This window comes from Kocuria sediminis, from assembly GCF_009735315.1.
Lineage (GTDB): Bacteria > Actinomycetota > Actinomycetes > Actinomycetales > Micrococcaceae > Kocuria > Kocuria turfanensis.
The window spans coordinates 111,689-168,911 of the sequence record NZ_WOGU01000010.1; the positions used below are offsets into that span (position 1 = coordinate 111,689).

General features: G+C 74.2%; 48 protein-coding genes and 4 tRNA genes (2 of these 52 cut by a window edge). 29 read left to right on the top strand and 23 right to left on the bottom strand.

From position 1 onward, the window contains the following. Positions 1–339 carry the start of a glutaminase A gene (gene glsA / locus GMA12_RS19580; protein WP_162459813.1) on the bottom strand. It extends 1,533 nt beyond the left edge of the window, so 339 of the gene's 1,872 nt are visible here — the first part of the coding sequence; it begins with the start codon at positions 337–339; its stop codon lies off the left edge, out of view. 157 nt (positions 340–496) lie between these two features. On the opposite strand from glsA, the gene GMA12_RS12880 reads away from it, so the two are divergent. Continuing rightward, positions 497–569: transfer RNA gene (locus GMA12_RS12880), tRNA-Lys, on the top strand. Between the two features lie 120 nt (positions 570–689). Here the strand turns inward: GMA12_RS12880 and GMA12_RS12885 are convergent. The 4 genes from GMA12_RS12885 to GMA12_RS12900 all read right to left on the bottom strand — a co-directional run bounded on the left by GMA12_RS12885 (position 690) and on the right by GMA12_RS12900 (position 4,243). Further along, entirely contained in the window at positions 690–971 is a 282-nt protein-coding gene (locus tag GMA12_RS12885) for a hypothetical protein (RefSeq protein ID WP_147017516.1), read from the bottom strand. A 148-nt stretch (positions 972–1,119) separates the two neighbouring features. Beyond that, positions 1,120–1,383, bottom strand: a complete 264-nt coding sequence (locus tag GMA12_RS12890; protein ID WP_156269890.1) for a hypothetical protein — start codon at positions 1,381–1,383, stop codon at positions 1,120–1,122. A gap of 85 nt (positions 1,384–1,468) precedes the next feature. After that, on the bottom strand, positions 1,469–2,620 hold the full coding sequence (pstS, locus tag GMA12_RS12895; RefSeq protein ID WP_156269891.1) for a phosphate ABC transporter substrate-binding protein PstS: 1,152 nt from the start codon (positions 2,618–2,620) through the stop codon (positions 1,469–1,471). A 93-nt stretch (positions 2,621–2,713) separates the two neighbouring features. Further along, positions 2,714–4,243, bottom strand: a complete 1,530-nt coding sequence (locus GMA12_RS12900) for an MFS transporter (protein WP_156269892.1) — start codon at positions 4,241–4,243, stop codon at positions 2,714–2,716. A 143-nt stretch (positions 4,244–4,386) separates the two neighbouring features. On the opposite strand from GMA12_RS12900, the gene GMA12_RS12905 reads away from it, so the two are divergent. From GMA12_RS12905 to GMA12_RS12920, 4 genes are all read left to right on the top strand, one after another. Then, positions 4,387–6,192 carry an AMP-binding protein gene (locus GMA12_RS12905; protein WP_276607405.1) on the top strand — a complete coding sequence of 602 codons (1,806 nt, stop codon included), beginning with the start codon at positions 4,387–4,389 and terminating at the stop codon, positions 6,190–6,192. A 644-nt stretch (positions 6,193–6,836) separates the two neighbouring features. Next, positions 6,837–9,020: a RecQ family ATP-dependent DNA helicase gene (locus GMA12_RS12910; RefSeq protein ID WP_156269893.1), complete on the top strand. Its 2,184-nt coding sequence runs from the start codon at positions 6,837–6,839 to the stop codon at positions 9,018–9,020. A 53-nt stretch (positions 9,021–9,073) separates the two neighbouring features. Further along, positions 9,074–10,168, top strand: a complete 1,095-nt coding sequence (locus GMA12_RS12915; protein WP_162459814.1) for a glycosyltransferase — start codon at positions 9,074–9,076, stop codon at positions 10,166–10,168. A 62-nt stretch (positions 10,169–10,230) separates the two neighbouring features. Next, complete coding sequence (locus GMA12_RS12920; protein WP_156269895.1) at positions 10,231–12,318, top strand: acyltransferase family protein; 2,088 nt, start codon at positions 10,231–10,233, stop codon at positions 12,316–12,318. Between the two features lie 33 nt (positions 12,319–12,351). Here GMA12_RS12920 and GMA12_RS12925 read toward each other — a convergent pair whose 3' ends face one another. Next, a complete protein-coding gene (locus GMA12_RS12925) occupies positions 12,352–13,818 on the bottom strand; it encodes a lipopolysaccharide biosynthesis protein (protein WP_156269896.1) in 1,467 nt (488 codons plus the stop codon). 190 nt (positions 13,819–14,008) lie between these two features. Here GMA12_RS12925 and GMA12_RS12930 point away from each other — a divergent pair, with 190 nt between their 5' ends. The 4 genes from GMA12_RS12930 to GMA12_RS12945 all read left to right on the top strand — a co-directional run bounded on the left by GMA12_RS12930 (position 14,009) and on the right by GMA12_RS12945 (position 16,377). Next, positions 14,009–15,127: a glycosyltransferase gene (locus GMA12_RS12930; protein WP_156269897.1), complete on the top strand. Its 1,119-nt coding sequence runs from the start codon at positions 14,009–14,011 to the stop codon at positions 15,125–15,127. A gap of 63 nt (positions 15,128–15,190) precedes the next feature. Next, positions 15,191–15,279: transfer RNA gene (locus GMA12_RS12935), tRNA-Ser, on the top strand. Positions 15,280–15,460: 181 nt separating this feature from the next. Further along, positions 15,461–15,877 carry a spore germination protein GerW family protein gene (locus GMA12_RS12940; RefSeq protein WP_156269898.1) on the top strand — a complete coding sequence of 139 codons (417 nt, stop codon included), beginning with the start codon at positions 15,461–15,463 and terminating at the stop codon, positions 15,875–15,877. Positions 15,878–15,966: 89 nt separating this feature from the next. Continuing rightward, positions 15,967–16,377, top strand: coding sequence for a phage holin family protein (locus GMA12_RS12945; protein WP_062736368.1), 411 nt, complete (start codon positions 15,967–15,969; stop codon positions 16,375–16,377). 12 nt (positions 16,378–16,389) lie between these two features. On the opposite strand, the gene GMA12_RS12950 is transcribed toward GMA12_RS12945, so the two are convergent. Then, positions 16,390–18,507, bottom strand: coding sequence for a prolyl oligopeptidase family serine peptidase (locus tag GMA12_RS12950; protein WP_156269899.1), 2,118 nt, complete (start codon positions 18,505–18,507; stop codon positions 16,390–16,392). Between the two features lie 63 nt (positions 18,508–18,570). Between GMA12_RS12950 and GMA12_RS12955 the strand changes: the two genes are divergently transcribed. Then, complete coding sequence (locus GMA12_RS12955; RefSeq protein WP_156269900.1) at positions 18,571–20,535, top strand: FAD/NAD(P)-binding protein; 1,965 nt, start codon at positions 18,571–18,573, stop codon at positions 20,533–20,535. 167 nt (positions 20,536–20,702) lie between these two features. Here GMA12_RS12955 and GMA12_RS12960 read toward each other — a convergent pair whose 3' ends face one another. The 3 genes from GMA12_RS12960 to GMA12_RS12970 form a co-directional block, all read right to left on the bottom strand. Continuing rightward, complete coding sequence (locus GMA12_RS12960; protein ID WP_162459815.1) at positions 20,703–23,348, bottom strand: ExeM/NucH family extracellular endonuclease; 2,646 nt, start codon at positions 23,346–23,348, stop codon at positions 20,703–20,705. A gap of 92 nt (positions 23,349–23,440) precedes the next feature. Continuing rightward, positions 23,441–25,561, bottom strand: a complete 2,121-nt coding sequence (locus GMA12_RS12965; RefSeq protein WP_162459816.1) for a bifunctional metallophosphatase/5'-nucleotidase — start codon at positions 25,559–25,561, stop codon at positions 23,441–23,443. 168 nt (positions 25,562–25,729) lie between these two features. Beyond that, positions 25,730–25,817: transfer RNA gene (locus GMA12_RS12970), tRNA-Ser, on the bottom strand. An 84-nt stretch (positions 25,818–25,901) separates the two neighbouring features. On the opposite strand from GMA12_RS12970, the gene GMA12_RS12975 reads away from it, so the two are divergent. The 6 genes from GMA12_RS12975 (at position 25,902) to GMA12_RS13000 (ending at position 32,121) form a co-directional block, all read left to right on the top strand. Next, positions 25,902–27,338, top strand: a complete 1,437-nt coding sequence (locus tag GMA12_RS12975; protein ID WP_170301053.1) for a cryptochrome/photolyase family protein — start codon at positions 25,902–25,904, stop codon at positions 27,336–27,338. A 166-nt stretch (positions 27,339–27,504) separates the two neighbouring features. Beyond that, a complete protein-coding gene (locus GMA12_RS12980; RefSeq protein ID WP_156269949.1) occupies positions 27,505–28,488 on the top strand; it encodes an NAD(P)H-quinone oxidoreductase in 984 nt (327 codons plus the stop codon). 110 nt (positions 28,489–28,598) lie between these two features. Next, entirely contained in the window at positions 28,599–30,926 is a 2,328-nt protein-coding gene (locus tag GMA12_RS12985) for a carbon starvation CstA family protein (protein WP_156269902.1), read from the top strand. Beyond that, entirely contained in the window at positions 30,919–31,143 is a 225-nt protein-coding gene (locus GMA12_RS12990; protein ID WP_156269903.1) for a CstA-like transporter-associated (seleno)protein, read from the top strand. Before GMA12_RS12985 ends, GMA12_RS12990 begins: the two co-directional genes overlap by 8 nt. 123 nt (positions 31,144–31,266) lie before the next feature. Then, entirely contained in the window at positions 31,267–31,731 is a 465-nt protein-coding gene (locus GMA12_RS12995; RefSeq protein ID WP_162459817.1) for a hypothetical protein, read from the top strand. A gap of 60 nt (positions 31,732–31,791) precedes the next feature. Beyond that, entirely contained in the window at positions 31,792–32,121 is a 330-nt protein-coding gene (locus GMA12_RS13000; protein ID WP_156269905.1) for a hypothetical protein, read from the top strand. Between the two features lie 37 nt (positions 32,122–32,158). Here GMA12_RS13000 and GMA12_RS13005 read toward each other — a convergent pair whose 3' ends face one another. From GMA12_RS13005 to GMA12_RS13025, 5 genes are all read right to left on the bottom strand, one after another. Continuing rightward, on the bottom strand, positions 32,159–32,740 hold the full coding sequence (locus tag GMA12_RS13005) for a glycosyltransferase (protein WP_156269906.1): 582 nt from the start codon (positions 32,738–32,740) through the stop codon (positions 32,159–32,161). 186 nt (positions 32,741–32,926) lie between these two features. Then, positions 32,927–33,358, bottom strand: a complete 432-nt coding sequence (locus GMA12_RS13010) for an ATP-binding protein (RefSeq protein ID WP_156269907.1) — start codon at positions 33,356–33,358, stop codon at positions 32,927–32,929. Then, positions 33,351–33,683: an STAS domain-containing protein gene (locus GMA12_RS13015; protein ID WP_156269908.1), complete on the bottom strand. Its 333-nt coding sequence runs from the start codon at positions 33,681–33,683 to the stop codon at positions 33,351–33,353. Before GMA12_RS13015 ends, GMA12_RS13010 begins: the two co-directional genes overlap by 8 nt. Next, on the bottom strand, positions 33,667–35,622 hold the full coding sequence (locus tag GMA12_RS13020; RefSeq protein ID WP_156269909.1) for a glycosyltransferase family 2 protein: 1,956 nt from the start codon (positions 35,620–35,622) through the stop codon (positions 33,667–33,669). The genes GMA12_RS13015 and GMA12_RS13020 overlap by 17 nt, the downstream gene beginning before the upstream one ends. Next, entirely contained in the window at positions 35,619–36,743 is a 1,125-nt protein-coding gene (locus GMA12_RS13025) for a PP2C family protein-serine/threonine phosphatase (RefSeq protein WP_156269910.1), read from the bottom strand. Before GMA12_RS13025 ends, GMA12_RS13020 begins: the two co-directional genes overlap by 4 nt. 88 nt (positions 36,744–36,831) lie before the next feature. On the opposite strand from GMA12_RS13025, the gene GMA12_RS13030 reads away from it, so the two are divergent. After that, positions 36,832–38,526, top strand: a complete 1,695-nt coding sequence (locus GMA12_RS13030) for a sensor histidine kinase (RefSeq protein WP_156269950.1) — start codon at positions 36,832–36,834, stop codon at positions 38,524–38,526. Between the two features lie 98 nt (positions 38,527–38,624). On the opposite strand, the gene GMA12_RS13035 is transcribed toward GMA12_RS13030, so the two are convergent. Further along, positions 38,625–38,697: transfer RNA gene (locus tag GMA12_RS13035), tRNA-Thr, on the bottom strand. A 232-nt stretch (positions 38,698–38,929) separates the two neighbouring features. Here GMA12_RS13035 and GMA12_RS13040 point away from each other — a divergent pair. Next, positions 38,930–39,637: an HAD-IA family hydrolase gene (locus GMA12_RS13040; protein ID WP_370831538.1), complete on the top strand. Its 708-nt coding sequence runs from the start codon at positions 38,930–38,932 to the stop codon at positions 39,635–39,637. Positions 39,638–39,814: 177 nt separating this feature from the next. Here GMA12_RS13040 and GMA12_RS13045 read toward each other — a convergent pair whose 3' ends face one another. The 4 genes from GMA12_RS13045 to tmk are packed head-to-tail and all read right to left on the bottom strand — an operon-like array spanning position 39,815 to position 43,893. Next, positions 39,815–40,393 carry a HutD family protein gene (locus GMA12_RS13045; protein WP_156269911.1) on the bottom strand — a complete coding sequence of 193 codons (579 nt, stop codon included), beginning with the start codon at positions 40,391–40,393 and terminating at the stop codon, positions 39,815–39,817. A 31-nt stretch (positions 40,394–40,424) separates the two neighbouring features. Further along, a complete protein-coding gene (locus GMA12_RS13050) occupies positions 40,425–42,011 on the bottom strand; it encodes an alpha/beta hydrolase (RefSeq protein ID WP_156269912.1) in 1,587 nt (528 codons plus the stop codon). A 32-nt stretch (positions 42,012–42,043) separates the two neighbouring features. Further along, positions 42,044–43,183: a DNA polymerase III subunit delta' gene (locus tag GMA12_RS13055; protein ID WP_162459818.1), complete on the bottom strand. Its 1,140-nt coding sequence runs from the start codon at positions 43,181–43,183 to the stop codon at positions 42,044–42,046. Further along, positions 43,180–43,893, bottom strand: a complete 714-nt coding sequence (gene tmk / locus GMA12_RS13060) for a dTMP kinase (RefSeq protein WP_162459819.1) — start codon at positions 43,891–43,893, stop codon at positions 43,180–43,182. The genes GMA12_RS13055 and tmk overlap by 4 nt, the downstream gene beginning before the upstream one ends. A gap of 82 nt (positions 43,894–43,975) precedes the next feature. Between tmk and GMA12_RS13065 the strand changes: the two genes are divergently transcribed. From GMA12_RS13065 to GMA12_RS13075, 3 genes are read left to right on the top strand one after another with little or no spacing between them, the layout of a single operon-like run. After that, positions 43,976–45,145: a trans-sulfuration enzyme family protein gene (locus GMA12_RS13065; protein ID WP_156269913.1), complete on the top strand. Its 1,170-nt coding sequence runs from the start codon at positions 43,976–43,978 to the stop codon at positions 45,143–45,145. 9 nt (positions 45,146–45,154) lie between these two features. Then, positions 45,155–45,469 carry a DUF2516 family protein gene (locus GMA12_RS13070; RefSeq protein ID WP_047803014.1) on the top strand — a complete coding sequence of 105 codons (315 nt, stop codon included), beginning with the start codon at positions 45,155–45,157 and terminating at the stop codon, positions 45,467–45,469. Between the two features lie 56 nt (positions 45,470–45,525). Then, positions 45,526–46,284, top strand: a complete 759-nt coding sequence (locus GMA12_RS13075) for a phosphoglyceromutase (RefSeq protein WP_156269914.1) — start codon at positions 45,526–45,528, stop codon at positions 46,282–46,284. Between the two features lie 100 nt (positions 46,285–46,384). Here the strand turns inward: GMA12_RS13075 and phoU are convergent, their stop codons facing one another. Beyond that, on the bottom strand, positions 46,385–47,083 hold the full coding sequence (gene phoU / locus GMA12_RS13080; protein ID WP_162459820.1) for a phosphate signaling complex protein PhoU: 699 nt from the start codon (positions 47,081–47,083) through the stop codon (positions 46,385–46,387). A gap of 217 nt (positions 47,084–47,300) precedes the next feature. On the opposite strand from phoU, the gene GMA12_RS13085 reads away from it, so the two are divergent. Both GMA12_RS13085 and GMA12_RS13090 read left to right on the top strand, forming a co-directional pair. After that, positions 47,301–48,569: a sensor histidine kinase gene (locus tag GMA12_RS13085; RefSeq protein WP_162459821.1), complete on the top strand. Its 1,269-nt coding sequence runs from the start codon at positions 47,301–47,303 to the stop codon at positions 48,567–48,569. Beyond that, complete coding sequence (locus GMA12_RS13090; RefSeq protein ID WP_062736387.1) at positions 48,566–49,246, top strand: winged helix-turn-helix domain-containing protein; 681 nt, start codon at positions 48,566–48,568, stop codon at positions 49,244–49,246. Before GMA12_RS13085 ends, GMA12_RS13090 begins: the two co-directional genes overlap by 4 nt. Positions 49,247–49,340: 94 nt before the next feature. Here the strand turns inward: GMA12_RS13090 and GMA12_RS13095 are convergent, their stop codons facing one another. Further along, on the bottom strand, positions 49,341–49,904 hold the full coding sequence (locus GMA12_RS13095) for a hypothetical protein (protein WP_162459822.1): 564 nt from the start codon (positions 49,902–49,904) through the stop codon (positions 49,341–49,343). 155 nt (positions 49,905–50,059) lie between these two features. Here GMA12_RS13095 and GMA12_RS13100 point away from each other — a divergent pair, with 155 nt between their 5' ends. Genes GMA12_RS13100 through glgX form a run of 6 tightly spaced genes read left to right on the top strand, consistent with a single transcriptional unit; the run spans position 50,060 to position 56,548 of the window. After that, complete coding sequence (locus GMA12_RS13100; RefSeq protein ID WP_017831963.1) at positions 50,060–50,542, top strand: CarD family transcriptional regulator; 483 nt, start codon at positions 50,060–50,062, stop codon at positions 50,540–50,542. Between the two features lie 7 nt (positions 50,543–50,549). Then, complete coding sequence (ispD, locus tag GMA12_RS13105) at positions 50,550–51,365, top strand: 2-C-methyl-D-erythritol 4-phosphate cytidylyltransferase (RefSeq protein ID WP_162459823.1); 816 nt, start codon at positions 50,550–50,552, stop codon at positions 51,363–51,365. 4 nt (positions 51,366–51,369) lie between these two features. After that, positions 51,370–51,861, top strand: coding sequence for a 2-C-methyl-D-erythritol 2,4-cyclodiphosphate synthase (gene ispF / locus GMA12_RS13110; protein WP_162459824.1), 492 nt, complete (start codon positions 51,370–51,372; stop codon positions 51,859–51,861). 35 nt (positions 51,862–51,896) lie between these two features. Further along, on the top strand, positions 51,897–53,327 hold the full coding sequence (gene cysS / locus GMA12_RS13115; protein WP_162459825.1) for a cysteine--tRNA ligase: 1,431 nt from the start codon (positions 51,897–51,899) through the stop codon (positions 53,325–53,327). A gap of 40 nt (positions 53,328–53,367) precedes the next feature. After that, positions 53,368–54,342 (top strand): 23S rRNA (guanosine(2251)-2'-O)-methyltransferase RlmB, encoded by a 975-nt coding sequence (gene rlmB / locus GMA12_RS13120; RefSeq protein ID WP_156269917.1) that lies wholly within the window; start codon positions 53,368–53,370, stop codon positions 54,340–54,342. Further along, positions 54,329–56,548 (top strand): glycogen debranching protein GlgX, encoded by a 2,220-nt coding sequence (gene glgX / locus GMA12_RS13125; RefSeq protein WP_162459826.1) that lies wholly within the window; start codon positions 54,329–54,331, stop codon positions 56,546–56,548. The genes rlmB and glgX overlap by 14 nt, the downstream gene beginning before the upstream one ends. Positions 56,549–56,636: 88 nt before the next feature. On the opposite strand, the gene glgP is transcribed toward glgX, so the two are convergent. After that, positions 56,637–57,223, bottom strand: the final stretch of a protein-coding gene (gene glgP, locus GMA12_RS13130; RefSeq protein ID WP_162459827.1) for an alpha-glucan family phosphorylase. It continues 2,011 nt past the right edge of the window; only the last 587 of its 2,598 coding nucleotides appear in the window; its start codon lies off the right edge, out of view; the stop codon is at positions 56,637–56,639.

The following is a 57,223-nucleotide window of genomic DNA, read 5'->3' on the forward strand; positions in this document are numbered from 1 at the left end:
GTAGGCGTCCCCGCTGGGCTCCACGTCCATCTTCGCGTGCACGGCCTCCGCCCCGAGATCGTGCAGGGCGAGGGCGTAGGTGAAGGCCTTGGAGATCGACTGGAGGCTGAACTCGTCCCGCGTGCTGCCCGCCTCGTAGACGTGGCCGTCCGCGGTGGCGATGACGACGCCGAAGCACTCCGGGTCCGCCCCCTCGAGCGCCGGGATGGACGAGCTGGGGGCGCCGCCGCGCTCGTCCCGCAGCTGCTCCACCACCTGCTCGAGGTACGCGGTGACGGCCGAGGGGCCGAAGAGCCCCGTCTCGGCGCGTTCTTCTTCCTCGGTGCTCGGCTGCGGCACGGGCGGTCTCCTCCGGTCGGGTCGGTGTGCACGGTGCTCACGACCACTCTAGGCGCGGCGCTCGCGGGCCGGGCCGCGTCCCGGGGGCGGCGGGGACCGTGCGGTAGAGTGGTGCCCGCTCCGGACCGGCCGCGCCCCGTGCCCGCCGACCGGGAGCGGGCCTCTAGCTCAGTTGGTAGAGCAGTGGACTTTTAATCCATGGGTCGTGGGTTCGAGCCCCACGGGGCCCACTCGTTCGAAGGGCCTCCTTCCCGCCCGGGAAGGTGGCCCTTCCGCGTTCCACGGGTCCGGCCGGGACGGTGCGCGGCGACGGCGGCGCCCGTGGCGCGCGGTGCCGCCGCGGGGCGTGCCTACTCGAGCAGGCCCAGCGCCTCGTCGATCCGATCGCGCAGGACCCTGGCCTGCGCCACGGTCCAGGCCTCGTGGCCGATGTGCAGCACCACGCCGTCCGGGTGGGCGTAGGACCCGTCCGGGGTGGTGACGACCTCCCACGTCTCGAGCAGGGCCACCGGCGACGGGCCGGCGAGGGACCGGGCCGGGAGCTCCCGCGAGTTGGTGACCGTCTCGGGGTCGGTCACCTCCTGAGCGGTGGCCCAGGGGGGACGGGGGACGAGAGCAGTGTTCTCGTGCATGGGGTGCCTTCCAGGGAAGAGGGGTGTTCCCATGTTCCTGCATGTGGGAGCGGAACTCGGCGAGCGGGCCGCGTGTGTCGCCCCGCGGGGCGAGGAGTGGACGTCCGTCGACCCGGTCCTGACCTTCGTCGTGCGCGCGGGACGCCCGCTACGGCCCGTCGAGCTGCTCCGAGGGGGTGGGCACCGACTCGGGGCCGGGCTGGTCCGGGGCCGGCGCCTCGGAGCCGACCTGCGCATCGCCCGGGGCGCCCTCGGGCGTGGGGGTGCTGGTCACGGGCGGTGGCGGGCTGAAGGTGCTCGTGGGGGAGGCCTCGGACGACGTCGCGGGGGCGCTCGCCCCGTCCTCCTGCGCGTCGTCGCAGCCGGTCAGCGCGAGGGCGAGCAGTGCCGCGGCGGGGATGATCCGGCGCATTCGGGTGGTCCTCTCGGTCGGTGACCACTCCACGGTATCCGGGCCGGGCCCGATCCGCAGGGACCCGCACGCCCGGGCCGCCCGGTCAGCGCAGGGAGATGGAGTCCAGGGCCGCCTGCGCCTCCGTCCGGAGGTTCTCCGGCAGCGGGGCGCTCTTCACGGCCTCCGAGGCCGCCCGCTGGCCGTCCTCGCTGACCACGTAGTGGCCGAACGTCCGGGCCAGCTCGAGCACCTCCGGGTCCGTGTAGCTCGTGCAGTAGACGTGGTAGGACACGAGCACCACCGGGTACGCGCCGGCGGCGTCCGGCTCACGGTCCAGCTCGAGGGCGATGTCGTGCGGGCCGGTGCCCTCCACCCGGGAGGCCTCGCCGACCGCGGTGCCGGCCGCCTCCCCGGACACGGCCACGTACTCGGAGCCGACCTTCACCCGGGCCTTGCCCAGGGACTCGTCCACGAGCGAGTCGTCCGCATAGGTGACGGCGCCCTCGGTCTCGGCGGTGAGGCTCACCACCCCGGCGTTGCCCTGGGACCGCTCCGTGGGCAGGCTGCCCGGCCAGCTCCCGTCCTCCTCCTCCGGCCACGCCTCCGGGGCGACCGAGTGCAGGTAGTCGGTGAAGTTCTCCGTGGTGCCGGAGTCGTCGGCACGCGCGATCGGGGTGATCGGCAGGTCCGGGAGGTCGACACCCTCGTTCTGGGCGGCGATCGCGGGGTCGTCCCAGCGGGTGATCTCGTCGCGGAAGATGCCCGCGATGGTCGCGGCGTCCAGGTCGAGCTCCTGGATGCCGGGCAGGTTGAAGGCGACGCTGATGGGGGAGATGTACACCGGGATGTTGATCGCGCCGTCCGGGCCGCAGAACTGCCGGACCTCCGCCTGCTCCTCCTCGTCCAGGTAGGCGTCCGATCCGGCGAAGTCGGTGCCCCCGCCCACGAGCGCACTGCGCCCGGCGCCGGAACCGGCCGAGAGGTACTGCACCCGCGCCTCCGGGTGCATCGACTCGAAGCCGCTGCGCCACGTGAGCATGGCGGCGTTCTGGGCCGAGGAGCCGACGCCGGTGAGGATCCCGGACAGGTCCGACCCGCCCTCCTCCGCGGCCCGGCGCTGCTCCTCCCCGAGCGGGTAGTCGGAGCCGCATCCCGTCAGCGCCGTCAGTGCCGTCAGCGTCAGGGCCGCCACCGCACCGGTGCGGAACGGTCGGGCGGCCCGGTGCCGTCGGCGCGGGCTCGAAGCGTTGAGCATGGAGAGGTCTCCTCGAGGGCTGTGGGGTGGTGCGGCTGGGAGGTGCGGCGCCCGCGGGTGCGCGGGCCCGGCCGCCCAGCTTACCCGGGGGCGCTACCGGCGGCGCAGCCGCGGCACGCGGCGCAGGAGCAGGGCCACGACCACGGAGGTCACCCCCAGCAGGACGGCGCCGATCCCGGCGGAGAGGTGCACCCCCGCCTCGAAGGCCGCCACGGCCGAGGTGAGCAGCTGATCGGCCGCGCCCGGGTCCAGGGCTCCTGCGACGTCGACCGCCCCGCCCAGGGTCTCGGCCGCGGTGGCGGCCTGGTCCGGGGCCAGGCCCGGCGGCGGCACCACCCGGTGGGCGTAGGTGGCGGTGACGGCCGTGCCCAGCACGGCCACGCCCAGCCCCGCACCGAGCTCGTAGGCGGTCTCGGAGATCGCCGAGGCCGCGCCGGCCTGCTCGGGGGCGACCTCGGCGAGGATCAGGTCCCCCGCGATCGTCTGGGCCGCCCCGGAGCCGAGCCCGATCACCATGAGGGCGACGACGAGGACCGTCCCGCCGGACAGGTCCCCGAGCAGCACCAGGAGGAAGCCGGAGGCCATGAGCAGCAGACCGCCGCCGAGCACGAACGCCGGGCGGACGACGCCGACCACGTGCACCGCGACCAGCCCCGACACGATGGTCACGGCCGCCCCCGGCAGCAGGGCCAGGCCCGCGAGCATCGGCGGCACGCCCTCCACCAGCTGCAGGTACTGGGAGACGAAGAAGAGGAAGCCGATGAAGGTGGTGGAGGCCACCAGGTTGTTGAGCAGACCGCCGGTGAACGGTGCGTGGCGGAACAGGCGCAGGTCCAGCATCGGCACCGGCCGGCGCAGCTGGCGGCGCACGAACAGGGTCCCCGCGGCGGCGGCGAGCAGGACCGCCGCGGCCACGGCCGGGGAGGGCCCGTGCGCGCCGAGGTCCTTGAGGCCGTGGACCAGTCCGACCATCGCCGTCATGATCAGCACCGCGCTGGGCACGTCCACCGGCCCCGGGGCCGGGTTCCTGGACTCCGGCACCAGCACCGGAGCCAGGACCAGCAGGGGCAGCAGCACCGGCACGGCGATGAGGAGGACGGAGCCCCACCAGAAGTGCTCCAGCAGGAACCCGCCCAGCACCGGGCCGAGGGCCCCGCCCGCGGAGAAGCCCGTGGCCCAGACCGCGATGGCGGTCCGCCGCTGGGTGGGGTCGTGGAAGATGTTGCGCAGCAGGGACAAGGTGGCCGGCATCAGCATGGACCCAAACAGCCCCAGCAGCGCGCGGGCCGCCACGAGCACCGCCCCCGTGGGCGCGAACGCGGCCAGCGCCGACACCACCGCGAACCCCGTGCTCCCCACCAGCAGCAGCCGGCGGCGTCCCACCCGGTCCCCGAGGGACCCCATCGGCACGAGCAGCCCGGCCAGCACCAGCGGGTAGGCGTCCACCATCCACAGCAGCTGCGTGCCGGTGGGGCGCAGCTCCCGGGAGATCTCGGGCAGCGCGAAGTTCAGCACCGTGTTGTCCACGGAGATCAGCAGCACCGGCAGCATCAGCACCACGAGCGCCGCCCACTCCCGGGCGCCGGCGCGGGCGGGAGCTGCGGTGGTGGCCGGGGAGGGCATGGCGGGGAGAGGTCTCCTTCCGGGACGACGGGTGTGGGCACCATCCTCGCAGAGGCCGGCCGGCGGGAGCCCCGCACTAGACTGCACGGGAAGGCCGGCCGGACGAGCCCGCCCGGCCCGCAGCGACGGAGAAGAGGTCCCCGATGGTCGAGCCGGTTCCCACGAGCGCGATGTCCGACGCCGCCCCCGGTGTCTCCGAGCAGTACGAGGCGGTCCGCGACCGTGTCCTGGAGCTGCGCGAGGACTACGAGCGGGCGCGGCAGGAGTTCCGCTGGCCGCGGATGGAGCACTTCAACTTCGCCCTGGACTGGTTCGACCACGTCGCCCGGGACCCCGGGCGGGGGAGCCGCGACGCCCTGTGGATCGTGGCCGCCGACGGCGCGGAGCAGCGGCGCACCTTCGCCGAGCTCGCCGAGTCCTCGGCCCGCACCGCGAACTGGCTGCGGGGCCTGGGAGTCCGCCGCGGCGACCGCATCCTGCTGATGCTGGGCAACCAGCTGGAGCTGTGGGAGACCCAGCTCGCCGGGATGAAGCTGGGGGCGCCGCTGATCCCGACCGCCGTGATGATGCCGCCCGCGGACCTGCAGGACCGCGTCCGGCGCGGCCGGGTCTCCTGGGTCGTGACGGACGCCGCCAACGCCCCGAAGTTCGCCGCGGTGGACGGCGACTACGGTCTCGTCGTCGTGGGCGGGGACGCGGAGGTGGAGGCGGCGCGGGAGCAGCTGCCCGGCCGGGCGGTGCGCCGCTACGCCGACTCCGCCGGCGCGGACGCCGTGTTCGTCCCCGAGGGGGTCACGCGCTCCCGGGACCCGCTGCTGCTGTACTTCACCTCCGGGACCACGTCGCAGGCCAAGCTCGTGGAGCACACCCACTACTCCTACTCGTTCGGGCACCTCTCCACCGTCTACTGGATGGGCCTGCGCCCCGGGGACGTGCACCTGAACATCGCCTCGCCCGGGTGGGGCAAGCACTCGTGGTCGAACTTCTTCGCCCCGTGGATCGCGGAGGCCACCGTGTTCATCCTCAACCAGGACCGCTTCGACGCGGTGGGACTCATGGAGCAGATGGGCCGCGCGGGCGTCACCAGCTTCTGCGCCCCGCCCACCGTGTGGCGGATGCTCATCCAGGCGGATCTGCACCGCGTCCAGGACCCGCCCGTGTCCGCCGTCTCCGCCGGGGAGCCGCTGAACCCCGAGGTGATCCGCCGGGTGCAGGAGGCGTGGGGCGTGACGATCCGGGACGGCTACGGCCAGACGGAGACCACGCTGCAGATCGCCAACACCCCCGGCCAGCCGGTCGTGCCCGGCGCCATGGGCAGGCCGCTGCCGGGCTTCGTCGTCGAGCTCCTGGACCCCCGCACGGGCGCGCCCGCCGAGGAGGGCGAGATCTGCCTGAAGGTGGACGACGATCCCCCCGGGATCATGGCCGGCTACATCGACGAGCCCGAGCGCACCGCCGAGGTCGTCCAGGACGGCTGGTACCACACCCGGGACATCGCCCGCCGGGACGAGCACGGGGTCTACACGTACGTGGGGCGCACCGACGACGTCTTCAAGGCCTCGGACTACCGGATCTCCCCGTTCGAGCTGGAGTCGGTGCTCATCGAGCACCCCGCGGTCGCGGAGGCGGCCGTGGTCCCGGCCCCGGACCCCGTCCGGCACGCCGTGCCGAAGGCCTACCTGGTGCTCGCCGCCGGGGCGGAGCCCACCCGGGAGCTCGCGGGGGAGATCCTCCGCTTCGCCCGGGAGAACCTCGCCCCCTACAAGCGGGTGCGCCGGATCGAGTTCACCGACCTGCCGAAGACGATCTCGGGCAAGATCCGCCGCGTGGTGCTGCGCGAGCGCGAGGAGGCCGCGGACCGGTCGGCGGCCGGCGCGCCGGTGACGCCGTCTGCCGACGGCCTGGGCGTCGAGTACACCGAGGCGGACTTCCCGGGTCTGCGCGACTGACCGGCGCGCGCCCGGCGCCCGGCCGGGGCGCCGGGCGCGCAACGTGACGTCATCCCGTGGCCCGGAACGGTGCCTCCTGGGGGACGCGCCGGGGCCGGTCTGTCCCCACTTCGTGCCACGTTTGCCGATGCAAATGAATGGAGTCGGTGGGGGAAAGTCGGGAAAACAACGATGTGGCAAGCGCAAACACATGAAAAAACGTCGGTGTCGGCCGTTCTGAATATGACGTCGGCCGCCGTGACAGGTCTTGGAAACCCTGCCACCATGGAGTCAATTGGTTCACCCGATGGGGCAGAACCAACTGATCCGTCGGGGGGCGGATCGACGGCGGTTCATCGGGGGATGGGCCGCCCGCACGCAGGCATCGGGGGGTGCCGGTGCGACCGGTTCATCGGGGGGTGAACCGACACGGGAGCACCGCTGGGGGGCGGTACTCCCACCAGGCGAGTCTCTGCTTGCCACCGGCCGTCAGGCCGGACGATGCGCCCGCTGCGGGGGCCATCCGTTCCGACGGATGGGCAGCGGGCGCATCGCTCTGTCCGGGCCCGACCGGTGGCGCCGGGCGGTGCAGTGCGGTGCGCCGTGCTGCACCGCCCGGTGGCCGCCGCGCCACGGCGTCGGTGGACCCTGGAAGACTGGGGCCCATGACGACTTCCCCGGCTTCCGACACCGCCCAGGACACCGCCCAGGACACCGCCCTGCGCGAGGACGCGCTCGGGCTGCTGCGCGCGCTCACCGGCCGGGCCGACGCCGCCTTCCACCCCGGCCAGTTCGAGGCGATCGAAGCCCTCGTGGGGCACGGCCGGCGGGCCCTGGTGGTGCAGCGCACCGGGTGGGGCAAGTCCGCGGTCTACTTCCTCTCCGCCCTGCTGCTGCGGGCGCGTGGACGGGGTCCCACCCTGATCGTCTCCCCGCTGCTGGCCCTGATGCGGGACCAGGTCGCCGCCGCGGCCCGGGCGGGCGTGCGGGCGGCGGCCATCAACTCCGCCAACGCCACCGAGTGGGGGCAGATCTCCGCCCAGCTGCAGGCCGACGAGCTCGACGTCCTGCTCGTCTCCCCGGAGCGGCTCAACAACCCGGTGTTCCGGGAGCAGCAGCTGCCGCAGCTGGTGGCCCGGCTCGGGCTGCTCGTGGTGGACGAGGCGCACTGCATCTCGGACTGGGGCCACGACTTCCGCCCCGACTACCGGCGCATCCGGGACCTGATCGCGCGCCTGCCGGAGGAGGTCCCGGTGCTGGCCACGACCGCCACCGCCAACGAGCGGGTGGTCGCCGACGTCGAGGAGCAGCTGGGCGTGCGGCCCGGCGGCACGAGCACGGGGGAGGTCTTCACCCTCCGGGGCCCGCTCTCCCGGGCGTCCCTGCGGCTGGGCGTGCTGGACCTGCCCTCGGCCACGGCCCGGCTCGCCTGGCTGCTCGAGCACGTCGAGTCCCTGCCGGGCAGCGGGATCATCTACGCCCTCACGGTGGGGGCCGCCGAGGACACCGCCCAGGCGCTCGCCGACGCCGGCCTGCCGGTGCGGGCCTACACCGGGCGCACGGACCAGGGCGAGCGGGAGGAGCTCGAGGCCGCGCTCAAGGAGAACCGGGTCAAGGCCCTGGTGGCCACCTCCGCGCTGGGCATGGGCTTCGACAAGCCCGACCTCGGGTTCGTGGTCCACCTGGGCGCGCCGTCCTCGCCGGTGGCCTACTACCAGCAGGTCGGCCGTGCCGGGCGCGCCACCGACAACGCCGACGTCCTGCTGCTGCCCGGGACCGAGGACCGGCAGATCTGGGAGTACTTCGCGACCGCGTCCATGCCCACGGAGCAGAAGGCCACCGCCGTCCTCGGCGAGCTGGCGGCCGCGGGGGGCGCCCTCTCCGTGGCCGTGCTGGAGTCCCGCGTGGACGTCCGGCGCAGTCCGCTCGAGCTGCTGCTGAAGGTCCTCGCCGTCGAGGGCGCGGTGGAGCGCGTGCAGGGCGGCTGGCAGGCCACGGGCGCACCGTGGCGCTACGACGCCGAGCGCTACGGCCGGATCGCCGCCGCCCGGGTCGACGAGCAGAACGCCATGCTCGACTACGAGCGCACCACCGGGTGCCGCATGGAGTTCCTCGCCCGGCAGCTGGACGACCCCACGGCCGCCCCGTGCGGACGGTGCGACACCTGCGCCGGCCCGTGGTACCCCACGACCGTCGACGAGAGCGCCACCGACTCCGCCGGGGCGGCCCTGACCCGGGTGGGCGTCGTGCTGGAGCCCCGGGCGCAGTGGCCCACGGGGATGCCGCGGCTCGGCGTGGACGTCAAGGGCCGGATCCCGGAGGACGAGCGCTGCGCCGAGGGCCGGGCCCTCGCCCGGCTCACGGACCTGGGCTGGGGCAACCGGCTGCGCGAGCTGTTCCGCACCGACGAGCAGGGCGCCCCGGTCGACGGGCCGGTGGATCCGGCCCTCGGCCGGGCCTGCGTGCAGGTCCTCGCCGAATGGCGCTGGGCGGACCGGCCCGCGGCGGTCGTCTCGGTCCCGTCCCGCTCCCGGCCCCGGCTCGTGCGCTCGCTGGCGGAGGGCATGGCCGGGGTGGGCCACCTGCCCTACCTCGGGGAGCTCGACGTCCCCGAGGGGTTCCCCGCCGGCGGGCACGGCGGCAACAGCGCCTACCGGCTGGCGGCTCTGTGGGAGAAGTTCCAGGTGGGGCCGCGGCTCGCCGAGGAGCTGGACCGGCTCGGCGGACGGCCCGTGCTGCTGGTCGACGACCTCGTGGACAGCCGCTGGACGCTGGCCGTGGCCGCCCGCGCCCTGCGCCGGGCCGGCGCCGGCCCGGTGCTGCCCTTCGTGCTGGCCTCCCAGGGCTGAGCCGCGGACCGGGCCGGGGGAGCGGCCGGGCCCGGTCTTGTACGCTGTCCTGCGTGTCCTCCCCTCCCACGCCGCTCGTCGACGTCATCATCCCCGTGCACACCGCCGCACGACCCGTCGACCGCGCCGTCGGTGCGGTGCTGGCCGGGGGCCTCCCGGTCGGCGGCCACGGCGGGGCCCGCCTCACGGTGGTCTGCCACAACGTCGACACCGCGCTGATCCGTGACCGTCTCGCCGCGGAGCACCGGCCGCTCGTCGACCTGGTGGAGTGCGTCGACGGCACCCGCAACCCGGCCGCCCCCCGCAACCTGGGCCTCGAGCGCTCCTCCGCCCGGTACGTCTCCTTCGTGGACAGCGACGACACCATCGCGCCCGGGGCGCTGGCGGCCTGGACGGCGGTCGCGGAGCGCCACGGCTCGGCGGCGGTGCTCCCGCGCCTGGTCCACGGCGGCGGCGGCGTGCTCCGCACCCCCGTGCCCCGCCCGTTCCGCCGCGCGGACCTCGACCCGGTCAAGGACCGGCTGGCCTACCGCACCACCAGCCTCGGGCTCCTCCGCCGGGAGGTGCTGGCCGAGCGCGGGCTGCGCTTCCAGGGCCAGTACGCCACCGGCGAGGACCTGGGGCTCACCGCCCGCGCCTGGTTCGGCGGCGGGCGCCTGGACCTCGCCCCGCGGTGGGCGCACTACGTGGTGCGCGACGACGCGGCGGACCGGATCACCCGGGCACCGCGACCCCTGCACCAGGAACTGGCCGCCTTCGTCGACCTGCTGGGCGGGGCCTGGGCGGCGGGACTTCCCGAGCAGCAGCGCAGCGCCATCGCGGTGAAGGTCCTCAGGGTCCAGCTGTTCGGCGCGGTGCACGCCCGCGCGGCGGCGGGCGCCTGGACCGACGCGGACGCCGCGACGTGCCGGGCGCTGCTCCGGCTGGTGGAGTCGGTGGCCGGGGCGGCGCTCGAGGTGCTGCCGCGAGCCGACCGGGACCTGCTGGATCTCGCGGTCCGCGACGGAGCCACTGCCGGTGAGGTGCACGCCGCGTCCGTCCGGCGGCGCCGCTTCGGCCGGCCCGCCACGCTGCTCACCCGGGACCCGCGCCGGGTCCTGCACCGCGAGGCGCCCCTGCGCTTCATGGCCGCCTCCCTGCTGGTCTGACCGGTCGGTGTGACAATGGTGGCCTGCCCATCGTCTGACCCCCCTCCTGACGAGAGAGTTCCATGAGCCGTCTCCTGCCCGCCGAGCTGTCCGCCGGGACCGCGCACGCCGGCGCGCCCCCCGCCCCGGCCGCCCACCGCTTCCGCCCCGAGGTGCAGGGGCTGCGCACCGTGGCCGTCCTCCTGGTCGCCGTCTACCACGTGTGGATCGGCGGGGTCTCGGGCGGGGTGGACGTCTTCCTGTTCATCTCCGCGTTCCTGATGACCCTGTCCTTCGTCCGGCGGCTCGAGGCCGGGACGGGGCCGCAGCTGGGCCGCTACTGGGCCAGGACCTTCTCGCGGCTGCTCCCGCCCGTCGTCGTCACGGTGCTGGGCACCCTCGTGGCGGTGCGGCTGCTGTTCCCCTCCGACCGCTGGTACGCCGCGATCGAGGAGGCGGCGGCCACGGTGCTGTACTCCCAGAACTGGGTGCTCGCGTTCAACGCGGTGGACTACTACGCCGCGGACACCTCGCAGGCCAGCCCGTTCCAGCACTTCTGGTCCCTCTCCGTGCAGGGCCAGGTGTTCCTGCTCTGGCCGCTGCTGCTCGCCCTGTGCGGACTGCTCGCCCGGCGCACCCGGCAACCCGTGGGCCGCGTGGCCGCCGTCGTGTTCGGGGCCGTGTTCCTGGCCTCCTTCGTCTTCTCGGTGGTCTCCACGAACCACGAGCAGGCCTTCGCCTACTTCGACACCCGCGCCCGGCTGTGGGAGTTCGCCCTCGGCTCGCTGCTGGCCCTGGCCGTGCTGCGCGGCGTCCGCCTCCCGGGCGCGCTGCGCCTCCTCATGGGGTGGACCGGGCTCGTGGCCATCGCGGTGTGCGGGCTGGTCCTGGACGTCCAGGGCTCCTTCCCCGGGTGGGCGGCGCTGTGGCCGCTGACCGGGGCGGCCCTGGTGATCCTCGCCGGGCACACCGGCGACCCGCGCGGGGCCGACGCCCTGCTCACCCGCCGCCCCCTCCTGGTCCTCGGCGAGGCGTCCTACGCCGTCTACCTCGTGCACTGGCCGGTGCTCGTGACCTATCTGGTGGTCACGGACCGGGAGAAGGCCACGCTGCTGCACGGGCTGGTCATCCTGCTGGCCAGCATCGTCCTGGGCGTCCTGGTGCACCGGCTGGTCGAGCGGCCGCTGCGGCTCGGCACCGGAGCGCGGGCCGTCCTGCACCAGCTCGGGCTGATCGTGCTGTGCCTGGTCCTCGTGCTGGTCCCCGCCGCGGGCGCCCGTGTCGTCCTGGACCGGCACGCCCAGGAGGCCGCGGCGCGGGCCGCCGTCGAGAACCCGGGAGCCGCCGTCCTGGCCGGGGACCTCGCGTGGCAGCAGGACCCGGCGGTGCCCACGATCCCGAACCCCCTCGTGCGGGAGGGCCAGTGGGCGGCGCTGCCGGAGAAGTGCGACGACGCGGCGCAGGACTGGTTCGGCGACCACGTGGTGGCGTGCACGGCCCTGCCCGTGGACCCGGACGCCGAGGTCGACGCCATGGTGGTCGGCAACTCCCACGCCGAGCAGTGGCTGCCGGCGTTCCAGCGCGTCGCCGAGGACCGCGGCTGGAACCTGCTCTCCGCCGTCAAGGGCGCCTGCCGGTACCAGCCGGTCGAGACCACCGACGAGACCGAGTGCCAGGAGCTCATCCGGCTCACGGACCAGTACATCGAGGAGCAGGACATCGACGTGGTGTTCACGACCTCCACCGTCACCTCCACCGACGGGCCCGGCGAAGAGATCGCTCCCGGGTTCGCGCAGCTCCTCGACGACCTCGACGAGCGGGGCGTCACCGTGGTCGGGATCCGCGACAACCCGCGCTTCCCCTTCAACATGGTCACCTGCATCGACCAGGACGGCCCCGACGCGGCGCGCTGCAACCCGCCGCGGGAGCAGAAGCTGGCCCCGCAGAACCCGGCGGACGCGCTCGAGGCGGCGCACGACAACTTCGTCAACGTCGACATGAGCGACTGGATCTGCCCGGACGGGACGTGCCCGTCCCGGATCGGCAACCGCTGGGTCTACATGGACGACAACCACATGCCCCACGACTACGTGGTCACCATGGTCCCGGCCTATGCGGAGCAGTTCGACCGGCTGGTGGAGCGCCGGGCGCAGCCCCTGCCCGGCGGGTGACCGGCGGGATCCGGTGCAGCGGCGGGGCGCGGCTCAGCGCCGGAACCGGCCCCCGACCGCCCGGACCACGGGCTGCAGGTCCCGGACGCTGAGCCCCGCCCAGACCGCCAGGAACACGGCGGTGACCCCCAGGGCCGGCAGCACCCGGAACTCCGGGCCGAGGACCTGCAGACCCGCCAGGACCAGCCCGTAGCCGACGGCGATGCGCAGCAGGATCCCGCCCCACCGCATCCGGTCCAGCCGCCAGACCACCAGCAGCGGCAGCACCGCGCTGATCAGCGCGCCCACCAGATAGCCCACGGCCGAGGCCAGGATCCCCAGCTCCGGGCCCAGCACCAGCATGGTGCCCACCCCCGCGGCCAGGCCCAGGCCGTTGGCGGCGGCCAGCACCTTGATCCCCCAGGGCTCGGTGCCGTTGAGCCGGGCGTTGGCGGCGTTGAAGCTGGTCGCCGAGACGGCCAGGAACAGCAGGACCAGCAGCGGCTCGGCCTCCACGAAAGAGGGGTCCCCGAAGTAGACCAGCCTCAGGACGGGCTCCGCCCACAGGGCGCCCACGCCGAAGACCGGCAGGAAGACCGTGACCATCGTGCGCAGGATCGTGTCCACCTGACGGGTCAGCCCCGCGGTGTCCCCGGCGGCGTACATCCGGGCCACGCTCGGGGACAGCGCGGTGAGCATGGCCCCGGACAGCATGCTGGCGGGGGTCGCGAGGGACACCGCGGCGGCGTAGAGGCCCACCTCCGCCTTGGTGGCGAAGCCGTCGCCGATCACCAGGGACAGCTGCATCAGGCCGCTCGCCGCCACGAGGTGGGCCGACCCCCACGCGGTGAAGAGCAGGATCTCCCGGCGCTGGGCCGGGTCGAGGCGGGCACCGCTGCGGCGCGGCCACGCGGGCAGGGCGTAGACCGCGTAGCCGGTGATCAGGGGCAGCAGCAGCACCCAGTGCCAGCCCGCGAGCAGGACCAGCAGCAGCAGGGTGAGGGTGAGGAACGAGCTGATGGTGTCCCACGCCGTCGTGGTCACGAACTGGTTGTTGCCCGTGCGCACGCCGCGCACGAAGTTGTAGGCCGACAGGGAGAGCACGAGCAGGCCCGCCGAGACCGTGTAGGCCCACGAGAGCTCGAGCACGAACGCGGCGTAGAGCACCGCCGAGACGGACAGCACCGCCATGCCCGCGGACGCGCTGGTCGCCGTGAACGACGCCGTGGCCGCCTGCGCGTCCCGGTCCTGGCGGCCCCGGGCCATCGCGATGAACTTGGACGCCGCCGTGCCGGAGGCCTGGGGCCAGAGCAGGACGAGGAACAGCGCCAGCGAGATCGTCAGGTTGACGTCGGCGAGCGCCTCCTGGCCCATCAGGTTGCCCACCAGCACGCTGTAGCCGAAGCGGGACAGGCCCTGGACGAACACGGCCACCACGGTCAGGGCGAACGCGGACCCCAGGGGGTTGTCGGTGTTCGCGTGGTTCGGGGGCGGGAAGAGGATCGAGCGCAGCCGGGACATCAGGCGGCCGACCGGGGGGTTGGGCTGGTCATCGGGTCCGAGTCTACCCAGGCCGGCGGGACCGTCGGGCGGTGCACCCCGGGCCTCGCCGGCGTGGATAACCTGGGGGCATGAGCCAGCACACCGAGACGTCCTCCCCCGGCCCGCGCCCCGTGCGGACGCCGCAGACCAGCGGCAGGGGCTGAGCGGCATGCGCGTGCTCGTCGTCAGCACCTGGTATCCCTCGGCCGAGCGCCCCGGGGAGACGCCGTTCGTGCCCCGGCACGTCCGGGCGATCTCCCGCCACCACGACGTCCGGGTGGTGCACGTCCGGCTCCTGCGCACGGGACCGGCCCGCGGCGAGGTCTGGGACGGGGTCCCGGTGCTGCGCGTCCCGTTCCACCCGCTCCGGCCGCGGACCCTCCTCCAGGCCTACCGGGTGCTCTCCCGGGGAGTGCGCGGGGCCGAGCTCGTGCACAGCATGGCGTTCTCCACGGCACTCGTGCTCGCCCCGCTGGCCGTGGCCCGGCTCCTGGGGCGGCCCTGGGTGCACACCGAGCACTGGAACGGCGTCCACACCCCGGAGCAGGTCGGCGGCGTCTGGCGGTGGTTCGCGTGGTCGCGCCGCGTGCTCCGGCTGCCGGAGCTGGTCACCGGGGTCAGCGAGGCGATGTGCGGGACGCTGCGGCGCTTCTGCCGCCCCGGGAGCGTCCGCTGGTGGGGCAACGTGGTGGACCACGACGACGCGGTGGTGCCGCCGCCGCGAGGGAGGACCCTCGAGCTCGTGTCCGTCGGCGGCCTGTGGGGGCTCAAGGACCCGCTGCTCGCCGTCGAGGCGGTGGCGGCGCTGCGCCGCTCCGGCGCGGACGTGCACCTGGTGTGGTGCGGCGAGGGACCGCTGCGCGGCCAGGTCGAGGAGCGCATCGAGGCGCTGGGCCTGCAGGGCGCCGTGGAGCTCGCCGGCAGCCTCGAGCCGGCGCAGGTGCGGCGGCGCCTGGCCGCCGCGGACGTGTTCCTGCTGCCCAGCCGCACCGAGACGTTCTGCGTGGCGGCCGCCGAGGCGCTGGCGGCCGGGCGGCCCGTGGTGATGGGAGCGGTCGGCGCCCACACCGAGTTCCTGCACGCCGGCAACTCCCGCCTCGTGGCCGAGCGCACCCCGGAGGCCTTCGGCCGGGCCGTGCTGGACGTCGTCGCCGCGGACGACCTGCTCACCCCCGAGGCGATGGCGGAGGAGATCCGCGCCGTCTACGGCAGCGAGCGGATCGCCGCCGACATCGACCGGCTCTACCGGTCGGTCGCCCCGGGCCCGGGCGCGGAGGGTCGGCTTTGACCCCGTGGCCGGTCCTCGCTTAAGCTGGCCTGTGTTGTCCACCCGGCGTGGTGGACGGCGGATGGAGACGTGCCAGAGCGGCCGAATGGACTTCACTGCTAATGAAGGGTCGGGGTTAAACTCGACCGGGGGTTCAAATCCCCCCGTCTCCGCGCTCGTGATGTCGCAGGACATCGGAAACACCCCGGACCCGCGGTCCGGGGTGTTTCGCGTTCCAGGGCCCCGCCGGACCCGGTGCCGCGCGTCATCTGCGGCTGTGCCCGTGACCGCCACCGGGCCGCTTCCTAGACTGGTGCCCAGCGTCGCCGACGGACCGATTCCAGGGGGAACACCATGTCCGAGCAGCAGCCCGTCGTCCCGGCCGACCCGTCCCCGGGCCGCGCCACCGCGCAGTGGGAGTCCGGCGCCCCCGACCGCTCCGTGCTGGAGCGGGCCCTGGACGCCGTGACGGTGCGCCGGGTCTTCGGCGAGGCCTACGAGCTCGACGGCGCCACGATCGTGCCCGTGGCCCACGTCCGCGGCTGGGGCGGCGGCGGGGGCGGCTCCGGCGAGCAGCACGGCGAGTCCGGCAGCGGCTCCGGCCTCGGCTTCGGGGTCAACGCCTCCCCGGCCGGGGTGTACGTGCTCCGGGACGGCGCGGTGACGTGGCAGCCGGCCGTCGAGCCGGTCCGGATCGCCCTTCCCGTGGGCCTGGCGCTCGTCGCGGCGCTCGGCGCGGTCGGCTGGGCCCTCGCCTCGCGCCGGGCCTGAGCGACCGCACCCGGGCGACCTCCCCGGGGCAACCGTTACCGGGCGCCCGCCCCTGTCGCCCCGCCGCCGGGGCCTGACAGGATGGGGCCATGTCCTTCCTGCTCCGCGTCCTCGTCAACGCGCTCGCCATCTGGGTGGCCGCCTGGATCCTGCCCGGGATGCAGCTCACGGCGGACCCCTCGGTGGTCTCGGCCGTCGGCGGCGAGACCACGGCCTCCGTCCTGGCCTACCTCTTCGTGGGGCTGGTGTTCGGCGTCGTCAACGCGATCGTCCGGCCCGTGCTGACGATCCTGTCCCTGCCCATCACCTGCCTGACGCTGGGACTGTTCGCCATCGTGGTCAACGCGGCGATGCTGTGGCTGACGTCCTGGCTGAGCTCCTTCACGCCGCTGCGGCTCGAGATCGACGAGTTCTTCTGGACCGCGGTGCTGGCCACCCTGATCATCGGGGTCGTCTCCCTCGTGATGGGCTGGGTGGTCCCGGAGCGCGAGCGGCGCTGACCGGACCCGGGCTCAGTCCCGGTGCAGCGCCGCCCAGAGGAACTCGTGGGAGAGGGCGTGCAGCCGGGCCGCCTGCCGGTTGTCCCCGGCGCCCGCGTGCCCGCCGTCGGTGGCCTCGTAGAACCACACGTCCTCGTGGCCCATCCCCAGCATCCGCGCCGCGGTCTTGCGGGCCTGCACCGGGCCCACGCGGTCGTCGCTCGTGGCGGTCCAGAACAGCACCGGCGGGTAGTCCCGGTCCTCGCGCAGCAGGTGGTAGGGAGAGAACGTGCGCACGGACTCCCACTGCGCGGGGTCGTCCGGGTCCCCGTACTCCGCGATCCAGGAGGCCCCGGCGGACAGCTTCGTGTAGCGGCGCATGTCCAGCAGCGGCACCCCGCAGGAGACCGCGCCGAAGAGCTCCGGCCACCGGGTGAGCATGTTGCCCACGAGCAGCCCGCCGTTGGACCCGCCCGAGCAGGCCAGACGCCGTCGCGCGCACACGCCGCGGGCCTGCAGGTCCGCGGCGACCGCCGCGAAGTCCTCGTAGGCGCGGTGCCGGTGCTCCCGCAGCGCGGCCCGGTGCCACGCCGGGCCGTACTCCCCGCCGCCCCGGATGTTGGCGAGCACGTACACCCCGGAGCGGCCGGCGGCGTCCGTGCGGGACAGCCAGGACCGCCCGAGCGCCCCGGAGTAGGAGGGGGTCCGGGAGACCTCGAAGCCCCCGTAGCCCGAGAGCAGGGTCGGGTTCCCCCCGTCGAGCACCAGCTCGGCCGGACCCACCTGGAAGTACGGCACCCGGGTGCCGTCGGCGGAGACCGCGAAGTGCTGCTCGACGGCCAGCCCGGACGCGTCGAAGAACGCCGGCGCGGTCCTCGCCACCCGCGGGGGCGCCCCGGCGCCCCCGCCGGCCGGGAGGGTGCCCCGGGAGACGGTGGTCGGGGTGAGGAAGCCGGAGGCCACCAGCCAGTAGTCGTTGCCCGCCTCCGGGTCCTCGTCGTCGACGGCGTAGGCGTCCAGGCTGGACAGCGCCGGCGCCCCGGGCAGCTCGACGGTGGTCCACAGGCCCGGTTCGGCCACGCGCACCACCGAGGAGACGTCCCGCAGCAGGTTCAGGATCAGCCCGTCGGCCGTCCAGGACCAGGACTGCAGCGCGGTGTGCTCGTCCGGGACGAAGACCGGTGCCACGGAGCGGTCCCCGGCCAGGAAGGCCTCGAGCTCGGCCGCCAGCAGGGACCCGGCGGGGTGGACGGTCCCGTCCAGCTCCAGCTCCTCCTGGGGCCGCAGCAGCAGCCACTGCCGGTGCAGGTCCACCGTGACGCTGTCGGGCACGTCGACGTGCACCAGCTCGCCCTCCCGCACCAGATAGGTGCGGGAGGAGAAGAAGTCGACCACGTCCACGGCCAGGTCCCGGACGAACCCGGGGGTGTGGTCGCGCACGAACACCGCCTGGACGTGCTGCTCGTCCACCTCGAAGACCTGGCGGCCCTGGTCGAGGTCCTGGCCGCGGCGGAGCACGCGCACCGTGCGGGGATAGGAGGAGGCGGTCATCGAGCCGGGCCCGAAGTCGGTGCCCACGTGCACGGTGTCCGCGTCGACCCAGCTCACCGAGGACTTCGCCGTGGGGACGTCGAAGCCGCCGGGCACGAACTGCCGGCGCTCGAGGTCGAACTCGCGCACCCGCTTGGCGTCGCCGCCGTCGGGGGAGAGGCTGATCAGCGCCCGCCGGTGCTGACCGCCGGTGTACTGGGGCCGCAGCAGCCGGGCGCCGCCGTAGACCCAGTCCACGCCCTCCTCGGCGGCCAGGGCGTCGACGTCGAGCAGCAGCTCCCACTGCGGGTCCTCGCTCAGCCAGGACTCCCAGGTGGTGCGGCGGAGGACACCGCGCGGGTGCTCGGCGTCGCGCCAGAAGTTGTAGTAGTGCGGCCCGTGCTTGGCGACCATGGGGATCCGCTCGGTGGAGTCCATGACCTCGAGCACGTCCGCCTCCAGGCGGCGCAGCTGCGGTCCCTCGAGCGCCGCCAGCGTGCGGGCGTTCTGTCGGGCGACCCACTGCAGGGGCGCCCCGCCCGTGATCTCCTCCAGCCACAGGTGCTCGTCGTGCGGCTGCTCGGCGGTCGGGCGGGCGGCGGTCTCAGCGGTCTCGGTCATGTCCGCCATCGTAGGCCCCGCCTCCGTCCGGCACCGCCCGCGCGGGTCGATACCCTGAGGGTCATGAGCGCAGCGGGCAGGACAGGGACGGAACGACGTGTCACGGTGATCGGGGCGGGCCCGCGCGGGCTGTCCGTGGTGGAGCGGCTCGCGGCCCGCTCGGCGGCCTCGGGCACCCGGGTGCGCATCGACGTCGTCGACCCCTTCCCGCCCGGTCCCGGCCACGTGTGGCGGACGAACCAGTCCCCCCTCTACCTCATGAACACGCCGTCGCTGTTCCCCACGGTGATCGCCGACGACGGGGTGCTGCCCGTGGACCCGGTCGAGCCGCTGCGGAACATGAGCTTCGAGCACTGGCGGCTCGCGGCCGTGTCCGGGGAGATCGCCGTGGACCCCGACGACGCCGCGCACCTCACCCGGATGACCCCCACGTCCTACCCCTCCCGGCGGATGTACGGGGTCTACCTCGACTGGGTCTTCCGCGCCCTGCGGGACGCCCTCCCGGGCTCGGCCCAGCTGACCGTGCACCGGGCCGAGGCGGTGGGCGTGCACGTGCGCGAGCACGCCCGGCACCGCTACGACGTGGAGATCAGCGGCGGGCAGAACCTGCCGGCCGACGCCGTGGTGCTCGCCCTCGGCCACCTCGACGCCGACCTGCGCCCGGACCAGCAGGAGCTTGTGGACGGCGCCGCGGAGTTCGGGCTGACCTACTGGCCGCCGGCCGTGCCCGCCGACGTCCACTGGGACGACCTGCCGGCCGGGGAGACCGTCCTGGTGCGCGGGATGGGGCTGAACTTCTGCGACGTCCTGGCCCAGGTGACCGAGGGCCGCGGCGGGATCTACACCCAGGAGGGGGAGCGCTTCGTCTACCACCCCTCGGGCCGGGAGCCGGTGATCGTGGCCGGCTCCCGCCGCGGCGCCCCCTACCGCTCCAAGGCGGTGCTCGAGGGCTACTACGCGCGCTCCCTGAGCACCCGCTTCTTCACCCTCGACGCCGTGCGGGCGCTCGCGGCACGGGCGGACGGGCCCCTGTCCTTCGAGGCGGACCTCTATCCGCTGATCCGCAAGGACGCCCAGTGGAACTACTACACGGTCCTGGCCAGGACGGCCCCGGAGGCCTTCGAGACCGACCCGGAGGACTTCCTGGCCCGCTTCGACGCCGTGCTCGGCACCGGGGACGACCACCCGGAGGGGCCGTGGACCTCCCGCGCGGAGCGGCTCATCGCCTCGGCGGTGGTCCCGGGCCGGCAGCTCAACGCGCTCCGGCTCGCCCGCCCGTTCGAGGGGGTCGGCTTCGGCTCCCACGACGAGTACGCCGCCGCCGTGGTCCACCACCTGGACCGGGACGTGCACGGGGCGCTCGCGGGGGAGGACGACCCGCTGCAGATGGCGGTCGCCTCGCTCAACGCCGCGCGCACCGTGCTCAAGGCCGTGCTCGCGGACATCGGGATCGGCGACGCCTCCTGGACGGACGAGCTGCGCCGCAGCTTCGAGCCGTTCGTGGAGGGTCTCGCCTCGGGACCGCCCGTGCTGCGGACCCAGCAGCTGGCGGCCCTCGCCCGGGCCGGGGTGGTCCGCTTCCTGGGCCCCGACCCGCAGTTCCTCGTGGACGAGGAGGAGGGCCGGTTCGTGGCCGGCTCGCCGTGGGTCAAGGACGAGCCCTTCCACGCCGAGCACCTGGTGGAGGCCATGTCACCGCCCAACGACGTCCGCCGCAACATCTCGCCGCTGCTGACCTCGATGCACCGGGAGGGCCTGGTCCGGGTGCGGGCGATGGAGACCCGGGACGGCGTGGCGACCGTTCCCGGCACCGGCCTCGACGTCAGCCGCCCCCCGTACCGGGCCGTGCGGGTCGACGGCGGCGTGGAGCCGGGCGTGCACGTGCTCGGCCTGCAGCTCTCGGCCGTGCAGTGGGGCGTGGCGATCGCCGCCGAGGCCGGGGCGTCCGCGGAGCTGGGCGCGCGGACCCTGGCCGACGCCGACCGCATCGCCGAGGCGGTGCTGGTCCCCGGCCTGCTCCGCGACTGACCACGCCCCCCTCTTCCCGACTGACCCCGCTGTCCCCGAGATAGCACACCACAGCAGTCGTGGTGACTCGGGGACAGCGGGGTCAGTCAGTGCCGGAAGGGCGCGGGGCAGGGCCGGTCAGCGCCGGGAGGGCGCGGAGCGGGGGCGGCCGGCGCGCCGTGGGCGGGTCAGCCGAGGCGACCCTGCAGGACCTCGCGGGCGCGGTCGCTGGCGTGCTCCCGGAGGCCCTTGCCGGGGTGCTCACCGGAGTCGCCGCGGCCGGGGTGCTCGCCGGAGTTGCCCCGGCCGGGCTTCTGCGGGTCGGTGGGCTCCGCACCGCCGAAGGCCAGGCCGACGACCTCCGGGTTGTGGTCGGAGGCCCGGTACGGGTCGGCCGCGTAGAGGTCGGTCACGTTGTAGTTGTGCCGGCTGTACTCCAGGCCCACGGACTCGTGGGCGTTGATCTCCCAGATGTCCGAGCCGGTGACGAGCTCGGCCGCGGCGGGGGAGGCCAGGACGTGGTCCAGCGAGCCGAGCAGACCGCCGTAGGCGTAGGAGTACTCGCCCTCGGGAGCCAGGTTCGCGTATCCGGCGTCGTGCAGGACCCGCATCGGGTCCTCCTGGTCGTAGGAGTTGAAGTCGCCCGCGAGGAAGACCCGGTCCGTGCCCTGCGAGGTCTTCAGCCGCTCGGCGAACGCGACCAGCGCCTGCGCCTGCGCGGTGCGGTCGGCGTTCCAGCCCCCGGCCCCGTCCCCGGCGTCGGCGTTGGGCCCGGTGCCGGGCGCGGAGCCCTTGGACTTGAAGTGGTTGACCACCACGGTGAAGTCGTCGGCCGGGCTGCCGCCGGCGGGGCGGAACGTCTGGGCGAGCGGCTCCCGGGCGTTGTCGAAGTTCTCCTCGTCCTGCAGGATCACGGACTCGCCCACGGGGCCCACCGCGGCGGGCCGGTAGATGAACGCCGTGCGGATGACGTCCTCGTCCTCGAGGGCCGGCCGCTGCGCCGGCGAGGGCACGTAGGCCCAGGTCTCCGCCCCCGCCGCCGCGTTGAGAGCCGCGACCAGGTCGGCGAGCGCCTGGTCGCGGTCCTTGCCGAACTTCGCGGAGTTCTCGATCTCCTCCAGGGAGACGACCTCGGCGTCGAGGGCGTTGAGCGCGGCGACGATCTTGGCCTGCTGGCGCTCCAGGTCCTCCTGCTCGGCCGCGCCGCGGGCCTGGCAGCCCCCGCGCACGGAGATCGGGTCACCGGCGCGGTCGGTGTAGTAGGAGCACCCGGGGAGCTCGTCACCGGTGGTGCTGAAGTAGTTGAGCACGTTGAACGTGGCGAGCTGGAGGTCCCCTCCCACGTCCTCTGGGGCGGCGGTGCGGGTGTTCTCGGCGACCACCGGCGCGTCCTGCGGGTTCTCGCCGGTGAGGTGCGTGGTGGGCTGGAGCCGCCACTCGTCGAAGGAGTAGCCGAGCACCACCGGCGCCACGAAGTCGACGGGCGCGCCGATCCGCATCGGGGTCTGCGGGGTGAGGTAGGGCAGCGGCACCGACGCGTTGGCGAAGTTGCCGTAGTTGGTGGTCGCGCCGTCGTCGAGCAGCACCCCGCGGGCGGCGTTGTCGGCGGCCTGGGCGGCGGCCTCCGGGGAGCCGGGGGCCCCGACGGCGGTGGGCTGGACCAGGGGTGCGCCGCCGGCGGCGAGCCCGAGCTCCCCGTAGCTGCTGAGGCCGTAGTTGTCCGTGATCACGAACTCGCCGGAAGGGTCCAGCAGCATGCCCTCGAGGCTCTCGCGCCGGGCGTCGTCGGACGGCCAGCCGACCGTGGCCGGCTTGACGGCCTCCACGGGCTCGTCCAGGACCCGCAGCCCGTCGGGGCGCACGCTGAGCTGGGTCTGGCCGTAGTACTCGGCGACCGTCCCGGTGACCTCCACGTACTGGCCGAGCCGCACGTCGGCCACGGCCGAGGGGGAGTGCACGAACACGCCGTCCGAGGCCGTGTGCTGCCCGAGGTCGAGGTCGCCGCCGGTCCCGGGCGTCTGCACGTACCAGCCGTCGAGGCCTCCCGTGGCGTAGACGGCGGTGACCACGCCGCGGGTGGTCACCGCCCGCCCGGCCACGGGCGAGGCGTCCCCGGTGCCCTGGATCTCCCGGATCGGGAGACTGACGGGCGGGGCCGCGGGCTCGGGCTCGGGCTCGGGGGTGGGCTCGGGGGCCGGGCCGTCGCCGCCGGAGTTCTGCGGGGTCACGGTGCCGGTGGCCGTGAAGTCCGCGGAGTTGTCGTCGGTGTCCACGCCGTCCTGGCGGGTCATCGACCGCGGGTCGCCGTTCGTGGCCGGACCGGTGGCCGGTGCGCTCTCGAACGTGTTGGAGGTGCCGTAGCCGAGCAGGTCCACGATGCCGTCCGCGCCGGTCACCGAGCCGGTGGGCGCGCTCAGGCGCTCGGCGCCGTCGGAGAGCAGGATCGTCCCGGAGACTCCCGCGGGGTTGAACGAGGTGGTCAGGTCGGGGGTGGGCAGGGGCTCCCCGCTGCCGCCGTTGGACCCGCCCTGGACCAGGAAGTAGCCACCCGGGGCGATGGTCCCGGACAGCGCGACGGCACTGGCCTCGCCGGTGCCGCCCGCGGACCGGTACTGCAGCGTCCAGCCGGTGAGGTCCACCGTCTCGGACGTGGGGTTGTAGAGCTCGACGAACTTGTGCCGGTGCACGGCGTTGGCCGAACCGCCGTTGGTGTAGGCCTCGTTGATGACCACGGCCGTCCCGTCCGGGGCGGCGTGGACGGGAACGGTCAGCGGCGCGGCGAGCAGCGCCGCCGCCAGGGCCCCGCTGAGGGGCAGGGAGAGCAACGTCTTCACGGTGGGAGGGTTCCTTCGGTGAGGGAGATGACGAGGGAGATGAGGAGGGAGAGGGAGAGGGAGAGGGGAGAGCAGGGAGGGAGCGGTCGGGGTCAGCCGAAGAGGCGGCCGAGGACCTGGCGGGCGCGCTCGGAGCCGTGCTCCCAGACGCCGCGGCCGGGCTCGCCCTTCCCGGGGTGCTTCCCGGGCCGGTCCGGGCCGGGCTGCTGGGGCTCGGCCGGCTCGGTGGGCTCCGGCTCGGTGGGCTCGGGCGTCGCGCAGTCCGCGGCCAGGTCCAGGACGGCGTCCGGGACCCGCACCCGGGTGCCGGTGGGGTCGGCGACCAGCCACACGGCGGTGCCGTCGGCCAGCGCGGCCGTGTCGAGGCCGACGGTGGCCGCGCCGTCGAGGACCGGCACCGTGCCGAGCTCCGTCCCGTCCGGGGCGCCGGCGCGCACGGACAGCGAGGTGGTGTCCGGGGCGCCCAGGGACGTCATGTCCAGGGAGGAGACGTCGAAGCGCACGGTGCAGGCCTCGGCGGCGGCGCCGGTGAGCTGGACCGAGCGGCGGTCGAACCCGGGGCTGAGCGGCGAGTTCGCGGCGAGGTACGCCGAGAAGGCCTCGCGGTCGATCCGGCCGGTGTCGGTGGCGGCGGTGCCCTCGGCGAGCGCGGTGAAGTTGTCGCCCCCGGCGGTCAGGAAGGACACGGAGCCCACCACGTAGCTGCCCGCGGGGTCGTAGGGCGCGCCGTCCACCGTGATGGAGGTGATCCGGTCGCCGGCCGGCCGGGAGGAGTCGGCGGTGTAGGAGACGTTCTCCGAGAGCCCGAGCTGGAGATAGGGCCGGGAGGAGCCGGCGGGCTGCCACTGCTGCTCGAGGACCTGCTTGAACTGGGCGCCGGTGAGGGTGACGGTGTTCAGGTTGTTGGAGAAGGGCATCACCTGGTTCACCTCGGCCTCGGTGACCTGGCCGTCGCGGTCGCCGTCGAGGGCGTCGCCGGGGGTGTCCGCCCAGAGCAGGTCCGCGCGCAGCCCGCCGGGGTTGATCAGGCCGATCTGCACGCCGTGGGGCTCCTGCAGGGTGGCGCGGATGGACTCCGCGACGAGGTTGCCCAGGCTCGACTCGGCGCCGCGGTCGTCGCGGGCCGGGCGGCCGTCCCGGAGCCCGTAGGCGGTGGTGATGTCCCCGGTGATCTGCCCGACCGGGGTGCGGCCCTGCTCGACGGCCACGGCCTCGGCCCCGGCGACGATCTCGGCGACCCGGGCCACGCGGGGGTACCGGTCCACCAGCTCGTCCTCGCTCGCGGTGACGGTCTCTGCGACGTCGAGCACCTCGGTGCGCGCGTCGACGGCGTCGGTCTCCCGGTCGTAGCTGAAGGAGACGCGTCCGAGGCTGCCGCCGTAGGAGCCGGCCTGCAGCACGGCGCGCTCGAGGGTGCCGTCGCCGTCACGGTCGACGGCCTCGTCGTAGACCTGGTGGGTGTGCGCGTTGAACACCACGTCCACGGTCTCCGAGGTCCCGGTGACCAGCCGGTCGCCGAGGACGTCGGAGGTCTCGGCGACGCCCTCGTGGTAGAGGGCGACGACGACGTCGGCCCCCGCCGTCTCGAGCCGCTCCGCCTCGGCGTTGACCGCCGCGACGGGGTCCCCGAAGGTGATGCCCTCGATCCCGGCGGGCGAGACGAGGGTGGCCGTCTGCTGGGTGACGGCGCCGACCACGCCGATGCGCACGCCGTCGACGTCGAAGGTCGCGGAGGCCTCGGTGACGGGCGCGCCGTCGGGGCCCAGGACGTTGGCCGCGAGGTAGGGGAAGTCGGCGCGCTCGGTGATGCGGCCGGTGAGGTCCTCCACGCCGCGGTCGAACTCGTGGTTGCCCACGGCGGAGGCGTCCAGCTCCAGGGCGTCGAGCACGTCCAGGGTGGGGTTGTCCTGCTGGACGGCCGAGACGTACTCGGAGGCGCCGACGTTGTCGCCGCCGGACAGCAGCAGCGTGCCGTCCGCGTTCTCGGCGCGCAGCTGCTCGATCGCGCCCGCGAAGAGGAGCGGGTCGGAGGCGAGCCGGCCGTGGTAGTCGTTGAAGTAGAGCAGGTCGACGTCCGCGTCCGCGGCCGCCGGGGCGGGGGACGCGGCCGGGGCCTCGTCGGCGTGGGCCGCCGGGAGGACGAGCACGGACGAGGAGACGACGCCGGCGGCGAGAGCCGCGTGCAGGGCAGGACGGTGCTTCGGGGGGGTCATGACGGGGTCCTCCGGGGGCGGGCTGACGAGTCGATGTCCCCATTGGAGCATGCAGATGTGAACGTCCGGCGTCGTGACGGGCACATGTCGGCGGCGTGCCGGGAACCGGCCGGAGGGCCACGGAAGCCACGGCCCCCGGGCGCGGGGCGCCGGGGGCCGTGGCGGGAGCGGAAGGTAAGGGATTTGAACCCTTGGCACGGGGTCACCGCACACCGGTTTTCAAGACCGGCTCCTTAGGCCGCTCGGACAACCTTCCCCGCGCTCGCCGGGACGGCGGAGCGCGCCGCCCATTCTTCCACGCCGCTGGGAACGCCAGCAAAGCCCCCACTAGGGTGGGCCCGTGAGCGCACCGGAGAGCCCCGCCCGCGGGACGACGACGATCGTGTGGTTCCGGGACGACCTGCGCGTCACCGACCACCCCGCCCTCGAGGCCGCGTGCCGGCGGGGGGAGGTGCTGGCCCTGTTCGTCCTGGACGAGGAGTCGGCGGGTGTGCGCCCCCTGGGCACGGCCTCGAGGTGGTGGCTGCACGGGTCGCTGCGCTCCCTGCGCGCCTCCCTGGCGGAGCTGGGGATCCCGCTGGCGCTGCGCCGCGGACCCGCCGGAACGGTGCTGCCCGAGGTGCTCGAGGGCACCGGGGCGGGCGGGATCACCTGGAACCGCCGGTACGGCGGCCCCGAGCTCGCGGTGGACGCCGGGGTGAAGCAGTGGTGCTCGGAGCACGAGGTGGAGGCCCACTCCTTCCAGGCGTCGCTGCTGCACGAGCCGTGGGCCCTGCGCACCGGGGCCGGGGGCCCGTACAAGGTGTTCACCCCCTTCTGGAAGGCCCTGCGGGCCCTGGAGATCCGCCAGCCGCTGCCCGTGCCGGGAGCGGGACGAGGCGCGGACCGGGCCGTCGCGGCCCGCGCCGGCGGGGAGGACCCGGAGTCGTGGGGCCTGCTGCCTGACGCCGGTCGCGCGGCGGGACTGGCCGGGACGTGGACGCCGGGAGAGGCCTCCGCGTGGGAGCGGCTGGACGACTTCCTGGACCGCGCCGAGGACTACGACGAGGGCCACGACCGCCCCGACCGCGAGGGCACCAGCCGGCTCTCCCCGCACCTGCGCTGGGGGGAGATCAGCCCCTTCGCGGTGTGGGACGCCGCGGTCCGGCACCGCGCCGAGCAGGGGGGCAGCCCGGGGCTGGAGAAGTTCCTGACCGAGCTGGGCTGGCGGGAGTTCAACTGGCACCTGCTCCACCAGGAGCCGCAGCTGCACGCGCGCCACGTCCGCCCGGCGTTCGACGCGTTCCCGTGGCGGGACCCCGCCGAGGGCGCCGCGGACCTGCGGGCCTGGCAGGAAGGGCGCACCGGGTTCCCGCTGGTGGACGCGGGGATGCGGCAGATGCTGGCCACGGGCTGGATGCACAACCGGGTCCGGATGGTCGCCGGGTCCCTGCTGACCAAGAACCTCCTGCTGGACTGGCGCAGCGGGGAGCAGTGGTTCTGGGACCACCTCGTGGACGCCGACCCTGCCTGCGGGCCCGGCAACTGGCAGTGGGTGGCCGGCTCCGGGGCGGACGCGAGCCCGTTCTTCCGGATCTTCAACCCCCTCACGCAGGGGCGCCGGTTCGACCCCGACGCCCGCTACGTCCGCCGGTGGGTCCCGGAGCTGGCCGGGGACTCCGGGGTGGATCCCCACGAGCCCGGTCTGCTCGGGCCGTCGGTGGGCTACCCCGCCCCGGTGGTGGACCTGCCGGCCAGCCGCGCCCGCGCCCTGGACGCCTACGCCTCCATCCGCTGAGCAGCACCGCCGGCCGTCTCGCGCCACCCGGGTCGCCGGGCGGGCAGCGGGGAAGCGCCGGGCCCCGGGCGTTCGCCGGCGGGGGAGGCCCGGCGGCCGCGGATGACCCGCGCCGGGTCCGGAGACACAATGGGAGCGCACGTCGTCCCCGACAGGAAGGCCCATGATGCGCGCAGTGCTCGAGACCACCCCCGGCGGACCGGAGGTGCTCGCCGTGACCGAGGTCCCCGCCCCGGAGCTCACCCCGGACGGCGTGCGGATCCGCGTCCGCGCGGCCGGCATCAACCGGGCCGACGTCATGCAGCGCCTGGGCCGGTACCCCGTGCCCCCGGGGGCCTCGAGGATCTTCGGGCTCGAGGTCTCGGGCACGGTCCGGGAGCTCGGCCCGACGGTCCCGGCGGGAGCCGGGATCGCGGTCGGGGACGAGGTCGTCGCGCTGCTGGACTCCGGGGGCTACGCCGAGGAGGTCGTGGTCCCCGCCGCGCAGGTGCTGCCCGTCCCGCAGGGCCTGGACGTGCAGGCCGCGGCCGCGCTGCCCGAGGTGTGCGCCACCGTCTTCTCCAACGTCTTCATGGCCGCCGCGGCCCGGGAGGGGGAGACGGTGCTCGTCCACGGCGGCACCGGCGGGATCGGCACCAACGCGATCCAGATGTGCCGGGCGTTGGGCCTGCGGGTGCTGACCACGGTCGGCGGCCCGGAGAAGGCGGCCGCGGCCCGCGAGCTCGGCGCGGAGACCGTCGACTACCGCGAGGAGGACTTCGTGGCCCGCGTCCGGGAGCTGACGGACGGCCACGGCGCGGACATCGTCCTCGACGTGGTGGGCGGGGCCTACCTGGACCGCAACCTCGACGCGCTCGCCGTCAACGGACGGCTGGTCGTGATCGGCCTGCAGGGCGGGCGCACGGGGGAGCTGGACCTGGGCAAGCTCATGGCCAAGCGGGCCGCGGTCATCGGCACCACGCTGCGCGCCCGGCCCGCCGGGGAGAAGGCCCGGATCATGGCCGCCCTCCGCGAGCACGTCTGGCCCCAGGTCGAGGCCGGGCGGATCGTCCCGGTGGTCAACCGCACCTTCCCCCTGGACGAGGTGGCGCAGGCCCACGAGTACTTCGACTCGGGCGCGCACATCGGCAAGGTCCTGCTCGTCCCCTGAGCACGGGGGCGCGGTCGGGTCGTGCTGTGTCAGGGATCACCGGGGACCTAGAATCGGACCTGTTTTCCCAGGAGGCGCACAGCTTCCCTTCTCACGTCTGGAGACCTGCCATGAGCTCTTCCCACCAGCCCCCCGGGCGGCCCGAGGGCACCGTGCCGCCGGGCGCCGCCGGGGGCGCCCCTGCCGTCACCGAGGAGCGGCCGCCGGTCGCCCTCGACCCCGCGGTCCTCGACCAGGAGAACCACCGCTGGACCCCCGCGAAGATCGCCCTGTGGGTCGCGATCGCCCTCGTGGGGGCCCTGGGCTGGTTCATGCTCGCGATCGCCCGCGGCGAGGCCGTCAACGCCATCTGGTTCGTCTTCGCGGCCGTGGCCACCTATCTGATCGCCTACCGCTTCTACTCGAAGTTCATCGAGGACAAGCTGGTCCGCCCGGACGACACCCGGGCCACCCCCGCCGAGTACAAGGCGAACGGCAAGGACTTCATGCCCACCGACCGCCGCGTGCTCTACGGGCACCACTTCGCGGCCATCGCCGGCGCCGGCCCCCTGGTGGGCCCCGTCCTGGCCGCGCAGATGGGCTACCTCCCCGGGACCATCTGGATCATCGTGGGCGTGATCCTCGCCGGCGCGGTCCAGGACTACCTGGTGCTGTTCTTCTCCATGCGCCGCGGGGGCCGCTCGCTCGGCCAGATGGCCCGCGAGGACCTGGGCGTGGTCGGCGGCACGGCCGCGATCGTGGCCACCCTCGCCATCATGATCATCATCACCGCGATCCTCGCCCTCGTGGTCGTCAACGCCCTCGGGGAGTCCCCGTGGGGCGTGTTCTCCGTGGCCATGACCATCCCGATCGCCCTGTTCATGGGCGTGTACCTGCGCTACCTGCGCCCGGGCAAGGTCATGGAGGTCTCCGTGATCGGGTTCGCGCTGCTGATGCTCGCGATCGTCGCCGGCGGCTGGGTGGCGGAGAACCCCGCGTGGGCCGAGGCCTTCACCCTGGAGCGCACCACCATCGCCTGGGGCATCATCATCTACGGCTTCGTGGCCGCGATCCTGCCGGTGTGGCTGCTGCTCGCGCCCCGCGACTACCTCTCCACCTTCATGAAGATCGGCGTGATCGGGCTGCTGGCGATCGCCATCGTCGTCGTCCGCCCCGAGGTCACCGCCCCCGCCGTGGACGTCTTCGCGTCCCGCTCGGACGGCCCGGTGTTCCCCGGCTCGCTGTTCCCGTTCCTGTTCGTCACGATCGCCTGCGGAGCCCTCTCCGGGTTCCACGCGCTGATCTCCTCCGGCACCACCCCGAAGCTGCTCGAGAAGGAGCGCCAGGCCCGCTTCATCGGCTACGGCGGCATGCTCATGGAGTCCTTCGTGGCGATCATGGCCCTCGTGGCGGCGGTGACCATCGACCGCGGGCTGTACTTCGCCATGAACTCCTCGGCCGCCGTCACGCAGGGCACCGTGGAGGGCGCGGCCGCGTTCGTGAACTCGCTCGGGCTCACCGGCGTGAACGTGGACCCCGCCATGCTCGAGTCCACGGCCCAGGCCGTGGGGGAGGAGTCGGTGGTCTCCCGCACCGGCGGCGCCCCGACCCTGGCCGTGGGCCTGGCCAACATCCTGGCCCAGCTGTTCGGCGGCGCCGGGATGATGAGCTTCTGGTACCACTTCGCGATCATGTTCGAGGCGCTGTTCATCCTCACCGCCGTGGACGCCGGCACCCGGGTGGCCCGGTTCATGCTCTCCGACTCCCTGGGCAACGTGCTGCCCCGGTTCCGGGACACCTCGTGGCGGCCCGGCGCCTGGCTGACCACCGCGATCATGGTGGCCGGCTGGGGCGCGATCCTCTACATGGGCGTGACCGACCCGCTGGGCGGCATCAACACCCTGTTCCCGCTGTTCGGCATCGCCAACCAGCTGCTCGCGGCGATCGCCTTCGCCGTGTGCCTGACCATCGCGGCCAAGCGCGGGTCCTTCCGGTACCTGTGGATCATCGCGCTGCCGCTGGCGTTCGTCACCGTCATCACGGTCTACGGGTCGATCCTGAAGATCTTCTCCTCCGTGCCGGCGGTCGGCTACTGGGCCCAGCACAACGCGTTCCGCGCGGCCAAGGCCTCCGGCGCCGAGACCTTCGGGACGGCGAAGACCCCGGAGGCCATCGACGCGGTCATCCGCAACACGTTCATCCAGGGCTCGCTGTCCATCCTGTTCGTGGTGCTCGCGGTGATCGTCATCGTCACCGCGCTCGTGCGCACCGCGCAGGCCTTCGCCCACCGCGACGACCCGGACCACCCGTCCCGGCACAACACCGAGGACCCCTACCGGCCGGCGGCGATCTACGCCCCCTCCGGCCTGATCGCCTCGGCCCCGGAGAAGGAGCTCGAGCGGCAGTGGGCCGAGTACCACCGCGCGCACCCGCAGCCGCGGAGGCGCAGCCATGGCTGACACCTCCGCCCTGCGGCGCGAGCTGCGCCACGGCCTGCGCCGGCTCGCGGACGGGATCGGCCGCGCGGGCCGGGCCGCCCTCACCGGCGACAAGTACGAGCACTACCTGAAGTACCACGCCTCGACCGGGTGCGAGCACCCGCCGATGACCGAGGCGCAGTTCTGGCGCGACTACCACACGTGGCAGGACGACAACCCCCAGGGACGCTGCTGCTGAGACCGCCCCGCCCCGGCCCCGGAGCCCCGTGCTCCGGGGCCGGGGTCCGTCCCGGCCGCCACCGGCGCGGGGGGCGTCCCCGATCGCCGTAGGATGGACTGTCTCCTCCCGAAAGGACCGCCCGTGGCATTCCTGCGCGACTACCGCGCCGCTCGCCGTGACGAGGCCGAGCTGGGACTGGGCGTGTGGCGCCGCGCCCACGACCGGTTCCGCCGAGGTCTGGACCGCTTCCACCAGATCCTCGAGACCCTCCCCGACAAGGCGCTCGCGCAGTCCGTGGTGCCCACCGCGAACGCGCTGGCCGACCTGCTGCCGGAGGTGCGGGCGATCTGCGCCGCCGCCCAGCGCACGGCGCCCAGCACCAGCCACGACATCCCCGCCTCGACCGGCGGCTACCTCAACGACGTCCACCGTGAGCTCTCCCGGGCCGGCAACGCCATGGCCCAGGCCGCCGAGGCGCTGACCATGGCGCGGTTCATGCGCACCGACGACGAGAGCGCGGCCCACCGGCTGGACGCGGTGGTGCGCCGGGCCGAGGCGGTGCGCGGGCACGTGGAGCGTGCCCGGGAGCTCCTCGAGCGCGGGTGAGCCGGCCGGCGGACCCGCGGGGGATGGACTCAACAGCCTGCTGATGGTTTGATGGAGGACATGACTGCTCCAGGGTTCGACTACCGCGCGGCCGACGACGACTTCGACTCCCGCTGGTCCCGCTCCCCGCTGGGCCGCCCCGGGCACCGGGGGCCCGGCCGCTTCGGCCCCGGCTACGACCTCCCCGGCTACCGCGGGGGCCCGTACGGGCGCGGCGGGCGCCGTTCGAGCCTGCGGATGCTGCCGTTCCCCAGCTACTCGACCCGCACCCGGCGGGGCACGAACGTCTCGGTGGGTGGATGCTGCCTGCCCATCCCGATCGGGTGCCTGACCACCACGGTCCTCGCCGGCGCGGCGGCCGTGGTCGTGGGACGCGCCGCCCGGTCCTGAGGACCGGTCCCGGGCGCCGCCGCGGGCCCCCGGTGGGTCAGGCCGCCACCGGCTGCGCCAGGGTGCGGTGGAGCGCCCCGACCGGGTCGCTCATGGGCACGTCCTGTTCGGCCTCCAGCGGCGCGGCCAGGCGCCACCCGACGGCCTCCAGGTCCAGGGCCAGCCGGGCGTGCCCGGTCACCGGCCCCTCGTCGCAGTAGCGGCCGAAGGACCGGTGGACGTCCTCGAGCGCGCACCAGCGGACCAGGGCCGCGGCGCCGCCCCCGGCGGAGGCCCGGGCGGAGACGGCGCCCACGTTCCGGTCCTGCAGGGCGGTGAGCGCGCGGGCCAGGAACCCCGCCGGCAGCTCGGTGTCCGGGTCGAGCAGCAGGACGAGGTCGCCGGCCTCCATCCGCACCGTGCTCAGGGCCTGGTTCAGGGCTCCGGCGCGGTGGTGCAGGTTGTCGACGGTGAGCAGGACCTCGGCGCCGGCGCGCAGCGCGACGTCCACGGTGGCGTCCGTGGACTCGTCCGACATCACGAGGATCCGCTCCGGCGGGCGGGTCTGGCGGTGGAGCGAGGTGACCGCGTGTCCGACGCGGGCCGCCTCGTCGTGGGCGGGGATGATGGCCGCGATCATGACGACGCCTCCTGCGCTGCGCGATGCGCCTCCTGCGGGCGGTTCCCCCCGCGGCGGGATCCCTGTTCGGCTCCCCGAATGCGTGCTGCAGATGACACCGGATGTCCCCCCTGACGTCCCGTTCTGCTCCCCATTCTAGGGATCGCGGCAGACAGTTCACATACGCAAATAGGGGGACGACGGGGCCTACGGGGCCTCCGGGCCGCACTCCCGGGAGAGCTCCCAGACGTTCGTGTCCCCGCGGCGCTCGAACACCACGCGGCTCACGAGGGCCTGGATCAGGGCCAGTCCCCGGCCGGACTCGAGGTGCTCCTCGGCCATGGCCCGGCCGAGGTCCACCTCGGCCGGGGCGGCGCCGATCTCGTAGATCATCGCCTCCAGCCGGTGCGGTGCCGCGACGAGGTCCACCTCGAGCTGGATCGGCGCCTCCGCGGCGGGCACCGCGTGCACCACCACGTTGCCGGCCGCCTCCATGACCGCCAGCGTGAAGGCCATCCGGTCCGCCTCGGGCACGAACTCGGCGGCCTCCCACAGGGCGTCGAAGTCCTCGTGCAGGGCGTCGACCGTCTCGGCGGTGGCCGGACCGCGCCGGGAGCGGCGGGACGTGGCCTCAGTCATCGGCGAAGGCCGCGTCAGCGGTGTCGTAGGGGGTCAGGACACGGTGCATGCTGGTGAGCTCGAGGACCATGCGCACCTGGGGCTGGACGTTCGCGATCCGCAGGTCGCCGCCGGCCTGGCGGGCCAGCTTGAGGCACCCGATGAGGGCGCCCAGACCGGAGGAGTCCATGAACTCCGTGCCGCCGAGGTCGACCACCACGTGGTTGCTGCCCCCGTCCACGACCTGCGCCACGACCTCCCGCAGCTTCGGCGCTCCCACCATGTTCAGCCGTCCGGTGCCCGTGATGTGGGCGAACCTCGGCTTCTGCTCAACCGTGAACTGCATCGGCTTTCCTCTCCTCCGGGTCGAAGCCCGTGTATCTCGCGGCGGTGACGAGCACGCTCAGCACCACCAGGTCGAAGGCGACCCAGGCCACGTTGACCAGGGTCCCTACCGGCTCGTTCAGCCCCAGCGCCAGGCGCAGCGTGCCGATCACCAGGGCCGCGGCGAGCAGGCCCATCACCACCAGCTGCGGGCGGATCAGGTGCCAGGCGGGGCCGGAGTCCTGCCGGACCTTGGGCGTGACGGCGAAGCCGAGCGGCCGGCCGAACCACACGTTGCGCGCGGCGGTGGTGCACGCCCGGATCCAGATCGGGAACAGCGCCAGGCTGTACTGCTGGCCGCGCCACGTGGGGATGCCCCGTCCCACCACGAGGAACAGCAGCTGGTTCACCACCATGAAGGGGATGAACCGGACGAAGAAGTCCCAGCTGAGGCTGCTGACGGGCAGGATGCCCAGCACCAGGTAGACGATGGGCGCAGCGAAGTAGACGACGGCCGCGAACCCGCTGAGGTAGCTCCACATCGTGGCGAAGTACATCAGCCGCTGCCCCCACCCGAGCCGGCGCTGCACCAGGGGGTTCTCGCGGAGCAGGACCTGCACCGTGCCCTGCGCCCAGCGCAGGCGCTGGGTGAGCATGGTCTTCAGGTCCTCGGGGGCCAGGCCGTGGGCGAGGATCTCGTGGTGGTAGACGCTGCGCCAGCCCAGCCCGTGCAGGCGCATGGAGGTGGCCATGTCCTCGGTGACCGAGATCGTGGCCAGCGGCATCAGCGGCTGGGCCTCCCCGGGCCGCTCCACGGACACGGCCTCGAGCACCTCCCGGACCGGCTCCACCGACGCCAGCGGGGAGAGGTCGCGGCGGGACATCCGGTCCACGGCGGAGGAGAGCTCGTCCGGCCACACCATGCCGTCCTCGGGCGGCAGCTCCAGGGCGGCGATCGAGGCGAGGTCCGCCTCGATCTGGGAGAAGTCCTGGGTGACGGTCCGCCGGGCGGCGGCGTCCACGGCCCGCTGCAGCCGGTAGGTCAGCTCGGTCAGCGGCGCCCCGGCCCGGAGCTCGGCGCGGGCCCGCTCGGTGGCGGCCTCGACGTCGTCGAGCATGCCGGCGACCACCGGGTTCGCGGCCTCGGGGGACTTCCGGGCCCGGCGCAGGGCGGCCCGGGTGCGGACCAGGGCCTCCTTGACGTCCTGCTCGACCTCCCGGACGTAGCCGGACAGGCCGAGCTGCATGAGCGCCTCGCGGCGCAGGAGCGCGTTGGAGCCGCAGAAGAAGGCCGCGTTCCAGCCGTCCTTGCCCTGCTGGATGGGTCCGTAGAACAGCGGGGCCTGGCTGCCCAGGGGATCGTGCTCGGGGACGTTGACGAACCACTGCGGGGTCTGGACGAGCGCCACCTTGCGGTCGTTGAACCAGCCCAGGGTCCGGTCGAGGATCCGCGGGTCCGGCACCTGGTCGGCGTCGAGGATCAGCAGGAACTCGCCCTGGGTGAGCATCAGGGCGTTGTTGAGGTTGCCGGCCTTGGCGTGGCGCGGCCGGTCGGCCCAGTCCGCGCTGCGCGTCAGGTAGCCCAGCCCGTGCTCGGCGGCGAGGGCCTCCAGCTCGGGCCTGGCGCCGTCGTCGAGGATCCACGTGCTGTGCGGGTGCCGGATCGCCTTCGCGGCCAGGGCGGTGCCCATCACGAGGTCGAGCGGCTCGTCGTAGGTGGTGATGAAGACGTCCACCGTGGCGCCCGCGGGCGGGGCGCCGGCCTCCCCCCGGCGCCGGAGGCGCCACACGGTCAGCCCGAACAGCGAGACGTCGATGAGGCTGTACGTCTCGGCGAGCACGAGGGGCACGGCGATCCACCACGCGGCCCAGTTCAGCGACTCGAGCCAGCGCCAGGCGATGTAGTTGACGCCCAGCAGGAGGGTCAGGACGACCAGCAGCCGGACGAGGAAGCGGTTCATGCTCCACCTCGCGGGTCCGGGAGCCGGCGGAGCACCACCGCGGTCACGTCGTCGCCGGGCACGTCCGCGTCCGGGGCGCCGCCGCGGGCGAGGTCGAGCACGGCCGCGCAGACGGCCCGGGCGTCCGCGCCGCGGGAGGTGGCCGCGGCCACGGCGCGCACGGCCTCGTCCACGTCCTCGTAGGCGTCGAGCAGGCCGTCGCTGACCACCACGAGCGCGTCGCCGGGCGCGAGCGCGAACCGGCCGGGCGTCCAGCTCGTGCCGGGCACCGCGCCGACGGGCGGGCCGCCCGGGCGGAGCCGGACGACGCCGTCCGCGTGCATGTGCAGGCCCAGGCCGTGGCCGGCGTCGACGTAGTCGACCACCCCGCGGGCCGTGTCCAGCCGGGCGTGGAAGAGCGTGACGAAGGACCCGGAGTGGTCGAGGTCGTTCTCGAGCTGGCGGCAGGTGTCCCGGAAGGCCCGCTCCATGTCCGGCTGGCCGGCGGCCGAGCGCAGCACCGCCCGGACCGTGGCGGCGATGAGCGCGGCGCCCATGCCCTTGCCCATGGCGTCGGCCAGGGAGATCTGCAGTCCGCCCTCGGTGGCGTACCAGTCGAAGAAGTCCCCGCCCACGCTGCGGGAGGGCCGGCAGGCGCCGGCCACGTCGTAGCCGGCCACGACCGGGGCGGTCGAGGGCAGGAGGCTGCGCTGGACCTCCGCGGCGCGGCGCAGCTCCTCCGCGTCGGCCTGCTCCGCCCGGGCGCGCGGGCGGCGGAACATCGCCTCGATCCGCGCCTGCAGCTCACGCGGGCTGAAGGGCTTGCTGATGTAGTCGTCCGCCCCGAGCTCCAGGCCCTCGAGCCGGTCGATCTCGCCGGGGCGGGCGGTGACCATCAGGAGGTAGGCGTCCGAGAACTCCCGGACCCGCCGGCACACCTCCATGCCGTCGAGGTCGGGCAGGTTGAGGTCGAGGGTGATGAGGTCGGCGCCGTCGCGGCGGACGGCCTCAAGCCCCTCGAGGCCGGTCGCGGCCGTGGTCACGGCGAAGCCGCGCATGCCGATGGTCTGGGCGAGCAGGTTGCGGATGTCGTCGTGATCCTCGATGACGACGGCACGACGGCCCTGGGGGGAGGGGGTCATGCACCTATTAAGCCGCTAATCTTTGCGAATGTCATCCCGACCCTCCGGGGACGGCTCACCCCCGTCGGAAGTGCTTCCCGTGGACCGCATGCTCACCGTCCTGTCCCTCGACCGGCTCAGCTTCCACGAACTGTCGATGCGCCGGCGGGTGCTGCTGAGCCAGCTGCCGTTCAGCGTCACGACGGTGGTGCTCGTCCTGGGCGTCTGGGTGGCGCACGAACCCCTGCGCGGGGACCTGCAGCTCCTCCTGGCGACGGCGCTGACCCTGGTGCTGACCGCCCTGTGCGTGCTGGCGCCCTGGGACCGGCTGCCCGACGGGGCCTTCCTGGCCGTCCCCGTCCTGGACTTCGTGCCCCTGACCCTCCTCCGGGAGGCCACCCTGACCTGGGTGACCGGGGTGGGCATCATGGCCGCGTTCCCGGTCATCTGGCTCGCCGCCTCGGGGCGGCTGCCCCGGGCCGCCGCCCCGATCGGCTTCCTGCTGTCCCTGGCGATGGTCTGGGTCCCGCTGCTCGTCCCGCCGCGGCCGCTGACGCTGCAGATGGTCACGGCCCCGCTGCTCATCCCGTTCATGCTCCTGGGCATCGGGATCACGGTCCAGGTGCTCTCGAACAGCATGGAGCGGCAGAACGCCGAGCTGACGGCCAAGGACGCGCAGCTGCGCCGCCTGCTGGACGTGACCGCCCGCCGGGAGCGGCTGCTGCAGACCGTCATGGACACGGTGGACGTGGGGGTGCTCGCCGTCGACGAGGACGGCCACGACGTCCTGATGAACCGGCGCCAGCGCCGGATCCACGAGCTCTCGCTGCCCGAGGGCATGTCCGACGGCACCGAGGCCGACCTGCTCATCTACGCGGACGCGGAGGGGACGCCCCTGCCCGCGGAGCAGCGCGCGGCGGCCCGGGCGGTGCGCGGTGAGTCGTTCTCGGACGTCCTGGTCTGGGCCGGCCGCGCCCCCGTCCAGCGGGTGCTCTCCGTCTCGGCGCGGGTCATGCGCGACGACGACGGGCGCCCGGAGGGCTCTGTCCTGTCCTTCAACGACGTCACGGAGCTCGTCGCCGCGCTGCAGGCCAAGGACGACTTCCTGGCCGGGGTCTCGCACGAGCTGCGCACGCCGCTGACCTCCATCCGGGGCTACACCGAGCTGCTGGCCATGGACGAGGGGCTGCCCGGGCACGTCCGCTCCGGCCTGGAGGTCATCGAGCGCAACGCCGACCAGCTGCTGGTCCTGGTGGAGGACCTGCTGGGCACGGCGAGCTCGGCGCTCGAGCCGCAGCTCGTGCCCGCCGACCTCGTGCAGGTGGTCGAGCAGTCCGTCGCCGCCGCCGGCCCGAAGGCCGCCGCCGGCGGGGTGGACCTGCATGTCGAGGCACCGCGGCGCCTCGTGCTGGAGTGCGACCCCGTGCGCATCGGCCAGGTGCTGGACAACCTGCTCTCGAACGCGATCAAGTACTCGCCGTCCGGCGGGCCCGTCACGGTGAGCGTCACCCCCGCCGGGCGCACCGTGCAGCTCCGCGTGGCCGACCGCGGCATGGGCATGCGGCCGCAGGACGCCGAGGATGTCTTCGGCCGCTTCTTCCGCAGCACCAACGCCCGGATGAGCGCCATCCCCGGGCTGGGTCTGGGGCTGGCGGTCGCCCGGGAGATCGTCGAGCGCCACGGGGGGAGCATCCGCTGCGAGAGCGTGCTGGGGGAGGGCACGGTCTTCACGGTCCTCCTGCCGCTGGCCGGCCCCGGGGCCGCCGGCGCCGACACGCTCGAGGCGCTGCAGCGGCAGGACTGACGCGCCGAACCACTGGCAGGTCCGAGCCACCGGCAAGTCCCGGGCACGGGGACGACGAAGGCTCCGGACCCTGGTGGGTCCGGAGCCTTCTGCGGGGGAGCCTCCTGTCGGAATCGAACCGACGACCTTTTCATTACGAGTGAAACGCTCTACCGACTGAGCTAAGGAGGCCTGCACGTCGCCGTCCGGGACGGGATCAGTGCAGGTGAAACTGTAGCAGAGAGCGTCCCGGCGTCCGCAATCCCGGCCGTCCCGGCGTGGTGCCGGCACGGTGCCGGCGTTCCCCGGGTGTTCACCCGCCCTTCGGCCGCCACGCCTTCCGGGTCCGGGGCCGGGAGCGCACCATGGACGGACACGACGACGGGGCGGGCCGCTGGGGCCCTCCCGGGACGGGAGGGCCCCGGTGGGCGAGACGGCGCAGGACCTCGACCTGGCGTTCCTGGACATGTCCGGGACCCTCTTCCACGACAACGGCATCGTGGAGCGGGCCTTCGAGCGGACAGCGGCCGGGCTGGGCGTGGACCCGGGCTCCGCACGGTTCCGGCAGATGCTCGACCATCTCCGCGGCAGCCCGGGGCAGTCGCGCGCCGGGGCGCTCGAGCAGCTCTTCGCCGCCGAGCCAGACCGGGCCCGGCGGGCCGTGCGGGACTTCGAGCGCCACCTCGACGACCTCCTGGCCGCCGAGGGCGTGTGCCCGGTGGAGGGCGCGGAGCAGGCGGTCGCGCAGCTGCGCGCGGCCGGGCTGCGGGTGTGCCTGGCCACCGGCCACAACCGGCACAGCATGAACACGCTGCTGGAGCAGCTGGGCTGGACGGGCCTCGCCGACCTCAGCCTGTGCCCCTCGGACGCGGGGCGCGGGAGGCCCTGGCCGGACATGGTCCTCACCGCGGTGCTGGCCCTGGACCTCGGCGACGTCCGCCGCGTCATGGTCGTCGGGGACACGGCGGCGGACATGCAGGCCGGCCGGCGCGCCGGGTCCGCCGCCGTCGTCGGGGTCCGCACCGGCGCCCACCCCGCCGACGCCCTGCGCGCGGCCGGTGCGCACGTGGTGGTGGACTCCGTCCGGGACCTGCCCGGCCTCCTCCGGGCGCCCGCGGCCCTCCGCCGCTGATCCGTCCCGGCACGGTCCCCTCCACGGCTCCTGGCGGACCTCGCGGCGCGTGCTGTTCACGGGGCTGACGCTCGCCTCCGGGATGCTGGGGCCGGTCGTCCTGCCGGCCGGTGCCGAGGCCGGGGTGAGTGCCGGGCGCGGCCGGGCGGACCTGTGCTGGAGGCCGCCGCGGCCCGCTCAGTCCCGCGCCGGCGGGTCCAGGGACACGACTGCCAGGAAGCCCCGGCCGGTGAGCTCGGGACCGTCCGGCTCGGCGCCGCGCACGGTGTCGTGGACCCCGATCTCCTCGGTGATCCCCTCCGTGGGCCCGCCGGCCGTGAGCACGGCACGGCCGGAGAGCAGGACCGCCAGCTGGTCCTCGAAGACCGGGTGCGGGCGCTTCTTGGACAGCTCCAGGACCACCACGTGCGCCCGGACCGCCTCGCGCGCGGCCAGGACCTCGAGCGCGCGGACCGGGCCGGTGGGCAGCGCGGCGTCGACGGGCTCGTCGGCGGGGCCCCGGGAGGGCCGGTGCCGTTCCAGCGCCTGCTCCCGCCCACCGGCGCCGAGCACGAGCAGCTCGCCGTCGACGACGGTGAGCACGCGCTCCGCCCCGGCAGCGGCGGGCAGGGTGCCGGGGCGCTCGAGGTCGAGCAGCGACAGCTCCCAGGCGCCGGCCGGGCCGGCGGCGATGCGGCGCACCGTGCGCCCACCGGCGCGGGTGACGGGCAGGTCGCCGGCGCGCAGCAGGACGGGGCGGGGGAGCGGGTCGGTCACGGGATCCTCCGGTGGGTCGTCGTGGGCGGGGTCAGGAGCACGTGGTCCCCTCCTCGGGCAGCTCGCCCTCGAGCAGGTAGGCGTCCACGGCGTCCTGCACGCACTCGTCGCCCGAGGTGTAGGCCGTGTGCCCGTAGCTGTCGTAGCTCAGCAGGCGGGCGCTCTCCAGCTGCTCCGCGAGGGCCTCGGACCAGTGGTAGGGGGTCGCGGGGTCGTGCGTGGTGCCCACGACGAGGATCGGGTCGGCGCCGGCGGCGTCGACCGGAGCGGGTGCGGCCGCGGGCTCCACCGGCCAGCCCTGGCACGCGGCCTCGCCGTAGCCGAGGTAGGGGCCGAAGGTCGGCGCGACCTGTTCGAGCCGCTCCTGGTGCCGGGCCATCTGCTCGTCGGTGACCGTCCCGGCGGACCGGTCGAGGCAGTTGACCGCGGTGAAGGCCATCGTGGTGTTGTTCGCGTACCGGCCCTGGGCGTCGCGCCCGTGGGTGGCGTCGGACAGCGCCAGCAGCGGGGAGAAGTCCCCGTCGAAGGCGGCCCCCAGGGCCTCGTTGAGCTGCGGGTAGGACGTGGTGGTGTACAGCGGGGTCAGGATGCCCTCCACCACGTTCGTGGCGGTGACCCGGCGCCCGTCCCCGGCGGTGACGGTGCCCTCCTCGACCGAGGCGATGAGCTCCTGGATCCGCGCCGTCGCCGCGTCCGGGCTCGACCCGCCGACCGCGCAGCCGCGGATCTCGGCCTGGCACACCTGCACCCAGTGCCGCAGGTTCTCCTCGAAGCCCTCCGCCTGGTCCGCGGTGGCCTCCTGGTCGCTGAGGGTCGGGTCCACGCCGCCGTCGAGCACGAGCCGGCCCACCCGGTCGGGGAACAGGTCGGCGTACACGGCGCCCAGGTGGGTGCCGTAGGAGAAGCCCAGGTACGTGGTCCGCTCGTCGCCCAGGACCGCCCGCAGGACGTCCATGTCCCGGGCGGCGCTGGCGGTGTCCATCTCGGCGACCAGGTCCCCGGAGTTCTGCACGCACTGCGTCCCGAGCCGCTCGTACTCCTCGCGGATCTCGTCGGCGGGGTCCGAGCGCGGGTCGAACATCGGCTCGGCGCGCCACGCGTCCAGCTCGGCGTCGTCGAGGCACTCGATCCCCGCGGAGCGGCCCACGCCCCGCGGGTCGAAGCCCACGACGTCGTAGGCCTGCCGCACCTCGTCCGTGACCGTGTACTCGGCGAAGGCCGTCGCGTCCACCCCGGAGGCGCCGGGGCCGCCCGGGTTGATCAGGAGGCTGCCGCGGGCCTGTCCCTCGGCCGGGAGGCGGGACATCACCACGGTGGTGGTCTCCCCGGACGGGTCGTCGTAGTCCAGGGGCACCTCCACGGCGGCGCACCGGAGGTCGTCCTCCGCGCCGTTCGTCTCGATCTCGAACTCGCACGCGCCCCAGTCCACCGTCTGGGTGTAGAACCGCTCGAGCTCCGCGGGCGCGCCCTCCACCACGGCGCCGCTCGCGCCCCCGGACGGCTCGTCCGTGCCGGAGGCGCCGAGGGAGGAGCACCCGCCCAGGAGCAGGCCGGCCGCCGTCAGCGCGGCCGCGGCGGGCAGGGGCGCACGGCGTGGTCGGGAGGCACGGCGGATCATGGGGCTCCTCGGGGCGCGGGAGTCGGGCGGGGTCACAGCAGGGAGACGGCCATCGCCTCGAACGCGAGCTGCGCGCTGACGTTGGTGCGGATCCGGTCGCGGGTCCGGCTGATCACGTCGATGCGCTGCAGGGTCTGCTCGGGGGTGGCGTTGGAGGCGTGGTCCCGCAGCTGCTGGGCCAGGTGCTCGTTGACCAGACCGGAGCCCGTGCGCAGCTGCAGGGTCAGGACGTCCCGGTAGAAGGTGGTGAGGTCGATGAGGAAGCGGTCGAGGGTGTCGGTCTGGATCCGCCGGGAGCGCCGCTTCTGGTCCGCCTCGAGCCGGTTCAGCGCGCCGCGGATGGCCGGCGGCACCCGGCCCGACTCAGGGGCCCCGAGCGCCACGAGCAGCTGCTTGCGCTCCGACTCGTTGCGTGCCTCGGCGTCCGCCTGGGACTCCTCGACCGCGATCTTGTGCAGCCGGTCCGCGGCGCGCACGGCGTCAGGCACCCCGGAGAGCTTCAGGGGCATGGACACGACCTCCTGCCGCCGCGTCCGGGCGTCGTCGTAGAGGGCGAGCCGCTTGGCGATCCCGACGTGGGACTGGGCGAGCCGGGCGCTCTCCTGCGCCCGCTGCCGGGGCACCCCGTGCCGGCGGATGAGCAGCTCCGCGACGTCCTCCACCGCCGGGACCTTCAGCGTGGCCGGCCGGCAGCGGGAGCGGATGGTCACGAGCACGTCCATGGGGCTGGGGGCGCACAGCAGCCAGATCGTGTTCGGCGGGGGCTCCTCGATGGCCTTGAGCATGACGTTGGAGGTGCGCTCCACCATCCGGTCGGCGTCCTCGATCACCATCACGCGCCAGCGGCCCACCGACGGCCGGTCCTGGGCGCGGACCACGAGCTCCCGGGCCTCGTCGATGGTGATCTGCGGGTTCTCCGTGACGAAGTGGGTGAGATCGGCGTGCGAGCTGGCCAGCACCGTGCGGCACGCGTGGCAGTGCCCGCAGCCGCGGTCGGCGGGCTCCTGCTGCTCGCACAGCAGCGCCGCCGCGAAGGCCAGGGCCGCGTTGGACCGGCCGGAGCCGGGCGGGCCGGTGAACAGCCACGCGTGGGTGGGCCGGTCCTCCCGGGCGGCGCGGCGCAGCTGCGCGACCACGGCCTCCTGGCCCAGGAGCTGGTCCCACACGCTCACGAGGCCACCTCCGCGGCGGCCCGGGGGAGCGCGGCCAGGCCGCTCCGGACGGCGGCCGCGAGCTCGGCGGCCGGCCGGGTCGCGTCGAGCACCAGGTAGCGGCCCGGGGCCCGTGCGGCCAGCTCGAGGAAGGCCTCGCGGGTGGCGTCGTGGAAGGCGTCGGGCTCGAGCTCCAGGCGGTCGCCGGCGTCGCCGTCGCGGGCCTCGCGGCGGGTGCGGCCCGTGGTCGCGGGGACGTCGAGCAGCACGGTGAGGTCGGGCAGGAGGCCGGTGGTGGCCCAGGCGTTGAGCTCCGCGACGCGGTCGACCCCGAGCCCGCGCCCGGCGCCCTGGTAGGCGGCGGAGGAGTCGGCGTAGCGGTCGCAGACCACGGTGCGCCCGGCCGCGAGGGCAGGACGGATGAGCTGCTCGACGTGGGCGGCGCGGGCGGCCGCAAACAGCAGGGCCTCGGTGCGGGCGTCCACCGGGCCGTGCGCCGGGTCCAGGACCAGGGCGCGCACCCGCTCGCCCAGCGGGGTGCCGCCCGGTTCCCGGGTGCGCACGACGTCGTGGCCCTCCGCGCGCAGGGCGTCGGCGAGCAGGCGGGCCTGCGTGGACTTCCCGGCGCCGTCCCCGCCCTCGAACACGACGAAGACCCCGCGCCGGGCGGGCGCGGGGGAGGTCTCCGGGGCGGGAGAGGACGGCGGGGCGGGAGCCGGTCGGAAGGTCACCCCACCAGCCTATCGACCGCGGGGGACAGGGAGCGCTCCGCGGGCTGCCGCTGGGGACCCGGCGGGCCGATAGCCTGTGAGCATGACTGCGCGCCCCGAGACCCCGTCCGCCCACTCCACCGACGCCCTGCGCCCGGACACCGTGGTGGTGGCCGGCGGGCGGCCCGCACCGGAGCACGACGCCCCGGTGGGGCCCTCCATCGTCCTGACCTCCACGTACCGCGGATCCGGCGGCCTCGACGCCGCCGACCGCGCCTACGGCCGCTACAGCAACCCCACGTGGGAGGACATGGAGGAGGTCCTGGCCCGGCTCGAGGGGGCCGGGCAGCCGGGGCTGCTCTACGCCTCGGGCCTGGCGGCGATCGCGTCGGTGCTGTCCCTCCTCCCCGCGGGCGGGCGCCTGGTCATGCCCCGGCACAGCTACCAGGGCTCCCTGGCCCTGGCCAAGGACCTCGAGGCGCGCGGGCTGCTGACCATCGTGACCGTGGACGTCGCGGACACCGAGGAGGTCGTGGCCGCCCTCGGCGCCGCGGACCTGCTGTGGCTGGAGAGCCCCACCAACCCCATGCTCGAGGTCGCCGACCTCCCGGCGCTGCTGGCCGCGGCCCGGGAGCGCGGTGTGCTCACGTGCGTGGACAACACCTTCGCCACGCCCCTCGTGCAGCGCCCGCTGGAGCACGGCGCCGACGTGGTCGTGCACTCGGTGACCAAGTACCTGGCCGGGCACTCCGACGTCGTGCTGGGGGCGGCCGTCACCTCCGACCCCGGCCTGCGGGACCGGCTGAGGGCGCACCGCTCGCTGCACGGGGCGATCCCGGGCCCGTTCGAGGCCTGGCTCGCGCTGCGGGGGATGCGGACCCTCGCGCTGCGGATCGAGCGCTCCGCGGCGACGGCCGGCGAGCTCGCCCGCCGGCTGCAGGAGCACCCGGCCGTGCTCGAGGTCCGCTACCCCGGTCTGCCCGGGGACCCGGGGCACGAGCGCGCCGCCGCGCAGATGGACGGCTTCGGCGCGATCGTGGCCATCGTGCCCGCGGGGGACGTCGACGCGGTCGAGGCGGCGGTGGACCGGCTGCGGGTGTGGACCCCCGCGACCTCCCTGGGCGGGGTCGAGTCGCTGATCGAGCGCCGGCGCCGGCACCACGAGGAGCCGCGCAGCGTGCCGGAGACGCTGCTGCGGCTGTCGGTGGGCATCGAGAACGTCGAGGACCTCTGGGAGGACCTCGACCACGCCCTGCGCGCGATCGACCGGTAGGCTGGGACCGTGGACATTCCCTGGGTCTTCTATCTCGTGCGATTCATCGACATCGCCCTCGCGCTGGTCGTCGCCGGCCTGGCCGTGTGGGCCTTCGTCGACTGCCTGACCAAGGCGCCGGTGCAGTTCCAGCGCGCGTTCAAGCGCACCAAGGGGTTCTGGCTCGCCCTGACCGGCGGGTCCCTCGCGTTCACGGTCTTCACCCTGCTGCTGCTGCGGCCCAGCCTGTTCGTCCTGCTCATCGCGGGCACGGCCGTGGGCGTCTACCTCGCCGACGTCCGCCCGGCCGTGGGCCTGGAGTCCAAGGGGCCCAACAGCTGGTGACCCGCCCCGTGGCGCCCGCGTGTCCCGGGCCCGCGCCCGGATGGAAGAATGAGGCCATGGCTACCGAATCAGCACCGTACAAGCTCGTCCTGCTCCGCCACGGACAGTCCGACTGGAACGAGAAGAACCTGTTCACCGGGTGGGTTGACGTGGACCTCACCGACAAGGGGCGGGAGGAGGCCGTCCGCGGTGGCGAGCTGCTCGTGGAGAAGGGCATCGCCCCGGACGTCCTCCACACCTCGCTGCTGCGCCGGGCGATCACCACGGCGCACCTCGCGCTGGACCGGGCGGACCGGCACTGGATCCCCGTGAAGCGGTCGTGGCGGCTCAACGAGCGCCACTACGGCGCGCTGCAGGGCAAGGACAAGACCCAGGTCCGCGAGGAGTACGGCGACGAGCAGTTCATGACCTGGCGGCGCTCCTACGACGTCCCGCCGCCCGAGCTGGACGACTCCGACCAGTACTCCCAGGCCGGGGACCCCCGGTACGCCGACGTGCAGGACGCCCCCCGCACCGAGTGCCTCAAGGACGTCCTCGACCGCTTCATGCCCTACTGGGAGCAGGAGATCGTGCCCGACCTGCAGGCCGGGCGCACCGTGCTCGTGGCGGCGCACGGCAACTCGCTGCGCGCGCTGGTGAAGCACCTGGACGGCATCTCCGACGACGACATCGCGGCGCTGAACATCCCCACGGGCATCCCGCTCTACTACGAGCTGGACGAGGACCTGCGCCCCGTGGTGGCCGGCGGCCAGTACCTCGACCCGGAGGCCGCCGCCAGCTCGATCCAGGCGGTCGCCAACCAGGGCAAGAAGTAGGCCCGGCACCGCCGCACGCCGAAGGGCCGGTCCCACCGCAGCGGTGGGACCGGCCCTTCGGCGTTCCCGGGGGCGGACCGCGCCGCGCCCGGGCGGGGACTCACTCGCCGCCGTCGCGGCCCACGTGCCCGTGGCCGGTCGGGCGGTCGGAGCTGGCGGGGACCCAGTCCCCGGTCACGAGGTAGGAGACCTTGCGGGTCACCGAGACGCCGTGGTCGCCGATCCGCTCGAGGTAGCGGGAGCACAGGGTGACGTCCACGGCCGTGGGCACCGAGCAGTCCCAGGTGGGGGCGGCCAGGGCGTCGAACACCGACTGGTGCAGCGCGTTGACCTCGCCCTTGAGGGCGTAGATGTCGTCGGCCAGGGAGAGGTCGCGGGTCTGCAGCACCTGGATGACGCGGTCCACGATCTGCAGGTCGAGGTCGAACATGCGGGTGAACGTCTCCACGAGCGGCTCGGGGATGACCGGGTCCGGGTAGCGCAGGCGGACGGCCTGGGCCAGGTGGCGGGCCAGGTCCCCGGCGCGCTCGAGGGAGGCGCTCATCCGCAGCGCCCCCACGATCATCCGCAGGTCCGAGGCCACGGGGCTCTGCAGGGCGAGGATGTCGATCGAGCGCTCGTCGAGGTCGTTCTGCAGGAAGTCGATCCGGGCGTCGTTGGAGATGACCTCCTCGGCCAGCTCGATGTCCGCGTCGAGGAGGGCGTCCTTGGCGCGGGCGAGGGCCTCGCGCACCAGGGTCGCGATCTGGATGAGCTCCTCCCCGACCTGGTGGAGTTCTGCCTGGAAAACCTTGCGCACGGGTGTGTCCTTTCGAGATGCGGCACGTCCGGGGCCCGCGGCCGGGGTGCGGCGCGGGGCGGAACGGATGACGAGGGGGCGAGGTGCGAGCACACCCGCCGCCACGGTCACAGCCAGGAGTGAACTTCCGCTCATCTTAGGGTGAACGTTCGTTGAACCTGTAGCTCGTGACGCCCGGGGAGACCTCCCCGCGCCGGCGGAAGCCTAAGCTGGATCCGTGAGTCCAACTGCCATCGCCGTCGTCGCCGGCCTGCTCGGCTTCGCCCTGGGGGTGAGCGGTCTGATCGGCCTGCGGCTGAGCGGCCGCGGCCGCCGCGCCCGCGCCGACGTGCAGGAGCCCACCCTGCCGGACGGCACCGCGGACGTCCTCGCCGTGATCGGGCGCGCCTACGTGGTGGTGGACGGCGTCGACGGCGTGGTGCGCGCCTCCCCGGCCGCCTACGCGTTCGGCCTGGTCCGCGGGCACACCGTGGTGCACGAGCAGATGCTGGAGATGATCCGCCGCGCCCGGCGCAGCGGGGTCATTGAGGAGCGGCGGGTGGAGCTGTCCCGCGGGCCCTTCCAGACCGGTGCCGTGGTGCTCGACGTCCGGGTGGCGCCCATCGCCGAGGAGTACATCCTGCTGCTCGCCGACGACCAGACCGAGATCGCCCGGGCGCAGTCGATCCGCAACGACTTCGTGGCCAACGTCTCGCACGAGCTGAAGACCCCGGTGGGGGCGATCGGGCTGCTGGCCGAGGCGATCGAGGACGCGGCCGAGGACGAGGAGGCCGTGCGCCGCTTCGCCCAGCGGCTGCACAAGGAATCCGTGCGGCTCACCGCCCTGGTGCAGGACATCATCGAGCTCTCCCGCCTGCAGAGCGCCGACGTCGTCACCGAGGGCCGGCCCGTGGACCTCAACCAGGTGATCGCCGACGCCGTGGACCGCAACCGGTTCCCGGCCGAGAACAAGCGGATCGAGCTGGTGGTCGGCGGCCGCGTGACCCGGCCCGTGTTCGGCGACCCCGACCTGCTGGTCACGGCCCTGCGCAACCTCATCGACAACGCGGTGCACTACTCCCCGGAGGGCACCCGCGTGGGCGTCGGCGTGCGCGAGCGGGACGGCATGGCGCAGATCTCGGTCACCGACCAGGGCCCGGGCATCCCCGAGGAGGAGCAGGACCGGATCTTCGAGCGCTTCTACCGCGTGGACGCGGCCCGCTCCCGGCGCACGGGCGGGACGGGGCTGGGCCTGAGCATCGTCAAGCACGTCATGTCGCAGCACGGCGGGGAGGCCACCGTGTGGTCGCAGCCGGGCCGCGGCTCCACCTTCACCCTGCGCATCCCCCAGATCGAGGGCGCCGACGAGCCCGAGGAGACCGCCCCGGCGGCCTCCGCGACGTCCGCCCCACCGGCGCCCGCGACGGCGCGACCCGAACCAGCCACCACGACCCCACGGCCGGCCGCCCCCGCGCGCCGGACCGGGAGCACGGAGGACCGACAGTGACCCGCATCCTGATCGTCGAGGACGAGGAATCCCTCAGCGACCCCCTCTCCTACCTGCTGGGGAAGGAGGGGTTCGAGGTGCAGGTCGTGGACAACGGCGTCGACGCCGTCACGGAGTTCGACCGGGCCGGGGCCGACCTGCTGCTGCTGGACCTCATGCTCCCCGGGCAGTCCGGCACCGAGGTGTGCCGGCAGGTGCGGCAGCGCTCCTCGGTGCCGATCATCATGCTCACCGCCAAGGACGCCGAGATCGACAAGGTGGTGGGGCTGGAGCTGGGCGCCGACGACTACGTCACCAAGCCCTACTCCTCGCGCGAGCTCGTGGCCCGGATCCGCGCCGTGCTGCGCCGCCAGGCGGAGCCCGAGGAGCTCGTGACGGCCACCGTGCAGGCCGGCCCGGTGCGGATGGACGTGGAGCGCCACGTGGTGAGCGTCAACGGGGAGCAGGTGGCCATGCCGCTCAAGGAGTTCGAGCTGCTGGAGATGCTGCTGCGCAACGCGGGCCGGGTGCTCACCCGCGGGCAGCTCATCGACCGGGTCTGGGGCTCCGACTACGTGGGGGACACCAAGACCCTCGACGTCCACGTCAAGCGCCTGCGCGCCAAGATCGAGCCCGACCCCTCCGCGCCCCGGCACCTGGTCACGGTGCGCGGCCTGGGCTACAAGTTCGAGGCCTGAGCGCCCGGGGCGGGAGCCACCGCGCCGGTGCACCGGAAAGGGCCCGGGACCCGCGGTGCGGGTCCCGGGCCCTGCCCGTGCGCCTGGCGGTGGGTCAGTGCTCGTCGGCCTGCTGGCCTCCCACGAAGGCCTCGTCGCCGGGCTTCGCCGGGACGTTGGACGGGTTGGCCGGGGTGGTCGGGGCCCCGCCGGGGATGTACTCGGCGTAGCGGGGGAAGGTGTGGTCGAGCACCGGCACGGACTCGGTCACGGACTCGCCGGCGGCGCTGATCTCGGTCTGGACCATCAGGCCCGGCATGGCACCGGCCGGGTCGAGGAGCACGGGCTCGGTCTCGGCCAGCTTCAGCGTGGTCCCGGCGGGGACGGGGATCTCGCCCGTGGCGCCGTCGGCGTCCACCGTGACGGTCATGTCCTGGTCGCCGCTGTTGGTGAGGCTGCCCAGCAGCCGGCCCTCGGCCTCGGCGCTCTCGGCCACGATGAGCAGATCGGTGGCCTTCAGGTCGCCCATCTCCACCACGATGCCGTCCGCGGGCGCGTAGCCCACCTCGGCGGTGGCCACCGGGTTGATGGCGCTGCACCCGCTGGCGGTGAGCAGGGCGGCCACGGCGGCGGCACTGAGGCCTGCGCGCTTCAGGGACTTGCGGGCGGCGGTCTTCACGGCGCGTACTCCTCGGGAGCTCAGGACGATGTCCCCACCAGCTTATCCGTTTGCCGACGGATCGTCCGCATCGCCGGGCGCCCGGGGGCAGGTCACGACGGATCGGCGAATCCTACACCGTGTTAGAATGGACGTTCTGAAAGGGGTATTTCCATATGGTTTTTGAGGTTGGCGAGACGGTTGTCTACCCGCACCACGGCGCGGCGACCATCGAGGAGATCAAGACCCGCACCGTCAAGGGCGAAGAGAAGATGTATCTCAAGCTCAAGGTGACCCAGGGCGATCTGGTCATCGAGGTCCCCGCGGAGAACGTGGACCTGGTGGGCGTTCGCGACGTCGTCGACGAGGACGGGCTGAAGAAGGTCATCTCGGTCCTGCAGGCGAAGGACACCGAGGAGGCCAGCAACTGGTCCCGGCGCTACAAGGCCAACCTCGAGAAGCTCGCCTCGGGCGACGTCCTGAAGGTCGCCGAGGTCGTGCGCGACCTGTGGCGCCGGGACCGCGACCGCGGGCTCTCGGCGGGGGAGAAGCGGATGCTGACGAAGGCCCGCCAGATCCTCACCTCCGAGCTCGCCCTCGCCAAGAAGATCGACGAAGAAGAGGCCGAGAAGCGCCTCGACGACATCCTGGCGTCCTGACCTCCCCGTGACCGGGAACGGGCCACGGCCCACGACGGCGAACCCGCCCTCTCCGGAGGGCGGGTTCGCCGTCGTCGTCGTGGCGGCCGGGTCCGGCACCCGGCTCGGGCACGGCATCCCCAAGGCCCTCGTACCGCTGGACGGCAGACCCCTGCTGGAGCACGCCCTGCGCGGTGTCGCCGAGGCCGGAATCGCCGACCGGGTGTTCGTCACGGTCCCCGCCGGCGACGTCGCCCTGTCCGCCCTCGCCCGGGCGCACGGGGCGGTGCCCGTGACCGGCGGCGCCTCCCGCGCCGCGTCGGTCCGGGCGGCCCTGGCCGTCCTGGAGCGCACCGGCCCGGAGTGCACCGGGGTGCTGGTCCACGACGCCGCGCGGTGCCTGACCCCGCCCGAGGTCTTCCGGTCCGTGGTCCGGCGCGTGCGCTCGGGCGAGCGGGCCGTGGTGCCGGTGCTCCCCGTCGCGGACACGATGCGCCGGGTCGACGAGGCCGGCCGCTCGCTGGGGACCGTGGACCGGACGGTCCTGCGCGCGGTGCAGACCCCCCAGGGCTTCGACCTCGCCCTGCTGCGCGCGGTCGACCGCGCCGCCGCCGAGGCCGGCACGGACCCGGAGACCGTCACCGACGACGCCTCGCTCGTGGAGACCCACGCCCCCGGGGTCGCCGTCCGGACGGTCCCGGGCCACGAGCACGCCTTCAAGATCACCCGGCCCCTCGACCTCGTGCTGGCCGAGGCCGTGCTCCGGGGACGGGCGCCCGGCGCGGCCGGCACGGTCCCGGTCGCCGCCGAGCCCTCGACCGCCACCACCCCCGAGGAGCGCTGAGCCCGTGAACCTGCCCCGCACCGGCATCGCCGTGGACGTCCACGCCTTCGGACCCGAGGGCACCCCGCTGTGGGTCGCCGGGCTCGAGTGGCCGGGGGAGCGGGGCCTCGCTGGCCACTCGGACGGGGACGTCGTGGCCCACGCCGCCGCCGACGCCCTGTTCTCGGCCTCCGGCACCGGGGACCTGGGCTCCAACTTCGGCGTGGACCGGCCCGAGATGCAGGGCGCCTCGGGGCTGCACATCCTCGCCGAGGCGGCCCGGATCGTGCGGGCGGCCGGCTTCGAGATCGGCAACGTGGCCGTGCAGCTGGTCGGCGAGCGGCCGCGCTTCGCGCCCCGCCGTGCCGAGGCCGAGGCCGCCCTCAGCGCCGCGGCCGGCGCCCCCGTGACGGTCAGCGCCACGACCTCGGACCACCTCGGGTTCCCGGGCCGGGGCGAGGGGCTCGCGGCCGTGGCCACGGCCCTGGTCGTCGCCGGGGGAGCGGGCGGAGCCTGACCGTCCCGCGGGCGCGCGCCCTTATGATGGGCCGTGTGACTCTGCGCTTCTACGACACCGCCACCGCCTCCGTGCGGGACTTCGAGCCCGTCCACCCTGGTGAGGCGCGTCTGTACTACTGCGGTGCCACCGTCCAGGGGATGCCGCACATCGGGCACGTGCGCTCCGCGCTCGTCTTCGACCTGCTGGCGCGCTGGCTGGAGTTCCGCGGCCACCGGGTCACCACGGTGCGCAACGTCACCGACATCGACGACAAGATCCTCGCCAACGCCGCGGCCTCGTTCGACCCCGACTACACCGGCGACCACCCCCGCGAGCCGTGGTGGGCGCTGGCCTACCGGTTCGAGCAGGTCTTCAACGCCGCCTACGACGCCATCGGCATCGCCCGGCCCACCTACGAGCCGCGCGCCACCGGCCACGTCCCGGAGATGCACGCCCTGATCCGGGCCCTCGTCGACGCCGGGCACGCCTATCCGGCCCCGGACGGCTCGGGCGACGTCTACTTCGACGTCCGCTCCTGGGCCCGCTACGGGGAGCTCACCCACCAGTCGGTGGACGACATGCAGGACGCCCCGGACGCCGACCCGCGCGGCAAGCGCGACCCCCGCGACTTCGCCCTGTGGAAGGGGCACAAGGCCGGCGAGCCGGAGACCGCGCGCTGGGACTCCCCGTGGGGCGCCGGCCGGCCCGGCTGGCACCTCGAGTGCTCCGCGATGGCCGGGAAGTACCTCGGAGAGCACTTCGACATCCACGGCGGCGGCCTGGACCTGCGCTTCCCCCACCACGAGAACGAGCTCGCCCAGTCGGCCGCGGCCGGGCAGCGCTTCGCAAACTTCTGGTTGCACAACGGCCTGGTCACCTCCGCGGGCGAGAAGATGTCCAAGTCGATCGGCAACACGGTCTCACCAGCGGACATGCTCGCCGCGGCCCGCCCGCTCGCCGTGCGCTACTACCTCGGGCAGGCCCACTACCGCTCCGTGCTGGACTACCGGCCCACCTCCCTGACGGAGGCCGCCGCCGCGGTGGAGCGCGTCGAGTCCTTCCTGCGCCACGCCGCGGACTCCGGACTCGACCTCGCCTGGACGCCTGCCGACGTGCCGGCGGCCTTCCAGGAGGCCATGGACGACGACCTCAACGTGCCCCAGGCCCTCGCGGCCCTGCACGAGGCCGTGCGGGCGGGCAACTCCGCGCTCGCCGACGGCGGTGACCCGTCCGCGCCCGCCCGCGCCGTGCGGGCCATGACCGACGTCCTCGGGCTGACCGGGCTCATGGACCTCGGCGGGGCCGGCGGCAACGCCGCCGAGCACGCCGCCCTCGACGCCCTCGTGCGCTCCCTGCTGGCCCAGCGCGAGCAGGCCCGCGCCGCCAAGGACTGGGCCCGTGCCGACGCCATCCGGGACGAGCTCGCCGCGGCCGGCGTCGCGGTCCGGGACGGCGCCGACGGCGCCGCCTGGTCCGTGGCCTGAGCCGGCCCCCACCCACCCCCGACCGAAACAGAGGAATCCCATGCCAGCCCCCAAGCGCCCCGGTGCGATCCGCAAGAACAAGAAGGGCCCCCTCGTGGGCACCGGCGGCCACGGCCGCAAGGCGCTCGAGGGGCGGGGACCGACGCCGAAGGCCGAGGACCGCCCGTACCACAAGGCGCACAAGATGAAGAAGGCCGCCGAGCGCCGCCAGCCCTCGGGCGGCCGGGCTGCCTCCCGCACCCGCGGCAAGGTCCAGGAGGACCTCGTCACCGGGCGGAACTCGGTGGTCGAGGCGCTGCGGGCGGACATCCCCGCCAAGGCCCTCTACGCGGCCAGCAAGATCGACGTGGACGACCGCGTGCGGGAGATCCTGCAGATCTGCGCCGAGCGCGGCATCACGATCCTCGAGGCCTCCAAGTCCGAGCTCGACCGGCTCACCAGCGACGCCGTGCACCAGGGCGTGGCCCTGCAGGTGCCGGCCTACGAGTACGAGGACGCCGTGGAGACCGCCCGCCGGCTCATGACCCAGTGGGAGAAGCGGCACATCCGCCGCCCGCCGCTGCTGATCGCCCTCGACGGGATCACCGATCCGCGCAACCTCGGGGCCATCATCCGCAGCGCGTCGGCCTTCTCCGGCAACGCGGTCATCGTCCCCGAGCGCCGCTCCGTGGGCGTCACCGCCTCCGCCTGGAAGACCAGCGCCGGCGCCGCCGCCCGCGTGCCCGTGGCGAAGGCGGCCAACCTGAACCGCGCGCTCGAGGAGCTCAAGGGCATGGGCTACTTCGTGATCGGGCTCGACGGCGACGGCGACGTCCAGCTGCCCGGGCTCGAGCTCGCCACCGAACCGCTCGTGATCGTGGTCGGCGCCGAGGGCAAGGGCCTGTCCCGGCTGGTCACCGAGAACTGCGACCAGGTGGTCTCCATCCCCATCGACTCCGCCATGGAGTCCCTCAACGCCTCGATGGCCGTGGGCATCACCCTGTACGAGGTGTCGCGACGCCGTGCTGGTTCCTGAGCCCCGGCGGCAGGACACCGGCCGGACCTACGTCTCCCACCCGTACCCGCTGGGAGTGCACCCCTCCCACGAGCGCGACGGCAGCGCCAACGTGGCCGTCTACGCCCCCGGCGTGCCGGATCTCGACATCGTCTTCCGGCTGCCGGGCGGGCGCTGGCAGCGGCGCCGGCTGACGGGGCGGACCGGCGGGGTGCACCACGGGACGATCCCCCCGGCCGAGCAGCAGCGGCTCTCCGAGACGGGCTTCGCGTACATGCTGCACCGGGACGAGACCCCCGCGCTGCCCGTCGGCACGGAGTACGGCTTCGTGCCCGCGGACTCGCCGGTGGCCGCCCGCCGCCGCGGCCCGGACCCCTCCGACCAACAGGTCCTGCTCGACCCCTACGGGAAGGGCCTGCGCCGCGTGGCCCCGCCGGAGGGCGTCGAGAACCCGGGCCCCGACGCCTACGGGGGACGCTACGTCTCCGTGATCGCCCAGCAGGACTTCGACTGGGACGAGGACCGCCCGCCGGCCACCGCGTGGCGGGACACGGTGATCTACGAGGCGCACGTCAAGGGCCTCACCGCCCTGCACCCCGAGATCCCCGAACACCTCCGGGGCACGTACGCCGGCCTGGCCCACCCGGTGATGACCGACTACCTCACCTCGCTGGGCGTCACGGCCGTGGAGCTGCTGCCCGTGCACGCCCACCTGGACGAGCCCCACCTCACGGCCCTGGGGCTGAGCAACTACTGGGGCTACAACACGCTGGGCTTCTTCGCCCCGCACGCCGGCTACGCCACCGAGGCCGCCCGCGCCCGCGGCCCCCAGGGCGTGCTCGACGAGTTCAAGACCATGGTCCGCGACCTGCACCGGGCCGGCCTCGAGGTCTACCTCGACGTGGTCTACAACCACACGGCCGAGGCCGGTCAGGCCGAGCCCGCCTACTGCTGGCGCGGCCTCGGCGACGAGGCCTACTACCGGCACGGCGACGACGGCCGCTACGTGGACGTCACCGGGTGCGGCAACTCGGTGAACTTCGGCAACCCCCGCGTGGTGCAGATGGCCCTGGACTCCCTGCGCTACTGGGTGGAGCGCTGCCACGTGGACGGCTTCCGCTTCGACCTCGCCCCCGAGCTGGCCCGCGACGAGCGCCACCGCTTCACCCGCAACCACCCCTTCCTGGTCGCCGTGAACGCGGACCCCGCGCTGTTCGGCACCAAGCTCATCGCCGAGCCGTGGGACGTGGGCATGGGCGGATGGCAGACGGGGCACTTCCCCGAGGGGTGGGCCGACTGGAACGACCGCTTCCGGGACACCGTGCGCGACTTCTGGCTCACCGGCCCGCGCAGCATGAGCCTGGGCGGGGACGGGGGCAACGCCTCGCGCCTGGCCGGGGCGCTCACCGGGTCCGCGGACCTGTTCGCCGCCTCGGGGCGCAGCGCCCTGGCCTCCGTGAACTTCGTGACCGCCCACGACGGCTTCACCCTGGCCGACCTCGTGTCCTACGACAACAAGCACAACCAGGCCAACCTCGAGAAGAACCGGGACGGCACCAACGACAACCACTCCTGGAACCACGGGGTCGAGGGCCCGGCCCGGGACGTGCGGATCCGGGCCGACCGCGCGCAGACCGCGCGCAACGTCATGGCCACTCTGCTCTTCTCCCAGGGCGTGCCGATGATCACCGCCGGGGACGAGTTCGGCCGCAGCCAGGGCGGGAACAACAACGCCTACTGCCAGGACAACGAGCTCTCCTGGGTGGACTGGCGCCACACCCCCGCCGACCGGGCGATGCTGGCCGCGACCCGTTCCCTCGTGGCCGTGCGCGGCGAGTTCCTCGCCGGGCAGCCGTCCCACTTCCCGACCCGGCCGGACGAGGTGATGATGCACTGGTTCGGCCCGGACGGCTCGCCCATGACCGCGACCGACTGGCAGGCCCCCGGCGCCCGCACCATCCAGGTGCTGATCGGCTCGCGCGGCGGACGGGTCTCGGGGCTGATGGTGGTCAACGGCGCGAGCGCCGACATGGCGATCACGTTCCCGGACGTCACGCAGCTGCTGCGCCCCGACGAGGAGGAGCACCCGCTGCGGGCCTCGGAGGGCGTCTACGCCCTGGTGCACAGCACCGCCTCGGTCCTGCACGGCCGCTACGGCGCCCGCTACCGCGCCGGGCGGCCCCAGGGCGTGCCCGCCAACTCGGTCACCCTGTTCCGGCTCCTCTGAGGCGCGCCGGACCGGCACGGCAGGAGGGCCGCACCCGTGCGCGGGTGCGGCCCTCCGGCTGTGCCGGCCCGGTCCTGCCGGGCCGGGCTCAGGCGTTCGCCACGAGCCCCAGCTCCGCCTTGTCGGCGAGGTGGGGGTGGGCCGGCAGCACCCGCACGGTGTAGCCGAAGGGCCCGGAGCGGTCCACGGTGATCGTCCCGCAGAACTTGTGCCGCCCGCCCCCGAGGTCGCCGGTGGGGCGCAGGGTCGCGTACTTGCGCTCGTGGATGTGGTCGGTCTCCGAGACGCGGCCGTAGCCGATCTCCGCGCAGACGTCCTCCGGGGCCAGCGAGCCGAGGGTGACGTAGGCGCACACGGAGAGCTCGTCGCCGATCTGCGGGTCCTGGGCCACGCCCTCGGTGTCGACGTGCTCCACCGAGACCTGGCCCCAGGCCTGGCGCACGCGCCCGATCCAGCGGGACTTCGCGCGCGCGGCGGCGTGCCCGTCCTCGGCGGCCCGGCGCCCGGAGACGGCCGCCGGGACGTAGAGGTCCCGCACGTAGTCCTCGAGCATCCGCTTGGCCGAGACGCGGGGGCCGAGCGTGGCCAGGGTGTGCCGGACCATGGCCAGCCACTGGTGCGGCACCACGTCCGTGCCCGGCTCGGAGGCGTCGCCCGTCTCCCCGTAGAAGCGGG

Excerpts from the sequence above, each read along its gene's own strand:
- GMA12_RS12950 (WP_156269899.1), bottom strand. The coding sequence starts at position 18,507 with ATGACCGAGACCGCTGAGACCGCCGCCCGCCCGACCGCCGAGCAGCCG.
- GMA12_RS13015 (WP_156269908.1), bottom strand. The coding sequence starts at position 33,683 with ATGCAGTTCACGGTTGAGCAGAAGCCGAGGTTCGCCCACATCACGGGC.
- GMA12_RS13050 (WP_156269912.1), bottom strand. The coding sequence starts at position 42,011 with ATGATCCGCCGTGCCTCCCGACCACGCCGTGCGCCCCTGCCCGCCGCG.
- GMA12_RS13025 (WP_156269910.1), bottom strand. The coding sequence starts at position 36,743 with ATGACCCCCTCCCCCCAGGGCCGTCGTGCCGTCGTCATCGAGGATCAC.
- GMA12_RS12930 (WP_156269897.1), top strand. The coding sequence starts at position 14,009 with ATGCGCGTGCTCGTCGTCAGCACCTGGTATCCCTCGGCCGAGCGCCCC.
- GMA12_RS12900 (WP_156269892.1), bottom strand. The coding sequence starts at position 4,243 with ATGCCCTCCCCGGCCACCACCGCAGCTCCCGCCCGCGCCGGCGCCCGG.
- GMA12_RS13100 (WP_017831963.1), top strand. The coding sequence starts at position 50,060 with ATGGTTTTTGAGGTTGGCGAGACGGTTGTCTACCCGCACCACGGCGCG.
- pstS (WP_156269891.1), bottom strand. The coding sequence starts at position 2,620 with ATGCTCAACGCTTCGAGCCCGCGCCGACGGCACCGGGCCGCCCGACCG.
- GMA12_RS12925 (WP_156269896.1), bottom strand. The coding sequence starts at position 13,818 with ATGTCCCGGCTGCGCTCGATCCTCTTCCCGCCCCCGAACCACGCGAAC.
- GMA12_RS12920 (WP_156269895.1), top strand. The coding sequence starts at position 10,231 with ATGAGCCGTCTCCTGCCCGCCGAGCTGTCCGCCGGGACCGCGCACGCC.
- GMA12_RS12980 (WP_156269949.1), top strand. The coding sequence starts at position 27,505 with ATGCGCGCAGTGCTCGAGACCACCCCCGGCGGACCGGAGGTGCTCGCC.
- GMA12_RS13075 (WP_156269914.1), top strand. The coding sequence starts at position 45,526 with ATGGCTACCGAATCAGCACCGTACAAGCTCGTCCTGCTCCGCCACGGA.
- GMA12_RS13005 (WP_156269906.1), bottom strand. The coding sequence starts at position 32,740 with ATGATCGCGGCCATCATCCCCGCCCACGACGAGGCGGCCCGCGTCGGA.
- GMA12_RS12940 (WP_156269898.1), top strand. The coding sequence starts at position 15,461 with ATGTCCGAGCAGCAGCCCGTCGTCCCGGCCGACCCGTCCCCGGGCCGC.
- GMA12_RS12985 (WP_156269902.1), top strand. The coding sequence starts at position 28,599 with ATGAGCTCTTCCCACCAGCCCCCCGGGCGGCCCGAGGGCACCGTGCCG.
- GMA12_RS13020 (WP_156269909.1), bottom strand. The coding sequence starts at position 35,622 with ATGAACCGCTTCCTCGTCCGGCTGCTGGTCGTCCTGACCCTCCTGCTG.
- GMA12_RS13030 (WP_156269950.1), top strand. The coding sequence starts at position 36,832 with ATGCTCACCGTCCTGTCCCTCGACCGGCTCAGCTTCCACGAACTGTCG.
- rlmB (WP_156269917.1), top strand. The coding sequence starts at position 53,368 with ATGCCAGCCCCCAAGCGCCCCGGTGCGATCCGCAAGAACAAGAAGGGC.
- GMA12_RS13000 (WP_156269905.1), top strand. The coding sequence starts at position 31,792 with ATGACTGCTCCAGGGTTCGACTACCGCGCGGCCGACGACGACTTCGAC.
- GMA12_RS12990 (WP_156269903.1), top strand. The coding sequence starts at position 30,919 with ATGGCTGACACCTCCGCCCTGCGGCGCGAGCTGCGCCACGGCCTGCGC.
- GMA12_RS12955 (WP_156269900.1), top strand. The coding sequence starts at position 18,571 with ATGAGCGCAGCGGGCAGGACAGGGACGGAACGACGTGTCACGGTGATC.
- GMA12_RS13065 (WP_156269913.1), top strand. The coding sequence starts at position 43,976 with ATGACTGCGCGCCCCGAGACCCCGTCCGCCCACTCCACCGACGCCCTG.
- GMA12_RS12945 (WP_062736368.1), top strand. The coding sequence starts at position 15,967 with ATGTCCTTCCTGCTCCGCGTCCTCGTCAACGCGCTCGCCATCTGGGTG.
- GMA12_RS12965 (WP_162459816.1), bottom strand. The coding sequence starts at position 25,561 with ATGACCCCCCCGAAGCACCGTCCTGCCCTGCACGCGGCTCTCGCCGCC.
- GMA12_RS12885 (WP_147017516.1), bottom strand. The coding sequence starts at position 971 with ATGCACGAGAACACTGCTCTCGTCCCCCGTCCCCCCTGGGCCACCGCT.
- GMA12_RS12905 (WP_276607405.1), top strand. The coding sequence starts at position 4,387 with ATGGTCGAGCCGGTTCCCACGAGCGCGATGTCCGACGCCGCCCCCGGT.
- GMA12_RS13010 (WP_156269907.1), bottom strand. The coding sequence starts at position 33,358 with ATGACTGAGGCCACGTCCCGCCGCTCCCGGCGCGGTCCGGCCACCGCC.
- GMA12_RS12890 (WP_156269890.1), bottom strand. The coding sequence starts at position 1,383 with ATGCGCCGGATCATCCCCGCCGCGGCACTGCTCGCCCTCGCGCTGACC.
- GMA12_RS12910 (WP_156269893.1), top strand. The coding sequence starts at position 6,837 with ATGACGACTTCCCCGGCTTCCGACACCGCCCAGGACACCGCCCAGGAC.